The sequence below is a fragment of the Stieleria neptunia genome (assembly GCF_007754155.1).
GTDB classification, from domain to species: Bacteria; Planctomycetota; Planctomycetia; order Pirellulales; family Pirellulaceae; genus Stieleria; species Stieleria neptunia.
In genome coordinates this window covers 10,725,606-10,783,276 of the sequence record NZ_CP037423.1, presented here as the reverse complement: position 1 = coordinate 10,783,276, position 57,671 = coordinate 10,725,606, and the positions used below count along the sequence as shown (strand labels likewise).

Genomic DNA, 57,671 nt, shown 5'->3' with positions numbered 1-57,671 from the left:
CCAAAACCGGTACACGACGCCCCCGCTGGCGAGCATTCGCGTGGCATCGTTCAGGTCAACATGGAAACGGCTCCTAAGATTTACTACTGTCGCCTGATCCCCAGTCCTTCGTCCTTTTTCATCGCAGACCCCTCCTGATCCATGTCGGTTAATCAGCAAACCGTTGAAGAAACCAAGGCGCAGATTCGCGGCTTGGTGAACGAGATCGCGGCGCTCGCCAAGAGCGGCGCGACCGCCGAGGAGTTTTACCCGGAGCTTCTCAGCCGAATCATCACGGCCCTGGCCGCCGCGGGCGGTGCGATTTGGCTGCTCGACGACGACAAACAACTGAAACTGCAGTACCAGATCAACGCCGAGCCGTCGATTTTGGCGACCGACACCGATGATGCGGTGCGTCACTCGCGGCTGATCAGCCGCGCCGCCAATGCCGGCCAATCGGTTTTGGTTCCGCCCTACAGCGGCACGACCGATGGCGACGCCGAGGGAAACCCGACACGTTACTTGTTGGTGCTCGGTGCGCTCGCGCACGACGGCCACAAGGACGGGTTGATCGAAGTCTTTCAGCGACCCGACACGGCGCCGGAGACTCAGCGAGGTTACCTGCGTTTTCTCGAGCAAATGTGCTCGTTGGCGGCGGAATGGCTGCGCAGCCAAAAGCTGCAAACGCTCGGTGATCGCCAAACGCTCTGGCAACAAGCCGATGCCTTCGCGCGGGCGGCCCACGAATCGTTGGATTTGAAAGAAACAGCCTACGTGGTCGCCAACGAAGGACGCCGCTTGATCGGCTGCGACCGCGTCAGCGTGGCGATCAAAAAAGGCGGCAAGTGCAAAGTCGAATCGATCAGCGGCCAGGACACGATCGAGAATCGGTCGAACATCGTTGCCGCCCTGAACAAGCTGGCCACGCGAGTCTGTGCCGCCGGCGAGCCGCTCTATCACGACGGTGCGACCGAGGACTTGCCGCCCCAAATCGAAGAAGCGCTGGAAGATTACGTCGACCAGTCCTACGGCCGAAACATCGCGGTGCTGCCGCTGCGTGAACCGCAGCGCAAGCTCGGCGCGGAGGAAGACAGCGGTGCCGCCGGCGAAATCGATCGCGACGACGCACACCGCGGCGAAGTCATCGGCGCGTTGATCGTCGAGCAGATCGAGACCGACATTCCCGAACAGATTTTTCGGCAGCGTTGCGACTTGGTCTATGAACACGGGACGCGGGCGATCGCGAATTCCCAGTCGCACAGCAATCTATTTCTGATGCCGATTTGGCGAGCGCTGGGCCGGGCGACGTGGATCTTGCGTGCCCGAACCCTGCCCAAAACCATCGGCATCGCCGCGTTGGTCCTGGCCGTGATCCTCGGCCTGACCTTCATCAAAAAAGATTTCAATCTCTCCGCCGAAGGCAACTTGGAACCCACCGTCCGTCGCCAGGTGTTCGCGGCGATCGATGGCGAAGTCATCGACGTCTTGGTGCAACGCAACAGCAAGGTCACCAAGGGGCAAGAGTTGGTCCGGTTACGCAATCCCGAAATCGCGATTCAGTTGGAAGAACTCGAAGGCCAGCTTCGCAGCACGCTGGCGGAATTGAGGAAGGTCAAGGGCCAGCAATTCGGTCAACTCGAACCCGCCGATCGCACGGCGTTGCAAGGTCAGGAGTTCGAACTGGAAACCAAACTGACTTCGTTGCAACAGAAACTGAAACTGCAACGCGAGCGAGAATCGCAGTTGACGATCCGCGCCCCGATCGACGGTGTGGTGACCACCTGGGATGTGGAAGAAACGCTTCGTAGTCGACCGATCATGACCGGCCAAGTGCTGATGGAAGTCGCCGATTTGACGCAGCCTTACTCGCTGAAACTGGAATTGCCCGAAAAACGCGAGGGGCACCTGGACGCCTACGTGATGGAAACCAAAGAGACCGAGTCGCTCAAAGTGACCTACATTTTGGCGACCGACCCGACCATGGATTCTCTCGACGCCAGCTTGCCGATGGACAGCATTTCACCGCGGGCCGAGGCCCACGAGGAACACGGCGCGGTGATCCCGATGGAAGCGCTGCCGGATCCGGAACCCTTACGAGCGCTGAAACCCAGCCCGGGGGCTTCGGTGATCGCCAAAATCCACTGCGGTCGGGCCTCCAGCGGGTTCGTCTTTTTCCACGAAATCTGGGAATGGCTCTGCAAGTTCTTCTTCTGATCCGATCCTTCCCCATCATCTGTTCGGCTACTCAATCACAGATCATCGATTCAATGATAAAACGAAACGCATTCTTCTTCGGCACCCTTCTTGGCGGCGTGATGGCCATCGCCTTTCAAGTCGCGCCGGCATTCGCACAGTCCGCAATTGAATCCGACGCTGGCATCTTGGTGGAAGACTGCATGGTGCGGTTCATCAACAAGACCAAGGTCCCTTCGGAGACGCAGGGCAAGCTGACTCAATTGACCGTCGAAGAAGGGATGTCGATCAAAAAGGGCGATGTGATCGCGATCGTCGACGACAAGCAAGCCCGGCTGGCGCTCGAACTGAAAGAGGCCGAGGAGCTGGTCGCCAAATTGAACGCACAAAACGATGTCAATAAACGCGACGCCGTGCAAAGCGAGGTGATCGCACGCCAGGAGGCGGCGGCCTATCGCGATTTGTACGCCAAGGGTGCCGCACCCCAATTCGAAATGCTGAAAAAGCAGGCTGAAGCGGACCGTGCGATCCTACGCATCGAATTGGCCGATCTGAATGAGAACACCGCGATGGCGGAATACATTGCCAAGCAGATCGGCACCAAACTCGCCCAGTCGGATATCGAAATGCGAACCATCCGCGCCGAATTCGACGCCTATGTCGAAAACCGATTCGCCCAACTCGGTGAATGGGTCCAGCCGGGCAGCCCGATCGTGGAACTGGTGCAAATGGACTTCGTTCGCGTCGAAGGGCGTCTGGACGCGTTTCGTTACGCCGGCCAAATTCAAAAAGGTGCCGACGTCAAAGTCGAAATCACCGTCGGGGGAACGAGTTCGAATCCCGTCACCCGGACCTACGTCGGCAAGATCGACTACGTCAGCATGGAACTTGATTTGAACAACAAGCACCGCATCTGGGTCAAAGTCCCCAACGAACGCGACGGCGACGATTGGTTGATCAAGCCCGGCATGCGGGCCACGATGCAGATCGCGCCGCCCACCGCAGCCGGCGGGTTGTTTTAGGTTTTAGGTTTCAAGTTTCAAGTTTCAAGTTTCAAGTTTCAAGTTTCAAGTTTCAAGTTCTCAGAACTCCCCTTTCGGGTCCCTTGTCGAAATAGATGGCCACACTTGCCGAATCACTCGTCAGCAGTTCGTCGCGCCCGCTCACGGTGCGCAAACGTCCTGATTTGACGTCCAGTCGACATCGCTATCAGGGGACGGGCTACTGGGTCCTGAAGGAACCCGTGGGGTTGCAGTACTTTCGTTTTCACGACGAAGAGTTCTTCATCCTGAACATGCTGGACGGACACGTCAGTTTGCAGCAGATCAAGGACGGATTCGAACAGCGATTCGCCCCGCAGAAGATCACCTTTGGCGATTTGCAACAATTCATCGGCATGCTGCACCGCAGCGGGTTGGTGATCAGCAACTCGCCGGGCCAGGGCAAGGCGCTCCGCCATCGCGGGCGGAAGAAAAAGAACAAAGAGATGATGGGCAAGATGGCCAACGTCTTCGCCCTTCGGTTTCGCGGCTTCGACCCCGAACGCATCTTGAATGCGATCTTGCCGTGGTTCGGTTGGATGTTCACCGTCCCGGCGTTGCTGTTCTTCATCGGGCTGTTCGTGGCCGCGTCCTTGATGCTGGCGACGCAATACGAAACGGTCTATTCGCGGCTGCCGACGTTCCAGCAATTTTTTGCGGCCGATCGTTGGCTGATTCTGGCCGCGACGATGGCGATCGTCAAAGTGTTGCACGAATTCGGGCACGGGCTGAGCTGTAAAAAGTTCGGCGGGGAGTGTCACGAGATCGGTTTCATGCTGCTGGTCTTCACGCCCTGTCTGTACTGCAACGTTTCCGATTCATGGATGCTGCCCAACAAGTGGAAACGGGTCTGGATCGGCGCCGGCGGGATCTATGTCGAAATGATCTTGGCCTCGATGGCCGCCTTCGTGTGGTTTCTGACCGAGTCGGGGACGACGCTCAACGATCTGTGCTTGAACATGATGTTCTTGAACGTCGTCAGCACCATTTTGGTCAACGGCAACCCGCTGCTGCGGTTCGACGGGTATTACATCCTGATGGACATGCTGGAGATTCCCAACCTCCGCCAGAAAAGCACCGAAGTCCTGAAACGCTGGTTTCAAAAGACCTGTTTGGGATTGGAACTGCAAGACGACCCGTTTTTGCCGACGCGGGGGCGCGTTTATTTTGCACTCTTTACCATCGCCAGTGTGATTTATCGCTGGGTCGTGGTGTTCTCCATCTGTTGGTTCGTGATCAAGGTGCTTGAACCCTACGGATTGGAGGTGATCGGCCGGATGGTCGCGGTGATCGGTTTTTCGGGACTGGTTGCTCAGCCCGTGATTCAAACATGGAAGTTCTGTCGAACTCCTGGGAGACTTTCGAAAGTGAAACGTTTTAATGTGATGATCACACTGTCGGTCGTCTCGGTGATCATCGCCGCGGTGTGTTTCATCAAGCTTCCGCACCACGTGGATTGCGCCTTTGAGATTCGACCGACCGAAGCGGGACGGGTCTACGCGGGCAGTGTCGGGCAAATCGTCGACACCGTGTCTCCCGGTCAAACGATTCAGGCCGGCGAGACGATCGCGGTGCTGAAGAACCCGGACCTTGAAATGCGAATGAAGGACCTCGAAATCGAAGAGGCCGTCGCGAAGGTTCAACTGCAAAAACTGGCCGACCGAGTCTTCTCCGATCGATCACTCGCCGCACAACTCGAAACACAGCAAGAAATCCTGGACTCGCTCACCGAACTGAAGAAGAAAACTCAGGTCGAACTCGACAGACTGACGATCACGGCGCCGATTTCCGGCATCGTCATCCCGCCCCCGCGGCGCCCCGAACAAGACCGAAACGACGGCCAGCTTCCGTCCTGGTCGGGGTCTCCCCTGGAGCTGTGCAACCGCGGTGCGATGCTGACGTCGGACGACCTGCTTTGCGAAATCGGCAACGCCGATGACTTCGAAGCGATCTTGGCGATCGACCAAGGCGACGTCCAATTGGTTCGCGAGGGCCAGTCGGTCGACATGAAACTCGATTCGCGGCGACTGGAAACCTTTTCGGGAACGATCAGCGAAAAGTCGCGCGAACCGCTGCGGATGACGTCGACGTCGATGTCCAGCCAAACCGGTAGCGACTTGCAGACCGAGATCGATCCGGCGACCGGACAGGTCAAACCGCGGAGTGTGACCTACCAAGCGCGCGTGCCGTTGGAGATCCTCGATTCCGATCTGCCGCTGCGGCCCGGATACCGCGGCAGTGCCAAGATCCACGTCGACAAGAAATCACTCGGACAACGACTTTGGAGGGTGATCGCCAAAACCTTTAACTTTGAGTTTTGAAGCGATGATGCAATCTGTCTTGCCCGCTCGCTCCCATTTCCCTATTTACACTCTCGTTTTTCCTAGTCGACGCACTTTGCCTCTAGTTAACTCATTGCATCGACCATGAACTGAATTTCCGTCGCGGCTCGGTTTTCGTGGCCGATCACGGCCGTTAGGATGAATTCCTCGCGGTGTCGCGATCGGTGAAAACCGAACCCAAAATCGATCTTTCCCCTTTTTGAGCGATCCGTTTTCTGCTTTGGATCACGATCGCGACCCTAACCTTTGTGGAGAACTCTCTTCGATGGCTGATGAAACCAAGAAACCTGAAGCTGCAGCACCACCGGCCGAACAAGCGCAGACGCAACAACCCGTGCAAGTTCAGGTGAACGACAGCAACACGTTGGCGACCTATGCAAACTTCTGCCGCGTCACCGGATCGCCGGAAGAGCTGATCGTTGATTTCGGTCTCAACCCGCAGCCGATCGGTGTGCCGAAGGAGCCGATCGAAGTCAAGCAGCGGATCATCGTCAACTTCTTCACCGCCAAGCGTCTGCTGGCCGCGTTGCAAATGTCGATCGCCCGTCACGAAGCCGTCTTCGGCGTTCTGGAAACGGACATCAACAAGCGTGTTCGTCCCGGACTGGCGCAACAACAGAGCGCTCCGCAAGCCGCACCGGCTCCCGCAGCCGAGTAGTCGGTTTCTGGCGGATCACCGCCCAGAGCTCAAAAAATCTTCAAACCGCGTGCCGCGCGATTCTCGGCACGCGGTTTTTTTGCGCCCCATCGGTTACAACGGTCGTTTCCCGAACCGTGCCGGCCTGGTGTTTTGTCACCGCCTGATTCGAGTATCGTGGTCGCATTTCTGACGTGTCCTCTTCTTGTCCGAGCCCCGATCGATGCAATACCCGCTCAACCTCAGTTTCAAACTCTTAACCTTTGGCCAACGGATCGTCGCTTCGGACGCCGACGGCAACGTGCTGATGTTCATCAAACAAAAGATGTTCAAGCTGAAGGAAAAAGTCGAGATCTACAACGACGAAAAGCAGTCGCAGTTGATCTTTCGTATCGAAGCCGATCGGATGTTGGACTTCTCGGCCAACTACAGCTTCACCGACGCCGAAGGCAATCCCTGGGGATCGGTCCGTCGCAAGGGGATGCGATCGTTGTGGGCGGCGCACTACCAAGTGATGCAAGAAGGCCAGGTCGACATGGAGATCCGCGAAGAGAGCCCGATGAAAAAGGTGCTCGAGAGCATTCTCGGCGAGATTCCGATCCTCGGCTTGGCTGCCGTCTATCTGCTCAATCCCAGCTACATCGTCTCCCGCCCCGACGGGACGCCGTTGTTGAAGCTGACCAAAAAACCGGCGCTGTTTGAGGGCAAGTTTGTGCTCGAAAAGCTCAACGACATGCCCGAAGACGACGAGCTTCGTTCGCTGATGGCGCTGTTGATGCTGGTGCTGCTGGAGCGCCGTCGCGGTTAATCGCGGGCCCGGGGTTTGACGATCAATCGTCGACCACACCGATCAACAAGTTTCCGAACAGGGCCGCATCGTCTTTGGTGATTTGACGCGATGCGTTGCAGGTCACGACCATACGGTGTGGCTGGGGCGGCGCAGTCACGATCGCGGTGATCGTCCGCGGGGTGAAGGGGTCACCGTCGGGCGGGTACGCGACGACGTCATTGTCCCTGCTTGTCCGCCACTGTCCGTCAGGCGTTTTCCAGCGTACCGACAGCCTGGTCAATCCGCGGCCTTGCTGGACCACTTGCACCTGAATCATGTAGCGGCGATTCGGCTCGGTAGGGAACGTCGCGATGCCGCTGGCGTCCTCCGCCGCGGTGATCGTCACTTGGCCGTCGCCGAGCACCACCTCTCCGCGTGGATCCCCGTTGCGCGTTTCCCAGACCGGTTGAAGATCGAGCACGCTGGCGCCAATTTCTGCGTCGCCGGCCGCTGCCGTTGGATTTGAGTCTGGTGGAGCCGATGGTTTTGTTTGCGGCGGAACCTTTGACGCGGCTTTCTGCGTTGCGTCCACGACGACCGACTTGATCAATCGGGAAATGCCCGGGATCTGCGTCTCCCAGTGCGGATACGTGTCCTTGCCTTGCCAGAGCGACTCCTCACCGGCTTCGGGCCACCAGCGGCCCTGTTCGCCATACAGCCAGACCAATCCGTCGCCGGATGCGATCGCAGCGTTCAGGTTCCGTTTCAGCAGTGCCAGCCGATCGGACCGAGTGGGCTCGAGCGTGTATCGGCCGGCAAGATCGGGATGGATGGCATCCAGATAGACCGGGAATGCAACGCGGACTTGATTGCTGTATTTTTCTCGATTTGCGCCGGAAACCAGTTGAACGCCTCGCTGGCGGACGGCTTGGGCACAACGTTCAAATTGGCCGGCCGAAGTGAACCAATATCCGTTTTCGCAGCCATCGATCAGGGTGATCGAGGGTGGGAGCACATCCAACCAGCCGTCGACCAGTGCCGGCAACAGACCATACGCATGACCGGCCAAACACCACTGGGCATCGCTGCGACCGACCGGGGAAGGCCCGCGATGGTGGTGGTCTTCGATCAAGTAGCTGAGCAGGAAGAACGTGCAGATTTCGGCATCGGGAAACTCCGCCGCAATCGCCTTCATCATCTCGCGGCCGCGGCGGCGGGTAGCGATTTGATAGTCGGCAAAGTCGTGCTCCGTGGCAGCCGCCTGTCGTGAATACTGAAATTGTCGGTGCGGATGCGTGTAGGGTTCAAAGTCCAACAGCAGCCCGCGCAACCCTGCTTGACGGGCCAAGCGCGCGGCGATGCGATAGTGGTCGACGATCGTTTGCCAGCCGTCATTGTCGAACCAATCCACAGCCCCGGGATTGGCCTTGAGCAACAGATAGTTGTCCGGCATCGATTCTTTGGAAACGGCCGCAGCGGCTTCGATCGATCGCCGGACATCCAACTGACTCCAGTCGTCGGTCCCATGCGCGGTGGCCAATGGGTCCGGATTTCCTGAATCGGCATGCAGCGTCAACACGCAACCGGTCAGCGGCAATTCGCCAGGCATCTTGTCCAGATCGCGGGCGAACTGCGCGACGGTCGGCGCGTTCCATCCGCAAGTGATGATCCGCGGCGAGGGGGGTTGGGCACTCGAGGCGGAAACCCAGACGAGCCAGAGGACAAGGAATGTTTTTCGATGGACCATCCGTTGATTGTAATCCGTTCGTCTCGACCCGGGTTCGCGCTCGCCCTGTGACGCACAACAGGGAACGGCGTGCCGGCCGAGGACTTATTTCCTCACCGTGCTCATGCCCCCGTCGACCCCCAGCGTCTGGCCGGTGATCCACGGTCCGTCGGTCAATAAATAGTGGCTCATCGACGCGATATCGTCGATGGTTCCGGTGCGACCGAGTGGGTACCGCGCGGCCATCGCCTGCTCCTTCTCTTCGTCGCCAAAGAACTGGCTGGCCAACGGGGTGTCGACCAGCGCCGGCGCGACGCAATTGACACGGACCTTCGGTGACAGTTCGGCGGCCAGTGTTCGGGCCAATCCCTCGACGCCGGCTTTGGCGACGGCGACCGAGGCGTGGAGGGGGATTCCCATCTTGACCGCCACGGTGCTGAACAGCACGACGCTGGCCGCTTCCGCAGCCCGCAGCCCCTTCATCGCAGCCTGGATGCACTTGACCGCACCGACGACGTTCAACTCAAAATCCTCCCGAAACGCTTCCGGCGCGATGCCTCGAAACGATCTCAATCGGATCGACCCGGGACAGTAGGCCAGCCCGCGGATCACCCCGGGAAGCAGCTCGCCGGAAACCTCGTCTCGGGTCACGTCGATTGCAACATGCTTGACGTCGGGCAAGACTCCGGCGTGCTCCCAGGTCCGGCTCAGGACGGTGACCGCGCGGCCCTCTTCGACAAGCCGTTTGACGATCCCCAGCCCGATCCCGCTGCTGCCACCGACGACGACAAACTCACCTTGATTTAACTTGTTACTCAATTTTGATCCACCGCGGATGTGAGAGCTTTTGTCCGTTGCCGCAACCCCGGCGGGTAACGGGGTGAAGCATGTTTTTTAGCGGCAGGGCGCGAGCGGGCAGTCGATTTTGTGAGCCGCGACGCGTAAGCGGCCGGGCACTGCGAAGCTGCCCGAGGCCTTACGGCCAGCGGCTCACCAATGACTCAGCAGAGCCAGACGAAAACGACAGCCCGCTTGCGCCCTGCCGCGAAAACCTCGTCAATCACACGAAAGAAATGCTTCACAGGGTTACCCGACGGGGCCGGGCGATTGGGGAAGCGTAGCGGGACGGCAATGGATGTCTCGGGCCACAAAAAAACCCCGCGAGCGTGGCTCACGGGGTGTCTGGGTCTTTCTCAGCATTGATGCTGCCGTGCAACGACGGCAGCGATCGATCTACTCGCGGGGGCGAATGGCACCGGTCAGGCCGCTGTAATCAACGCGGTCGGTGTTGTGCCACAACGGCTGTCCGCGTTCCACTCGGCTACGCAGCACTTCAATCTTTTCGGCGCTTCCGGCGGGAGCGTCGGTCGGCGAGAATCGGTCGTCTTCGTGGGGCACGAAATCTTCATCGTGTCCGTAACGAAGGATCGCTTCGAAGACGTTCTTGCATCGGGACATGTCTTTCATTTGGTTCCGCTCACTCTCTTCTGTAGGGGTTCGACAGCTATGTCTGAACGACTTTGGTGCGTCGGTCCTGGCAGACGCACGTGATTCGTTAACAGTCACTTTTTGTTAACAGTAACTTTTTGCCCGCGGGCACTTTTTCGCGCAACCCGGGCTGGGACGAGGGGATTATTCACGTCGCTTGACGGGAGTCAAGAAAATTGTCGGGTGGTCCCACTCCGCCGGCCAACCGGCAGCGGAGCAGGAATGCTTCACTTTGCGGGCCCCCGCAAGTCGCCTTGATCGCCGCCGGATCGACCCGCCGGCCGGGTCCAAAACGGCGTTCACGCCCCCTTCACGCGTCAAGGGGGCAGATCTTAACATAGGCGGCCCACCGCGGTGGATCAATTCACCGGCAGATCGTCAATGGGGCAGCGTACAAAATGACACCTCTGGTGAGCGTCACCTTGCCGACTGTGGAAAATCGGTGCACAATCGCTAGGTTTTGGATCGCGCGGACGAGGAAAAAAAGTTTCAATTTTTTCTTTGTCGCGTTTTCTTCGGTTCGACTATTTCGTAGCGGTGGTGCCAGGTATGTGGGTTCAGCGAACATTGACGCTTCCGGCCAAGCCACGAGGGTTCCATCTGGTGACCTCGGAAGTCATGGACGGTGTGCCCGAGATCGCGACGGTTCAGACGGGCCTGCTGCACGTGTTCATCCAACACACCAGCGCCTCACTGACGATCAATGAGAATGCCGACCCCGATGTCCGTGTGGATTTCGAGACGGCGATGAACCACGCCGTCCCCGAATCCCTGCCCTACGTGCACACGCTCGAAGGCCGCGACGACATGCCCGCCCACGTCAAAGCGAGCATGATGGGGGCCAGCGTCCAGATCCCGGTCGGTGGCGGACGGTTGCTGTTGGGCGTCTGGCAGGGCATTTACCTTTGCGAGCATCGCAATCACGGCGGATCCCGGCGACTGGTGTTGACCCTGACGGGCGACGCTGTGAAGCATTCTTAGCGGTAGGGCGCGAGCGGGCTGTCGTTTTAGTCGGGATCTGCTGGGTCAATGGTGAGCCGCTGGCCGTAAGGCCTCGGGCAGCGTCGCAGTGCCCGGCCGCTCACGCGTCGCGGCTCACAAAAACGACAGCCCGCGAGCCCTCCGGTGTTTTGGCAAAGAGGAACAACCGGAGGGCTCGCGCCCTGCCGCTAAAACCTTGAAGAAACACAGGGGGAGAATGCTTCACAGCGTTGCCAGACGGGCCGCTGATCGGGCGGCCGGCCGATCAGGGGATCAGCTCGGTGCCGACGTGTTTGGGCACGTCGGCCTGGCTGCGGATCATCGAAGCGACCAGAGCCGTCCAGCCGGTCTGGTGGCTGGCGCCGAGCCCCTTGCCGTTGTCGGCATGAAAGTACTCGTAGAACAGAATCAAGTCGTTCCAGGCGGGGTCGTCGCGATAGCGTGATTCGTCGCCGTGGGCCGGCCGGGCTCCGTCCTCGTCGCACTCGAACAGCGAAATGCAGCGGCTTTCCAATTCCCGAGCGACTTCCATCAGCGTCATGCTCTGCCCGCTGCCGGTCGGGCATTCCACCCGAAACGACTCTCCGTAAAACGCGTGGTAGCGTTTCAGCGATTGGATGATCAGGTAGTTCATCGGGAACCAGATCGGCCCGCGCCAATTGCTGTTGCCGCCGAACATTCCGCTTTCACTCTCGCCGGGCACGTATTGGACTTCGTGATGTTGGCCGCCGAAGTCGAACACGAAGGGTTCGGCGCCGTGGGCGGCGGACATGCTGCGAATGCCATAGGGAGACAGGAACTCGGTTTCGTCCAGCATCACGCTCAGCAAGCGACGAAACCGGTCCTCGCTGGGGATCGCCAACAGGCGTCGCGTGATCTTAGTCTCCTCGGGGTCTTCGCCCTCCATGTACGTCATGTGTTGCGTCAGGTCGGGGCGGCTGTTCAAGAACCATTTCATCCGTCGCTTGAAACCGGGCAACTTGTCGATGATGTGTTCTTCCAGAATCACACCGGTTGTCAGCGGCAGCAGCCCGACCAGCGAGCGCACGCGGATCGGGATGGATTGACCATCGACGAACAGGTGGTCGTAATAAAACCCTTCGGTTTCGTCCCAAAGCCCCGAGCCGTCCATGCTGTTCATCGCCTCGGCAATCGCGATGTAGTGTTCAAAGAACTTGCTGGCCATGTCGCCGTAGGCTTCGTTTTCGTCCGCCAGTTCGATCGCCATCCGCAGCATGGTCCCGCAATAGAACGCCATCCATGCGGTCCCGTCGGCCTGTTCCAGATGACCGCGCGGCAGCGGTTTGCTGCGGTCGAACACGCCGATGTTGTCCAAACCGAGGAAGCCACCGGAAAAGATGTTCTTGCCACGCGGGTCTTTGCGATTGACCCACCAGGTGAAGTTCAACAACAGTTTTTGAAACGCACGGGCGAGGAACAGTTTGTCACGTTGGTGTGGCGGACCGCTGGCCTTGTAGACTTGCCAAACACCCCAGGCGTGGACGGGCGGATTGACATCGGCGAGATGCCATTCGTAGGCAGGGATTTGGCCGTTGGGGTGCATGTACCATTCGCGCAAGAACAAGATCATCTGATCTTTGGCGAATCCATAATCCAGGTGCGCCATCGGCACCATATGAAAGGCCAGATCCCAGGCGGCGTACCAGGGATACTCCCACTTGTCGGGCATCGAGATCACGTCGCGGTTGAACAGGTGACGCCATTCGCTGTTGCGCCCCTGCTTGCGGATCTCATTGGCCGGCGGACCGTTGGGATCACCGTCCAGCCAGGTCCGCACGACGTAATGATAGAACTGTTTCGTCCACAGCAGTCCGGCATACGCTTGGCGGATGACCGGGCGGCGGCACTCGGCAACCGAATCGGGGATGCGTGTTTCATAAAACGCGTCGGCTTCGCGCTTTCGCGACTCAAAGATCGCGTCGAAGCGTTCGCCCAACGCGGCCGACGAAAATTTCGCGATGTCGCCGCCACAGTCTTCCTTGATGATCGGCTCTTGGCGGCCGGACAATCGCATCTTGATCGTCTTGGTCACACCGGGCAGCACCAGATCCAGCCCGTAGGCGGCGCACTTGGTCCCGCGTTGATCCGGGTTGACGGTTTTGACTTCGCCCTTGACGACGTATTGGTGGAACGCGTCTTTGTAGTATTCCGATTCCGACGGCAGATCGGGGTGGCGGACGGCGTTGGTTTCGTTGTCGGTGAACAGCCACGCCCAGGTTTCCGGGGTGCCCATGCAATCGCAGGCGAACCAGAATTCGTCCAGCGATTCGTGAAAGCATTTGACCACGTCGCCGACCAACTTCATCGTCGGCCGGGTCGTGCAGCCTTCGTCGGTGCATTGCCAGGTCCACGTGTTGCGAAAGAACAACTGGGGCAACACATGCAGCACGGCGGGTTGCGGGCCGCGGTTGGTGATGTTCAGCCGGATCAGGACGTCATCGGGACCGGCCTTGGCGTATTCGACTTCGACGTCAAAGTAGCGAGATTCGTCGAACACGCCGGTATCGATCAATTCGAATTCCGGTTCGGTGCGTTCCCGGCCGCGCGACACATCGACCAATTCGTCGTACGGAAAGATCGCGTGCGGGTACTTGTACAGCGCCCGCATGTAGCTGTGCGTCGGCGTGCTATCGAGATAGTAATAACACTCCTTGACGTCTTCGCCGTGGTTGCCTTCGGGGCCCGTGACGCCGAACAGGCGTTCCTTGAGAATCGGATCGCGACCGTTCCACAGGGTGACCGAAAAGCACAATCGGCCTTCGCGGTCACAGAGCCCCAGCAACCCGTCTTCGCCCCAGCGGTAGGCCCGACTGCGGGCGTGATCGTGGGGAAAGTAGCTCCACGTCGCGTCACCGCCGTCGCTGTAATCTTCGCGAACCGTTCCCCATTGTCGCTCCGACAGGTAGGGCCCCCATCGCTGCCAATTCTGAAGGCGTTTGTCGCTTTCGTCTAAACGTCGGTCTTCGGCAGTCATGGGCAGCGGCTCCGGGCGTGTGGGCTTGGTTTGCAAACGGTGAAACGGTCGTCAACGAAGCCGACGGCGCAGTAGATCTTGTTATCGATCCCCGGCCGCAGGATCTTTCACAAGATCCACGACCCGATCATGGAACTGCGGCGATCGACTACGCCTCGTCGAGCAAGTCGACCGCGGCAAAGGCCTTGCCTTCGAGCATCGCCAGGCTGGCACCGCCGCCGGTGCTGACATGGCTGACCTGGTCGGCGAAACCCAATTGGTCGACCGCGGCGGCACTGTCACCGCCGCCGATGATGCTGATCGAATCGCTATCGGCGACCGCTTGGGCGACGGCTTTGGTCCCGGCGTCAAACGGCGGCTTTTCAAACACTCCCATCGGGCCGTTCCAGACGATCGTTTTGGCCGAGGCCAGGATTTCGGAATACTTGGCGCTGGTCGCCGGTCCGATGTCCATGCCTTCAAAACCGTCCTTGATTGCGCCCGCCGGAACGACTTCTTTGTTGCATCCCGCGGGGTCCCCGAAATCGTCACCGCAGTGGGTGTCGACCGGCAGCACCAATTTGTCGCCGCCTTTTTCGATCAGTTCTTTGGCCAGATCGACCTTGTCCTTTTCGACCAGGCTGTTTCCGACCGCTTCGCCCTTGGCCAACGAAAACGTGTAGGCCATCGCGCCGCCGATCAGCACCGAATCGCAGATTCCCAGCAAATTGTTGATCACGTTGATCTTGTCGCTGACTTTCGCACCGCCCAAGATTGCCACAAACGGTCGCTCGGGATTGGCGATCGCGTCGCTGAGGTATTGAATTTCTTTGGCGACCAGATGGCCGACGACCCGCGGCTTGCCGGCCATCGCTTCGGGCACCGCGACCATCGAGGCGTCCTTGCGGTGACAGGTTCCAAAGGCATCGTTGCAATAGGCATCGGCCATCGCGGCGAGTTTGCCGGCAAATTCGGCGTCGCCTTTCTTTTCACCCTCGTTGAAACGCAGGTTTTCCAGCACCAGCACGTCGCCGTCGGTCAGTGCGGCCGCTTTCGCCGATGCGTCGGCCCCGACGGTGTCACTGGAAAACGCGACGGTTTTGCCGAGCAGTTCGCCGAGACGTTTGGCGACCGGGGCGAGCGAAAATTTTTCGACGTCCGACGGCTCCCCCTTGGGTCGCCCCAGGTGGCTCATCAAGATCAGCTTGCCGCCACGATCGATGACGCTTTTGATGCTCGGCAAGGCCATGCGGATGCGTCGGTCATCGGTAATCGTCTGGTTCTCATCGAGCGGGACGTTGAAGTCGACTCGCATCAGCACGGTTTTGCCTGCCACGTCAACTTGGTCAATCGTTTTCTTCGCCATCGGTCGTTCGGGTGTAAGGGGGTTGGAGTTACCTGCATTGCTGGATGCGATTATCGAGATCCGGTCTGCAGTGTCGAGTCCCGGCAACTTGAAGGAATCCGGGGAAGAAATCCGGAATCCCCGGCCCGATTTCCGGGTGGGGGCCTGGGAAAATGCTTGGCCGGGAGGGCGCCGCGGTTTTCGCTCAACTCCTTCACCGACAATCGCCGAATTCTAATCCGGTGGACATGGTGGCCGATTCGGCCCCTGGCTCCGAACGCAACACGGGGATTTTGGTGGCCAAGACGACGGGACACACGATCGCGCGCCTGCGGCACGTCTCCGCTACCCCCGCCTCGCGGTCGTGCGCCCGTGCAGTGTGCGCCCGGGCAGTGCTGGTACTGCTGACGGTTTGCTGGGCGATCGGCGATGCGCCCTCTGTCGCCGAAGGTCCGGCCGGCAAATCACGCTACCGTTCGGCCACCCACGGTCGCTCGACCGCAGACGATCGCGGCGACGGGAATGATGCCGAGCGGAATTCCAACCTCTTCGGGTTGCGTTCGCTGTGGGGCGGAAACTCGGACGGCACGTCATCGCGCGGGGATGAATTGCTCGATGCGCTGCCGATGGACCGGCTGACCACGCACGCCAAGGTCAAACTGGCCGGGGTGACCGAGAAACCGACGCTCTATCGGCGTCTGCCCACCCAAGCGATTCGCTGTGACGAAGAACTGTTTCTGTTTCTGACCCGAAAACCCGAGGCGATCATCGGGATTTGGGATTTGATGGGCATCACCAACGTCCAGGCGACCCGAACGGGGCCGTACCAACTCGACGCGGTCGACGGCAGCGGCACGACCTGCCAGATCGATCTGCTCTACGGCGATCGCAATCTGCACGTCTTCATGGCCGACGGGATGTACGACGGCAAATTTGTGCAGAAACCGATTCTCGGCAAGGGCGTGTTCGTCTTCAAAAGCACCTATGCCGTCGCGGCCGACGGATCGACCACCGTCACCGGCATCCTGGATTGCTACATCAAATTCGAGAGTCTGGGGGCCGACATCATCGCCCGTTCCCTGGGCGGACTGATCGGGAAATCGGCGGACCATAATTTCGTCGAAACGGCAAAGTTCATCAGCCAAATTTCCCAGGCCTGCGAGAAAAACCCCGAGGGGATGCTGGAAATGGTCGACCGCATGCCACAGATCGACGCCCAAACCAAGGCCGAATTCGCCCGCACGATCATCAACGTCTCGCAACGATACTTGGCAAAAACGCTGCCGACGGCCAAACTCGTGCAGGACCGTGGCATCCAGGCGACACAGCGATAACGCCAACGATCGGCGGGCGACCGACCGAGGGCGATCGCCATTTCGCAGTCGACAGTCTCGCGGTGCGACATCTCCTCTCCAGAGTGGTCTCCGATGAGCAATGGCATTCTTCCCAAGTCGCTGTTTTCGTTTCTCCGCAAGCTGAAACGGAACAACAACCGCGACTGGTTCGCCGAGCACAAACAGCTGTACCAGCAGAATGTGCTGGGGCCGGCCGTCGAACTGGTCGCGCGGCTGGAAAAACCGCTCGCCCGTTGTGCCCCGATGCTGCACGTGTCGGCCAAGGCGCACAACGGATCGGTGCTGCGGATTTACCGCGACACACGGTTCGGCAAAGACAAAACACCCTACAAGACCAACGTCGGAATCTCGTTGCGGCACCAGGCGGGAAAAGACGTCCACGCCCCGGGAATTTACCTGCACCTGGAACCGGCGGAGTGTTTCATCGGGGCCGGCACCTGGCGACCCGAAAGCAGCGCCCTGGCGTCGATCCGGGCCGCCATCGACGCCGATCCGAAAGCCTGGAAACGGGCCCGCGACAACAAAGCGTTTCGGGCAGATTATGAATTTGTCGGCGAAAGTCTGAAAACCGCCCCCCGCGATTACCCCAAGGACCATCCGCTGATCGAAGACCTGCGCCGCAAGGACTTCGTCGCGATCGCGCCGCTGAGCGAGGCGGAGCTGACCGGCGATGCGATCGTGGACTTGATCATCCAGCGGGTCAAACAGGCCCGACCGCTGATGCGTTTCTTGTGTGATTCGATCGGCGTGCCGTATTGAACCGGCCGTGCTACCCTATACGCTCCTCGGAAGCGACCGCTTCCGCATCTCTACTACCTAGCCCCGTCCGTTGTATCGTGAATCCAGCTGCTGATCCCGAACCGAAGCCGATCCCGCCGGCCGATCTTGAGGTCAAAGACGCGCAATTGATTTTCAATTCCGTCTGGAAAGAATTGGAGTTCGAAAAAGGGAAATTGAACCTCCGGTTTCCCACCGAGCTGATCTTGCTGGGGGGGGCCCCGGGGGCCGGCAAAGGCACCAACACCGATTTCATTCGGCAAGTCCGCGACATCACCGCCAAACCGATCGTCGTCAGCGAGCTGCTCAATTCGCCCGAAGCCAAGGCGATCAAAGCCCAGGGCGGCATGGTCGGCGACCGTGAAGTCGTCTCGCTGGTGCTGCGAAAACTGCTCGAGCCGGAATTCCAAAACGGCGCCATCCTGGACGGATTCCCCCGCACCAAGGTCCAGGTCGAATGCCTCAAGGCGCTCTATGACCGGATGAAATCACTCCGCCGCGAGTTGATCGACAACCCGAACGTCGAACACATGAAGCCGCCGGTGTTCCACATCATGGTGCTGTTCGTCGACGAATCCGAGAGCGTCAAACGCCAGCTGTCGCGGGGACGCCAAGTCATCGCGCACAATGAAGAGGTCGCCCGCAGCGGGATCGGCGAGCTGTGGGAAGAACGGGACACGGACTTCAACGAGGCCCTGGCGCGCAACCGCTATCGCGTGTTCAAGGAAAAAACCTACGACGCGCTGGTCTCGCTGAAACAGATTTTCCACTTCCATTTCATCAACGCCCAAGCCGACCTGGTCGTTGTTCAAGAAAACATCCTCAACGAACTCGAGTACCAAAGTTCACTGGAACTCGATCCGCGAACGTTTCACGCCATCGGCGACATCCCGCTGGCCAGTGACATCGTCCAACACGCACGCCGTGATTTGGTGCGACGTCTGGACACGTACGAATACGACCACGGCGAGATTTTCCATGCGGTCGTCGAATTGATCGAAGCCAAGTTGGTCCCGATCATCCTTCGGCACGCCATTTCCGGACGCGCCACGATCAGCAGCGAAGACGAAATCTTGGACAATCCGTTGGCGCTACAGATGTTGATCGACATCTTTTCCGAACGCGGCTATCACGCGATGATCGATGTCCGCCGCCGAGCGATCCCCGAACAAGTCGACTTGCAGACCGGCACGATTACCTGCTGCCAAAAGAAGGTTTATCGAATCGCGCTGTACTTCAAAGGCAGCGAAATCCGCCGCGGCTAGCGGGGACAAGCTGGTTCGCCTGGTTTGCTGTTTACAGGCACGATCCCTCGGGACGTCGATTCGATTGCTACAGGATTTGGCAACCGATTGAGATTCTCTCCCGCTGGGAAAGACGGCGTTTGCGCAGCAAGCAAACGCCAGAGAGGGCCGGCGCTGTGAACGCGGCGAACACTGCCGGAAGAACAAGTGGCGTAAGCTTCCAGCTTGCGACCCCTGCACCGCAAGGTGCACACCTCAGCCACCCATTGCCCTTCGCTGAACAACTGCAGTCACCACTGCTTCGCTATTCCTCGACCGACTCGTACACGACGACAGCAAGCTTTTGGGCAGACAAGAGAATGTCCTCCGGCGCTGTGAGTGCACGTGTTGTTGACGTAGTGCTGCAAGCAATCAGACGCCCCGATTGATCGTGCAAGGCTGCGTGGGTAATCGCCGAAACTCCTTTGACTCGCTTGATCGGCTCGAACTCGACGGCCGATTCCCACAGATCAAACCTCACGCTTTCACCACCGACATTGGTTTCCAAGACTTCTCGTTGTCGCGTCGAAACGTACAAGTCGTATTCGGCGGCCCCCTTGATCCGCAGGTGAGTATTACGGTTTTTCTCGACGGGATCATCAACGGAAATGTCGGCCAGCAATCGCAGCTCAGCATGATCGTCTGCTGGGGCAACATTGGAGTTCGTTTGCTTCAATTGACTGATCACTTTCCCAGAACGGCCGACCAGGGACGCTGTCGCTGCCCGGTCAATCGGGTGGGTGCCGATGCGTTTGTCTGATTCATAAATGACGATTTGGAATTTAGTCGCCGTCAAGAGCTTTTCTTTGGGACCTCTGACGACCAGGCTACCGAGTTGCAGGGGCGTCTCCGACGGCTCCAAGTTGGCCCCTTGATTGCAGCATCCGACGAGCTGGCCGTCGTGATTGTAAAAAGCGCAGTAGTACTTGGCATTTAGCGTGAAATCGTTTTGGTTGGTGATATCGACCAGCGGATTGATGCACCATTCTTTGCCCACCCACGGGGCGCACGAGATCCGAACGCGGTAATTCATGCTGCCCGCTATCTCAAATTCGAGGCAGTTTTGACGATCGTGCGCAGATGGGTTGAACGTCCCATCGGCACGGATCATTCGAATTGATTTGTCGGCCGACTCCAGCGAAACAATCGCGACGTCACCAAACGGCCCACTGTCGGCTTCCGATTCCAATGCGGTGGATGCCGGACCTGACGCCGGCGTCTTAGAAACACTCCGCGAATCGGTTTTGCCACAGCCGATCAACGAGCCAGCAACGACGAGCAACAATGGAATGAACGGGTTGAGTTTTGATTTCATGTGAATCCAACGGAGAAAGAGGGGCGCTTGCTAGCGCAAACACGAATGAGCGAAAACCCGAAGTTGCTGTCCGTGCGATGGGCAAGAAACAACAGTGGCGTAAGCTTCCAGCTTGCGACCCCTGCACCGCAAGGTGCACACGTCCGCACCTACTGTCCTTCGTCAGACAGCGACAGGTTTGCCTCAGGCAGATTTTACCGGCTGTATCGCCTGTCCGATCATGCTTGCCGCAACGATTGTCACGCCTGGCGACCGCTTTCCCTGCACTCTCTTGCATCGACTCGGCAAGACGCGTGAAGTGATCGAGGCGAAAACGTCGATTTTCATGACGTGTCTCCCTCGGTCATCACGGTCCACACGCGTCGCCCATGTTCCAGTCACGCCCCTGCATTGCCAACTATCGCGGCATCACCGGGCAACCGAAGCGCGGCGTGCAGTCGGTGGGGAAATCGACTCAAGACTGGATCCAGCGGGTTCGTGCCCGCGGCCGGCAACTCGAATCGCTCGACGATCAATCGTTTCGAGCCTCCGCCGCACGATGTCGCGACCGGATTCGTGTCCGCGATGATGCTGTCGTCCTGGACAACACGATCGAATCGTTTGCCTTGACCGGCGAGGCGCTGCGGCGGACCACCGGCATGTCGTACTACGACGTCCAGCTGTGCGGCGGTTTTGTGCTGGCCGCCGGAACCATCGCCGAGATTCAAACCGGTGAAGGCAAAACGATCACGACGGCGCTGCCCACGGTGCTGCATGCCTGGTCCGGGCGCGGCGTGCACGTCGCGACCACCAATGACTACCTGTCCAGCCGCGACCACGACGAACTCAAACCGGTCTATGACATGCTCGGGTTCAGCGTCGGACTGCTGCAGCCCCAAGGCCCCGTCGAAGAGAAGATCGAAGCCTATGCCTGTGACATCACCTATGGCCCGGGCTATGAATTCGGGTTTGATTTTCTGAAGGACCAACTCGCGATCCGTTCTCGCCACCAAACGCGACTCGGCGAGCGATTCCTCCGCTCGCTGCAAGGGATCGACAGCCATGAAGCGACGCCCGCCCAACGTGGCCATGCGTTTGCGATCATCGATGAAGCCGACAGCGTGTTGATCGATGAAGCCACCACACCGCTGATCTTGGCCGGCGGAAAAAGCAGTGCCGCGACGTCGCCGGCCCTGTATCAATTTGCCCGCCGCATCTCGCTGGATTTGAGCGAAGACGACGACTACATCATCGATCCGATCAAACGCACGATTCGGTTAACCCCCGATGGCTGGAAACGGATCCATCAAAGGTTTGATTCACGGCCGCCGGGTCAACTCGCCCGCCCCTGGAGCCAATTGATCGAAAACGCCTTGCGGGCCGAGCGGATCCTGCAATGCGACGTCGATTACGTTGTGCAAGAAGGCCAGGTCATGATCGTCGACCCGAACACGGGCCGCATCCACGACGAACGAAAATGGAGCAGCGGGTTGCACCAGGCGGTCGAGGCCAAAGAACAAGTCGAGATGACCGATGAAAATGAAACACACGCCCGCATCACCCGGCAGCGTTACATCGGGTTCTACGACGGTGTCGCGGGACTGACCGGAACCGCATCGGACAGCGAATCGGAACTGCGGGAATTCTATCGATTGCCGGTCGTGCGGATCGAAACCAACAAGCCCTGCGTCCGCCAACACCTTCCGCTGCGCTGCTTTGATTCGTGCCGGAACAAATTCGACGCGATCGCCGATGACGCGGCCGGGCGCAGTCGCCGCGGCCAGCCGGTCTTGATCGGGACCGGGACGATCCAAGAAAGCAAACTGCTCAGTCGGCGATTAAGCGAACAGGGAATTTCACACGTCGTTTTGAACGGCCTGCAAGATGACGAGGAGGCGTCGATCGTCCGCCGGGCCGGCGTCTCGGGAGCCGTCACCGTCGCCACGAACATGGCCGGACGCGGCACCGACATCAAACCCGACGCCGGGGCCCTGGCCGCCGGAGGGCTGCACGTTGCGGCCGCGTCGATGCACGCCTGCCAGCGCGTCGATCGTCAACTCGCCGGCCGCGCCGCCCGCCAAGGCGACCCGGGAAGCTGCCAGTTCTATGCCGCTGCCGATGATGAACTGATTCAATCGCGCGGTCCGGATTTGGCCGCGGAGATGATCGCCTCGGCCGGCCCGACCGGTGAATGCCGCAAAGATTTTTCCGTCGCGCTGCGACGAATTCAACGACAGGCCGAGGCCGACGCGCTCGTGCAGCGGCAACGCATGGTCGCCCACGACGACTGGATGGAGTCGGTGCAATCGTCACTGGCCAGACGTGCCTAAGGCAACGGGCCAAGAACGATTGGGAGAGGCTTTCAGGCATCGTCGATGCCGAAATGACAGGCTGGAAGCCTATCCCACCAAAGCTCCAACACGGCTCAAACCACGGAGGGCACGCCGAACGTCACCATGAACACCACTGCCCCACATCTCTTCAGCGGCCTGCTGGTCGTTTGTTGTTGCGCATACCCGTGCCTCGGTTTGAGTCTCGGTCACGCCGCGCCGCCGCAACGCGAAACGCTGGCGGAACGCGACATGCCGCCGCAACGCCTCGACACCTTCAGCGGGTTCACCGAACCGTTTCGCGAAATCAAACTGTGCCTTGCCGAAAGCGGCTCGATCGACACGGTCTTGATCCATCGCGGAATGAAGGTCGATGCGGGGCAGTTGCTGTTGACGCTCGACAGCGACGTGCTGCAGGCCAACCGAAACGTCGCCGCCGCCAAAGCCGAGTCCAGATCGCGAGTCGATGCGCTGATCATCGAATGGGACTTGAAGAAACAACGTTATGAAAAACTTCAACAACTGCTCAGCGACGGTGCGGGCAGTGTCGAAGAGGTTCGCCGCGCGAAAGCTGATGCGTCGGTTGCCATGTTGCAGGTCGACGCGGCGCGGGAAGAGATGCGTCTGAGAAAACTGGAATTGCGCGAAATCGAAGCCCGCATCGAGCAACGACGACTCTACAGCCCGATCTCCGGCGTGATCACCGAGGTGACGAAGCAGCCGGGAGAGTACGTCTCGCCGCAGGAATCACATGTCGCCACCGTGGTTCAATTGGATCGGCTGCGTGTCACCCTGTTTGTGCCCACGTCGGTTGCCGGTTCGCTGGATTCAAAGACGGAGGTCGACCTGTGGTTGCCGGAAACCGAGCAACGCTGCATCGGCCGCGTCGACTATGTCGGTATCGTGACCGAAGCAGACAGCGGACGTGTGCGTGTCGACCTGCTGATCGACAACCCGAATCGTCACTATCGAAGTGGTGTGCGTTGTCAATTGCCGTTCGTCGGCAAGAAGATTCGCCCGACAACGCTGACGGCCGCGCCAAAGGACTAGCACCGCGATGAACCAGTTTCGAAGCGACGCGGCACAGACGCCGCTGGCGATCGGCCGGACCATTCGACCCCGCCACGACGATCGCGCCAACGACCCACAACCGCTGCATTTGATCGCGGACCTGCATGCGCGACTGATGGCGTTGCTGTCGCGCGGCCGGAACCTTCACCAGACCATCGCCGATGTCTTGAAACTGCATGCGGAGCGTCCCGCGGTACGGGGCACGCTGCTGGTGCGTCGCACGCAAGACGGCGATCTTTCGGTCGGCTCGCACACGCTGGACGCGGCGAAACACGACGTCAATAAACTCCAGGCGTGGTTGTTGCCCAAGGCCGCCGAATCGCTGACCAAGGGAAAACCGGTGATCGCTTCCAGCGTGGAAGACGGGCTGGAATGCATCGCGTTGGCCACGCGGTCGCTTGATTTTTCCGCCGTCGTGACCGTCGTCGATTGGCCTATCGGCAATGCACAGCGGGCGATCGAGTTGAGTGTCGCCCAGACGGTGCTGAGCTTCCTGGAGTACGCGGCACAGCGACAGCAACTTGAGGAATCGAGCAGCCAAACACGGATGGCCGCGGCGACGCTGGAACTGGTTCAGCGAATTCAAGACGCGACAACGCTTGATCAGGCATGCCTGGTCACCACGGCGCAATTGCAAAAACACCTGGCATGTGACCAGGTGTTCGTCGGCTTGGTCGGGCGGCGAACGTGGCGGGAAACGGGAAAGACGTGCCGCGTCAGGGCGGCATCCAAGTTGCCGACGATCGACCCCTATTCTGAAATCACGCTCAACATGAAAGCGGTGTTGGATGAAGCGATGGGACGCGGAACGATCGGTTCCTGGCCGCCCCTGCCCGGAACCCGGACGCATCAATTGTTGGCCCACAAACAGTTTGCTGGTCGCGATTCGTTGGTGATCACCGTTCCCTTGAAAAATCGCGAAGGCCAGATCATCGGTGCGCTGGGGGCCACCGGACGACGTGAACTGGCGACCGTGCCGGAATTCAAACGTTTTCTGTCGGTCATCGAACAACCGGTGGGAGAAGCGTTGAACGTTGTTGCGCGACATCAAGGCAATGCGGCAAGCCGGCTGGTTCGCGGTGCGTTTGCGAAACAACATCGCATCAAACAGATCGTTGCGTTTGTCGTCACCCTTGCCGCCGGCACCGTGCTTGCCTGTCCGTGGCCCTATACCATTCGATGCCAAAGCGTGACCGAACCGGTGGAACGCCGATTCTGCGTCGCGCCGCATGACGGATTGCTGGAAACCACCTCGGCCGAACCGGGAGACGTGGTGCGGGCGGGCCAGTGTCTCGCCGACTTGGACGGCAGCGAGATCTTGTGGGAACTGGCCGGCGTGACGGCGGAACACTTGCGGGCCGAAGCGAAACGAGACGCACACCAAGCCCGCTACGAAACACCACAAGCGGTGATGGCCGACTTGCAAGCCCGCGCCTTGGCGAACAAAAAAGAACTGTTGCGGTTTCGGGAATCCAATCTTCAAATCCGCAGCCCGATCGACGGCATCGTCCTGTCGGGCAGTTTGGACCGGCGCGAAAACTATCCGGTGACCAAGGGGCAAGTGCTGTATGAAGTCGCACCGCTGGAAAGACTGCGTGTCGAAGTGGCAGTCCCCGCGGAAGAGATCACGCACGTCGATGTCGGTGACCGCGTGACGTTGTTTTTGGAAGGCATGGGAAGCGATTGCGAGGAAGGGACCATCGACAAGATCCGCCCCCGCGCCGAAGTGCGAGATCAACGCAACGTCTTCGTCGCCGAAGTGATCCTGGACAATCCCGACCAAACCCTGCGTCCCGGCATGCAGGGGACCGCAAGGGTCCGCACCGATTCAAAACGCATCGCATGGATTTTATTTCATCACGCCGCGGAGAACGCCAGAGCAGCTTGGTTTTTCTGATGCCCGTCATCTCCGTTGGCTTTCAAGGTGTTAGCGGAACGACGCGAGCGGGCTGTCGATTGAGTCGGGATCTGCTGAGTCAATGGTGAGCCGCTGGCCGTCAGGCCTCGGGCAGCGTCGCAGTGCCCGGCCGCTTACGCGGCGCGCGGCTCACAAAAACGACAGCCCACGAGCCGTCCGGTCGCGCTTCAAAAATACAGTGAAAGACCGGAGGGCTCGCGCCCTACCGCTAACAAATGCTTCACAGCGTAGCCCAAACATGTCACTCGAATCCGCACCTGCACCCGCCCCACACTTGACCGTCGACATCCTTGGGCTCTGTCCCTCGGTGCGCGATGAGGTGTGTGTCTCGGTCCAGGTTTATGGTGGGCGGACGTGTTATGTGATCGAAGACAGGTTGCGTAGCAAGTTTTATCGACTGGGGCTTGCCGAATACACCTTCGTTTCGTTGCTGGACGGCCAAACGACGATCGCCGAAGCGATGGGCCGGACGGCCGAGGTCTGTGGCAGCGAGGGTCTGGAGGAACGCGAAATCGCCACGCTTTGCAAATGGCTGCTGGAATGTTCCCTCATCACGACCGAGCAGTCGAGTTCGGAGAGTCGGCTGGAGGAAGGCCGCGCCAAACAGCGGGCACGGAAGGTACTGGGCAATGCCAATCCGATGCTCCAGAAGATTCCGCTGTGCAATCCGATGCCGGTTTTGCGTCACCTGGATCCGTTGGCAACAACCGTGTTCGGCGTCTTCGGGTTTGCCATCTGGATTCTCGCCGTCGGTTTCGCCACGTTTGCACTGTGGGGATCGTGGGACGAGTTCTCCGCCGCGGGGATCCACGTCCTGGCGCGCGAGAACTGGTTGGTTCTGCTGGCGACCTGGTTGGGGTTGAAGCTCGTTCATGAGGCCGGTCACGCGTTGGCCTGTCGTCGCTACGGTGGTCACGTCCGCGAGTCGGGGATCGTGCTGATTCTTTTTGCACCGATGCCCTACGTCGATGTCACCGACGCCTGGAAGATCGACGGCAAGTGGCAGCGGGTGATGATTTCGGCAGCCGGAATGTACGCCGAAATCTTTTGTGCGGCGATCGCGGCGCTGGTGTGGACGTCCAGCTTCGATCCGTTTGTGCGTCAGCACGCGATGAATGTGATCGTGACCGCGACGGTGATGACGCTGTTGGTCAACGCGAACCCGCTGATGCGTTTCGATGGGTATTACATGTTGATCGACGCTTTGGAACTGCCCAACTTGGCGACGCATGGACGGCAATGGCTGGCCGCTGCAACGCGTCGTCATTTCATGGGGATGGACGTCCGCAATCCCGACCGGGCCGAAGGCAGTCCGGCGGTCGTGGCCACCTATGCCATCGCATCGCTGGTGTGGCGGTGGATCGTCTGTGTTTCGCTGGTCCTCTCAGCCGCAGTGTTGATGCACGGGGCGGGAACGGCGATCGCGATCATCGCAATCGGCTTGTGGGTGGGGCTGCCCTGTTGCCGTTGGATCCGCATGCTGATGGAGAACCGCTTGGTGCGTTATCGCCGCATGGCTTGCATCACCGCCGTTGCCGCCGGAACGCTCTGGATGTGCTGGTCGGTGGTCCCGTGGTACTCGCGAGGAACCGTGCCGTTGGTCGTCGATTACCACCATCCACACGAAGTGCGAATCGGCGCGGACGGATTCTTGGACCGGTTGACGGTTTCGGTCGGGGACGTTGTCTCGCGCGGACAGATCCTGGCTCGGCTGAGCAATCGCGAACTGGAACTGGAATACCAGGACTTGTTGTTGGACCTGGAAACATCTGAGGCGCGCTATCGCGGCTTTGTCACTGACGAATCGATCGCCGCGGCCGCCGTGGAACAGCAGGTGCAAGCGTCGCTGCGAAGCCGATTGACAGAACTGGAACGTCAGCTCGGTGGATTGGTCGTCTGCTCGCCGGCGGACGGAGTGATCGCACGGTGTGACGTGGAATCGCGTGAGGGGGCGTTCATCCATCGGGGCGAACGTTTGTTTTTGATCGGATCCCCTGGAAGCGAAAAAATGATCGGGCTGGTCGATCAAGCCGATGTCGATGCGTTTCGGCGCGGCCAAGGGCAACGTGTCGACGTCCGCTTGTGGGGCATGGGAGAGCGGCCGATCGCCGGGCGCATCGATCGCGTGTTGCCGCGGGCGGAAGTGTCGCTGCCGCACGCCGCCCTGGGGGCGGATGCCGGTGGCCCGTTGCCGGTTCGGCTGAACCCGCAAGCGACGAACGATTCCGATGCGATGCAGTTGATCGCACCCAGATTTCCGGTGCTGATCGATCTGGTCGGCGGCGAAATCGACCACGTGATGCCCGGACAGACCGGCTACGCGCGGCTGGTTTATCGTGACGGCACCTTGGGACGGGCCGTCCGGGATTCGCTGGCCGACTGGATTGAAGACAAACGGGCGATGTTGACAATGCATCGTTAGCGTATAACAGGGCAACTCGTAAACTCCGCCCCCTTCGACTCGGTTTACTATCCATGACCTTGACGACCGCTCCATTGACCGCGTCATTCACCGCGCTGGCCGGTGTGCAACAGGACCATTCGACCGCGCTGGGGAACATGGTTTCGACCTGGACCGCGGCGGGACTTTATTCCTTGCGTTGGCAAGAACGCACGGTCTCCGGTGACGACCCAGGCGGCGGTGATCACCCCGTCTCCGCTGACCCGCGTGCCGATCAGTTGGATCAGCGGTTGCGCGAGTACTTTGCGACCGGCCACGCGGATTTCGATTCCATCGCGTTGGACACACAGGGCTGGACGCCGTTTACTAACCAGGTTTATCGGTGTTGTCGCGCGATCGCAGCGGGGACGACGGTCACCTACCAGGAACTGGCGCGGCGGGCGGGCAACAAGGCGGCCAGCCGCGCGGTCGGGGCGGCGATGGCACGCAACCGCGTCTTGCTTGTCATTCCCTGCCACCGTGTGGTCAGCGCCGGGGGGGGCTTGCGAGGGTTCAGCGCTCCGGGCGGGCTGCAGACCAAACAGTTTCTCTTGGATTTGGAATCAGAATGAGCGAAACGCGGTTCGCGTTCGGCGAAAACTGGGCCTCTTTTTTGAACCATCTGGACGAAGCTCGCATCGACCAGGCCTGTCGCTCGTTGACCGAATTGCTGTGTCTCGATGACGCCGCCGAACGCCCGCTGCACGGTCAACGCTTTCTGGATCTCGGCAGCGGCAGCGGACTGTTTTCATTGGCCGCCTATCGATTGGGTGCCGACGTGGTGTCGGTCGACTTTGATCATCACAGTGTCGCCTGCACCGAACGGCTTCGGCAGCGTGAATCGGCCGACCCGACCCAGTGGGAAATCCTTCAGGGCTCCGCATTGGACGAATCGTTGATGGAGTCGTTGGGGCAGTTCGATGTCGTCTACAGCTGGGGTGTCCTGCATCACACCGGGCAAATGGATCGAGCGATCGAGTTGGCGGCGGCGCGTGTGGCGACCGGCGGACGATTTGCGATCGCGATTTATAACGACCAGGGCGGCGGCAGCCGGCGTTGGCTGGCGATCAAGACGATGTACCATCGCTTGCCCAAAGCGGCGCGCCCCGTTTGGGTCGCGCTGGTCGCGTCGTGGTACGAATTCAAATTCGCCCTGGCCCGGCTGGCCGGCGGGCGCAACCCGCTGCCCTTTGCCGACTGGCGGAAAAAGCGAACCGATCGCGGCATGTCGCCATGGCACGATTGGGTCGACTGGATCGGCGGGCTGCCGTTCGAAGTCGCCAAGCCCGAAGCCATCATCGTGCCGTTGGTCGCCGAGCAGTTCCAGCTGATCAACCTGACCACCGTCGGCAACGGCTGGGGCTGCAACGAATTCCTCTTCAAAAAAGTGGCGTAAGCTTCCAGCTTGCGATCAGCCTGGAATTCGCAAGCTGGAAGCTTACGCCACGGAACGCAAGCTGGAAGCTTACGCCACTTGGTTGCTTAGGCCACTTGGTTGACCGCTTCGGTCAGTTCTTCGATGAACCGGTCGCGGTCGACCGGCGAGACGAGGTAGAACCGCGAGGCGGTGCTGATTTTGACCCGCCGCACCGACAGCGCCGGCCCGCTCACCCAGCTGCCGCTCGGCTCGATCGCCTTGACCTGATGCAGCGGCACGCGTTGGAACAGGATCCCGCAGCGGATCGACAGCGTGTCCGGCAAGATGGTGTACCGGCAGGGGACGGTGAACAGGCCCGTGACCAGCAGGGTTCCGGCTCCGGCCAGCAGACAATACAGGGCGTCTTGCTGTCTGCCCTGTTGCAACAGCACTCCGGTCGAGCCGACACAAATCAGCGGCCCCAGCATCAGCAGGACCGCGATCCACCAATCCACGGCGGAGGCATAGACGGATTTGCGTGGCATCTTCGTGGCGTGGCTGGGTGCCGCGTCATCGGTCATACAGCTGGCTCGTTCGGGTCGATGGGGTCATCGGCTGCTTCATTCAAGGCTTCTTCCTCCTCCTTCATCAACTGGACCGCCTCTGCCATTGCGGCGGCAAAGTCGACGATTTCGTCGCGCTGCGCCCGGGTCACGCTGAGGTGTCGAAAGATATCGGTTTCGTTCTTTTTTAGCTGACCTTCATCCACCGTCAATGTGATGCCGATCGCGGACAAATAATCACTCTCGTCGCAGGTCGGACAATCGGCCAGTCTCAGTTCGACATACGCGACATCGGAATCCGATGCGATTTGTAGCTTCTTCAGTGCGTCGAAGTTCCCGTTGCGGATCTGCATCCAGGCCGGGTCGGTGGTGGAAACCGGCAGCACGGCCAGCTCTTCGGTCTCGTCGTTCCATCGGTGACAGTGTTCGCAGAAGGGTCGGTTGCCGTAGGCGGCCATCCCGGAGACGAATGCGGTGCCGAAGATCAGGGCGGCTTCCAGCACCCAGATCGCCACCGCGCCCCAACCGGACAGCGCGGCGCCGGCACCCATCGCCCAGATGCCGTCGGTGAAGATGCCTTTCATCCAGCCTATGATCACACCGGGGTCAAAGCCTTGGATCAATAACGGAACGAAGTCACCGCCGAGTTCGCCGGGGCCGATCACCAACGCGGGGTGGACCGCCCACGAACTGTAATAACCGATCGCCGTGAATCCGATCACCGTCAGGAACGCCATCATCCGGCTGCGATACTTCAATTTGTAGCACAGCGTGCCGGCGACCACACCGAATCCGCCGCCGACGAAAAAGGTGACCAGGCCACGGAGCTTGATGAACGGCAAATAGACGACGGCCGCCGAGTAGATCGCGCCAAACAGAATCCCCAACGGAATCAGCACCGCGGCCGCGACGACCAGACTGACCGGCGAGACTTTGCCGCTATGCCGATACAGCGTCGGAGCGGACGCGATCGTCGAACCAGGGGGGTCGGAAAACGTCTCGCTCATCTCATCCGCCTTCGTATTGAATTTGTGAGGGTGCGGCGGAAAAGGGGTCAGGTACCAAAAATGCGAAGCACCCTTTGGGCCATTTGATTTTTGGTACCTGACCCCTTTTCCGCTTGGAGAATCTGTCGTGCCTAGTTTATCAAGAAAGTTTAACGATCGTTGGACCCTCTTGAACATCGGCCGATCAGGACGTCTCGGTCAACGACGAACCACGAATCTCTTTGAGTCGTCGGATTGCGATCGGCGGCAGGGCGAGACTGACGAGGGTCGCGACCGACAACGACAGCACGAAACTGATCCAGCGGTAATGCAGGGACTGTTCGACGTCCGCTGCCATCGCGGCGGCGTGGACGTACAACCATTGTGGCAGCACCGCGACCGCGGCCGCCGTCACGTAGGGTGCGAATCGGGCGCCGGCGGCGCCCATCGAATAACTGATCACGGTGGTCGGGATCGGGGCCAAGCGAACGAGTAGATGGATGCCGAAGCCGGCATCGTGGGCCAATTGCCCTGCCGCGCGTGGCCAACTGATCGGCGGTTCGCTCGACGCGTCCGGAGCGTCCTGCTGCGGACCGAGGTGCGATGGATTTGAATAAAAATAACCGCCCGCTCCGATCCAGTACTTTCCGATCGTGTAGTTTAGGGCTGCCGCGACGACGGCCGTCACCAACATGATCGGACATCCGTCTTGCGTGCCGAATAGCGCCCCCGCAGCCAGCGACACCATGGTCTTTGGCATCATCATGGTCATCGATAGCGTTCCGGTGACGATGAACAAAAGTGGCGCCCAATGCCCCGTCGATTCCAGCCAGAGAGAGAGGTCGTCGAAACGATACCCGGATAAAACGAGCAACAGTCCGAACGCAACCAACCCCAGGGGTAGAGATACCCTTCTCAATAGCGACGGAGCGGGTGGAAAACGAATCATCGAGAGGACCGTGTCTGTCATTGCAGCATCGACGAACCTGGGAACCGATCCCGCCTGTCTTCCCGCCGGATAGCCACTGATCCATCAAACAAGCCGCCCGCTCCAGCGCGCATCATAGCAAAATGACAGAGTTCGCGAAAACGTCCGCATCGGCATCGGAACCGAATCTTCATCCTCGCGGGCAAGAAATCGACTGCGATTCCGCCCCGTCGGACGCCTTGCAGCCCGCGTCGCGGTGGTCGGCGGCCAACCTGTTTCGCAACCCCTTCGGCGAATTGACGCGCCGCGAACGCGCCGAACTGGCCGTGGTTCCGGTCGCCGAGATTGTCGCCGCGATCGGTGAATCGCCCCCCGGCAAACCAGCCGCTGGCAATCAAACCCCCAGTGAACCAGCCGGCAGTGAACCAGTCGCCGGCGACGTCCCGATCACGTTTCGCCCCTGGTCCGCCTACCAGATGATCGGCGAGTGTGGCCGCGGCAAGACCACACGCATGCTGGCGATCGGCAAGGCGTTTCCCTCGGCCAGCTACGTCTACTTGCCCGAAGACCAGCCTTGCCCGACGATTCCCGCCGGCGAACCGTTACTGATCGATGAAGCACAACGTCTTACCTGGCGGGTCCGCCGCAAGGTGTTCGCCAGCGGCACGACACTTGTCCTGGCCACACACAAAGACTTGTCACCCGCCCTGCGACGCGCCGGCTACACGGTGACGACGGAGAAGATCGGACTGTCGCTGTCGGTCGGAAAACTCACCGAAATCCTCAACCGGCGAATCGCGGCGTCGCGTCGCGATCCCCGGCAACCCGTTCCACGCATCAACGACGAAGACGCCGAAACACTGATTCGGCGATTCGGGACCGATGTGCGGAGCATCGAAAGTTATCTCTACGACATCGTGCAGTCTCAAGTGAATCATCATGGCGAAATGCGATTTATCGATTGAACTCGACCACCCCGAACGGATTTATGTCGGCGGCGACAAGATCACTGGCACGCTGCATGTCTTGGCCGACGCCGATGTGAAGTGCAAAGGGTTGGAGGTGACCTCGGGCTGGCGAACCCACGGACGCGGCAACATCGCGCGGGGCACCGCCGAAACCCTGACGCTGTTTGTCGGTGAATGGACCGCCGGCCAACGCGAGGCGTATCGATTCGAGTTGGAGGTCGCCGATTGGCCGCCCAGTTATCACGGCAACTACATCAACGTCGATCACTATGTCGATGCACGGGCCAAAATCCCCTGGGCGTTCGATCCGAAAGCATCCAAGGAATTCGTGATGCGCCCGGTCAGCGGGCCCGACCCCGGCGACGCGCAGGTGGCGACGGCGGTCGGCGGATGCATCGGATATGGATTGGTCGCCCTGGTGCTGGGGCTGATGGTCGTCGCGTTCGGCTTTTTAATCGTCACCTTTGTCGTCAATCCGTTTGCGGGGCTGATCGCCGGAGGCATTGTGATTCCACTGGTCGGCTTCTTCGCAGCCAAGAAGTTGTTGCCGAAGTGGCTGCTGGGCAACGTCCATGCTGAGTTGCTGACGCCACAGGTGGCGCCCGGCGACCGCATTCGCGCCCGACTCGCCTTCCAGCCCAAACGTCGTTTTACGATCAATTCGATCAGCGCCCAGTTGACCGGAACCGAAGTCTGCGTCAGTGGCAGCGGCAGCAATCGCACGACCCACCGAAACACTTTCTTCACCGATCGACACGAATTGGAGGGCCAGTCGACGCTGCAGGCCGGCGACCGCAAGGAGTTCAACCTTGATTTCCCGATCCCCGGTGATGTGCCCTATTCGTTTGATCTGGCTGACAACGACTTGAACTGGACGATCGAATTGCGTGTCGATATTCCCCGCTGGCCGGACTGGACGCAATCGCTGAAATTGTTGGTCGGCCCCGCCGGCGATCCAATTGAGCAGCCCCAACCGGCCCCGTCGCATGCGGCGCTCGACCCGGTGGCTGGCCCGGCCGGTGCTGTCGGCGCGGCCGCTGCGGGGGCCGGCGCCGCAGCGCCACCGCAGGATGAGATCACCTTTGTCGAAACCGCCTCGCATCTTTGGGAAGCGCGTTACGATGCCGAGCAGGTCGATCTGTTGGTCGAAGCGGTGACCGGGATGACGTTCGAAATCGACACCTTCATCGAGCGGCGCTTGCTCTACAGCGGCGAAGAGGACCCGCACGTCTATGACGACGGCTATGCCGTTTGGGCCCGCCACAGCGATCCTCCGCTGCCGCTGGTACTGTACATCCCCCACGAATTGGCGGACGAATTCGAACAGGCCGGTCGCGATCTGTGGCGCTGTCGCGGCACGATCGTCGGCTGGGACCACCAGCACCGGCGGCTGCAAATCAAGGTTTTGGTCCGCTAGGAAAGCAAGCCGGCACGGAATAAACTCCGGGCACCGGAATAGGCCGCCAGCCGCGCCAACGCTGCCGTCAGCCTATCGTGCCCCCCAACCATCCGTCTCGCAAGCCTTCGACATGTCGTCCCCCCGAGTCCTCGTGTTACGTGCCCCGGGCACCAATTGCGACGAAGAAACTGCGTATGCCTTCCAGCGTGCCGGCGCGACCACCGAGCGGGTTCACGTCAACCGGCTGATCGAAAACCCGGCACTGAAGGACCGTTATCAAATCCTCTGTCTGCCCGGCGGTTTCAGCTACGGTGACGACATCGCCGCCGGCCGAATCTTGGCGACGCGAATGCGAAATCACCTCGCCGAACTGGTGGACACGTTCGTCCACGGCAACGGTGACCGGCTGGTGCTGGGGATCTGCAACGGGATGCAAGTGCTGATGCGGTTGGGCGTGCTGACCGAAAACGTCGAAGCCGCCGGCGGTCACGAACCGGCCACCCTGGCCTGGAACAACCATGGACGGTTCGAAGATCGCTGGGTGGACCTGGCCACCGACGGGTCCAAGTGCGTGTTCCTACGCGATCTCCAACACATGTACTTGCCGATGGCGCACGCCGAAGGCAAATTCGTCGCCCGAGACCAGGCCGTGCTGGGCGAGCTGCGCGGCGCCGGACGACTGTGTCTGCGTTATGCCCGTGATGCCGAGGGCTCGGTCGAGGACACCCCGCTGGAATTTCCCGCCAATCCGAACGGCGCCGATGCCAACGTCGCGGGCGTCTGCGATGCGACCGGCCGCGTGTTCGGCTTGATGCCGCACCCCGAGCGGCATATCGACCCGACCCAGCACCCCTACTGGACGCGTCGCAACGAACAACCGGCCGCCGGCGACGGCTTGGCGATGTTCCAAAACGCCGTCAGCTGGTTCGCTTAAGGGCAAAACGTGGGATAGGCTTCCAGCCTGTCATCGTCCAGGCCTGACAGGCTGGAAGCCTATCCCACCCCACTAATCCCCGAAGTGCACCGCACAGGAATCGTTCTCACAGGCCCCTCGGCCTGACTTCTTGCCCGCCAGCTTGTAACGACGCTTGGCAACTTGGTTGTACATCCAACGCCACAGGCTCGCCGACCCGGGCAGGTGCAGAACCGGCGCGGCCAACCACAACAACGGCAGGCGACGGCTGAGGTAGCGCACCGCGTCCCCACCCCCATGCCGGCGGCCCTGGGAATCGACGATGTACATTTGCGCCATCAACTGATCGTGCGTCAGGTCCGGATAACGCTCCGCGACCCGCGGATCGTGCAGCGACAGGAAAGACAAACGGCCGCCGCAGCAGTCCAACCGCCGCAGGTTTTTGACCTGAGAAATGCAAAAATTGCAGTCCCCGTCATAGATCACCACATCGGCATCAGGCAGCTCCGCCGGGTCGGGTAAACCGTTTTCGGCCCCGGTGGAGAGCGATTGGGTGGCTGTGTCGGCCATGAAATTGCCAAAAAGGGGAAAGTTGGGGGGGAATCACGCTGCCATGAAGCTGCCCACGGTTCCTATACTTGATTCTAGGCCGCAACACACCCAGGGCTACCGCCATGAACCGAATTGAATCTCAAGTTCGCAACGCACGACGTCGCCTGATCCTAGGCAATTTCGGGCGTTCCCTCTGTCTCGCCCTCTTTGTCGCGCTAATTGTCGCCACGATCGCCTGTGCGGTCCCGGGCATCCGCGCACTCGATGTGGACGTGGAAACCTGGAATTCGGCTTGGATCATCGGCTCCATCGTGGTCGCCGTCGCCGGAGCGCTGGTGTACGCCCTGGCCACCGCACCGAGCCGCGATCGCGTCGCGCTGGAGGTCGACAGACGCTTCGGATTGAGCGAACGGCTCAGCAGTTCGCTCTCAATGTCCGCCGCGGACCGCGAGTCGGAGTTCGGATTGGCTGTGATCAGTGACGCCGATCGCCGCGCGGACAAAATCAAGATCGCCGAAAAATTCGGCTACCAACCGAGTCGGCTCGGATGGCTGCCCCTGGCCATCACCCCCATCCTGGTCCTGGTGTTGATCCTGGTCGATCCCGCCGCACCGGTGGACCCCAATGGCACCAACGAGATCGATCCGGCCGTGGCCGCCCAAGTCAAACGGGCGTCGCTGCAACTGAAAAAACGAATCGCACAGCAAAAACGCAACGCCGAAGCCAAGGGGCTCAAGGATGCCCAAGACCTGTTCGAAAAACTCGAGAAAGACCTCAACCAGATCACCGAAAAGAAGAACATCGATCGAAAAGAAGCGATGATCGCGCTCAACGATCTGAAGAAACAACTCGAAGAACGCCGCGAGCAACTCGGGTCGGGCGACCAGATGCGCAAGGCGATGGCGCAAATGAACTCGCTGCAAGCCGGCCCGGCCAACGAAGCCGCCAAGTCGATCGCCAAGGGTGACTTCGGAAAGGCCGAACAAGTGATGCGCAAGCTGGCCCAAAAGATGAAAGACGGCACGCTCAGCGACAAGGAAAAAGAACAGCTGCAAAAGCAAGTCCAGCAGCTCAAGGACCAGCTCGAAAAAACGATCGCCGAGCAAAAACGCAAACAGGACGAACTCAAGGAAAAGATCGAACAAGCCAAACGCGAAGGCCGTTCCGAAGACGCCGCCAAAATGCAGCAGCAGCTCAACGAGATGCAGCAACAATCCAAACAGCAATCGCAACAAATGCAGCAGATGGCCGACAAGCTCGGTCAAGCGGCCCAGGCGATGCAGAACGGCGACTCCAAACAAGCCGCCAACGCCCTCGATGCGATGGCCGACCAACTCGGCGACATGCAGCAGGAGATGAGCGAGCTGAAAGACCTGGAAGACGCGATGAACGATCTGTCGCAATCGAAAGAACAGATGCGCTGCAAGTCCTGCGGCGGCGGCGGTTGCCAACAATGCCAAGGCATGGGGATGGGCATGGGCGAAGGCGACAAACCCGGTGACGGCCTCGGCGAAGGCGCCGGACAAGGGGATCGCCCGGAAGAGGAAGGTGACACCAATACCTACGAGACCCAAGTCCGCGGCCAAGTCAAAAAAGGCAAGGCCGTGATCTCCGGTTTCGCCGACGGACCGAACCGCAAGGGCATCAGCCGCGAAGACGTCAAACGTGCGATCGAAAGCTCGTTCAGTGAAGAAAGCGATCCGCTGGAGAACCAGCAATTGCCCCGCACCGAACGCGAGCACGCGATGGATTACTTCAACAAGCTGCGCGCCGGAGAATAGTGATCTAAGCACCCTGCTTGCCGATCAGCAGTGGGGGAAGCATCCTGCTTGCCAATCCGGGATCTCGCAAGCTGGAAGCTTACGCCACGGATCGCAAGCTGGAAGCTTACGCCACGGGTCGCAAGCTGGTAGCTTACGCCACGGATCGCAAGCTGGAAGCTTACGCCACGGTTCGCAAGCTGGAAGCTTACGCCACGGGTCGCAAGCTGGTAGCTTACGCCACATGGACTGGCCCACTCCTCGATCCGCGTATGTTCATGTGCCGTTCTGTCGGCACCGATGTGGCTACTGCAACTTCAGCGTCGTCGCCGATCGCGACGATTTGATGCAACGCTACCTCGTGGCGATCGATCATGAACTGGAACTGATCGCCCGACGACTGCAGCGTCTCCCGATCATCGACACGTTGTTCGTCGGCGGCGGGACACCGACGCATCTGCCGAACGAGTTGCTCGAGACATTTCTCCAGTCGCTTCGTCGCCGCTTCGAATTCGCCGAGGGATTTGAGTGGACGATGGAAGCGAATCCGGAGGACATCAGCGACGAAAAGCTTTCGATGATGTCCGGTTTTGGCGTCAATCGCTTAAGCCTGGGGGTTCAATCCTTCAACGATCGCAAGCTGGCGGTGCTGGAACGCAGTCACTCGGGGCAGTCGGCCGAGGCGATTGTACAGCAGGCCGCCCAAACGATTCCGAACGTCTCCATCGATCTGATCTTTGCCGCGCCCGGTGAAACCCTCTCCAGCTGGGCGCGCGACCTTCGCACCGCCGCGGCCCTTCCGATCACACATGTCTCGACGTACTCGTTGACGTACGAGAAAGGCACCTCGTTCTGGACCCGCCAGCGGCGCGGTGATTTGTCCGCCGTGGACGAGTCGGTTGAGATCACGATGTATGACCTGGGCCGCCGCGTCTTGGCCGAAGCGGGGTTGGCGCACTACGAAATCTCCAACTTTGCGAAACCCGGCTTTCGTTGCCGACACAACCTCGCGTACTGGCGAGGCGACGGCTGGTTCGCCGCCGGCCCCGGTGCCGCCGCCTTCATCGACGGTGTGCGGGCCACCAACCACCGCAGCACCACAACCTACTTGAAGCGGATCGAATCTGGCGACAGCGCGATCGCGGAATCCGAAACGATCTCCGCGATCGAGGCCGCGCGTGAAGGCGCCGCATTCGGCGTTCGCATGATCGACGGGGTCGACCTTTCGGAGCTGGAAACACGCACCGGCATCGCGATCGAAACCCTCTGCGCACCGCAACTGGACGAACTTCAATCACAAGGTTTGATTGATCGATCCGGCCGGCACATCAAATTGACCCCGCGAGGCATCCACTTCGCCGACACCGTCGCATCCGAACTGCTAGGCTAAAGTGGCGTAAGCTTCCAGCTTGCGTTTCACGAGTGAAACGAGACGGCAAGCTGGAAGCTTACGCCTCTTTTAATCATCGCCACCAAATTGCAACGTTGCCGAAAACAAATGATTCATCGACGTGAACTATTGATCGTGCCCGTCTTGGCATTCGTGATGGCACACGCGGCAACGGCAGACGAAAACATCACGTTGCAAGACGCAGTGAACCGCTTCGCCCAGGCGCGAGGCGAGGTCACGTCCTACGACGTGTCGATCTCTGCTCAGGTGGACGACGCCGCGGAACCCGTGCGTCTATCCAATGGCGAGACCTATGTTCCGACGCAACGCCTGGTCTCGTTCACGCTGGACATCGTTTCCGATCTCAACAGCGGGCGGATACTCGTTGCGCGTTTGTATCGAATGGAAGACATCGCAACCGGAAAGCGAGAGAACGAAAACTGGCAGGTCTGGATGACCGACGCCCGTGGAGCGGACGCCGACGGCTATGGGGCTGGTCGGCTGTTGTCGGGTGGGACCCGAGGTTCGAAACCGGAGTTTTTTGATCCGCTCGCGCTCGGCCTCGGGTTAGAGGGTGAGTACGGGAGAGGTACGCCGCTGGCGGAGATTGCGAAGAACTTTTCTCACTGGCCTTCATGGAAGCCCAAGCCGTTAGGAAATGGCGTCTTGGCTTTCGGAAGCATCAATCATCTTTACTTGGCGTTTGACACGCAGAAGGACTGGTCGCCCGTCGAGCTCCATTCCAAACAAGGAAACTCGACGCCCTTCGAGATCAAGCTGGATCTCTCCGAGATTGATGGCCATTGGCTACCGGCAAAGGCAAGTGTCGTCACCGGAGACCAGCGACAACAACTGACTTTCAATTGGAACAGCCTGAATCGTCCCGTCGGCCATCGATTTTCGCTGGACGACATCGCGAACCGATACCAAATCAAGGCACCCCGCCGGCCGTAATCAGGGATCAAATCAGATTGGCACGGGCATACGTGTTGGTGTGCAAGCCCAGCTTAGGACGGCCGGCTTTTCGAGTACGACGACCTAGAAAGGACGTCGTACCACGCTCGGCTTTTTGAGTACGACGGCCCTTCCGGGCCGTCGTCCTTCGGACTCTGTCCGCCGACGACCTAGAAAGGACGTCGTACCACGCTCGGTTTTTCGAGTACGACGGCCCTTCCGGGCCGTCGTCCGTTGGACTCCGTCCGACGACGACGTAGAAAGGACGTCGTACCACGCTCGGCTTTTTGAGTACGACGGCCCTTCCGGGCCGTCGTCCGTCGGACTCTGTCCGACGACGACCTAGAAAGGACGTCGTACCACGCTCGGTTTTTCGAGTACAACGGCCCTTCCGGGCCGTCGTCCGTTGGACTCCGTCCGACGACCTAGAAAGAACGTCGTACCACGCTCGGCTGACCCCATCACACTCAATCCACCAAATCAGAAAGGGTCAGCATCACTCTTTGTCTTAAAATTGGTGGTCGTGTTCGACCGTGCCGTCGGGGCTGTGATCGTGGGTGTGGCCGGGCAGGTTTTCGATGCCGATGGCGACGACGACCCCCAACAGCAACGCGATCGTCAACTTGACGCGGTCATGGTCGTGAAAGGCCACTTCGGGTAACAGATCCGCCAGCGCGATGCAGATGAAAAAACCGGCCGAGATCGCCAGGCCCCAGCCCAGGATCCCGGTGCCCTCGAGAATCGTCGTCGCCCCCAAGTACATCAAAAATGCGCCCAGCGGGCAGGCCAGCGAAAACAGCATGCTGACCAGTCGCTGCGCGGCTGACGACCAACCCTGCTTGCTCATCACCGAGGTGATCGCGAAAGAATCGAGCGGGATGTGCAGCGCGATCACCAAGAACGTCCCGATGCCCGCCAGCCCCATCCAAGAACCGTGGGACGCATCAGCGATCACGCTACTGGCCAAGGCGACGCCGTCGATCAGCGTGTGCAGTGCCAGGCCGAAGAAGACACCGGCCCAGCCGAACCGTTTCGGTTTGGCCGCGTGGTCGTGTGAGTGGCCGTGATCGTGGTGGCCGTCACAGTGATGCTCATGCCCCGCCGTCTCGCCATCGTTGCCATTGTCCGTGCCGTTGCCGGGATTTGATTCGCGGGTGCCGTGATCATGCGTGTGAAACAGGCGGATCAGCAGGAACATCGAGATCAGTCCGAGCAGCGCCCCCATCCCGGTCATCGACGACGATCCCAGGATTTCGCCGGCATGTGGTAGCAAATGGAGCATCGCGATGCCGAGCATCAGCCCGCCGACGGCGCTCATCAAGAGTTGCGTCCGGAGGTGAGTCATGCGGATCAAATCAGACAGCCGCCCACCGGTGTTGGAGGCGACAAAGATGAACACGCAATAGACGAACAGGAGTGAAACGGGTGACATGGCTGGAAACAGAGAGAACGGGTCCGACCCACGCAATGTTACGTCAACGGGCCCGTTTCGCCTATGGGGAATGCCCATTCCGATGCAACGGGATTGCAACTGCGTGCGATGCAGGTGGGGCGGCGTGCTTTTGGCACCGTGGCTCGGCCGAACCACGGAATCAGGTACAATCGGAGCGAATGGGGCTCGAGAAATGTCGACCGATGCGCTGATTTTGGGAACGGAGATGGCAAGGTGAAGGAACGATTGGCAGGCTATTGGAAATCGTTCTCGTTTGTCGGGTTGATCGTCGCGACGGTATTTTTTGCTGCTTCGGTCACGCCGTCACTGCTGCCCAGGAACTACCTGGTCCAAGGGTTGTTGTCTGGATTTTCGCTGGCGATCGGCTACGGCGTCGGCGTCGGACTGCTGCTGATCTATCGTTTTTTTGAACTGCGTGAGCCCACCGGACGGACGCAGCAGATCGTCAAACGCGTGATCGTGGCGGTGGTCACGATCGTGAGCGTGACCTTCGTCTGGCGCATGGCGTCTTGGCAAAACTCGATTCGTGAACTGATGGGGATGCCGCGGCTGGAAACGGCCTATCCGTACCGCGTGGCACTGATCGCGGTCTTGTTTGGCGCGATCCTGGTCGCCGGAGGACGATTGTTTTTGCGATGCAGCCATTATATTTCTGGCAAATTGCAGCGTTTGATGCCACGGCGGGTCGCCCACGCGATCGGTTTTTCGACGGCCGTCTTTCTGGTTTTGTTTTTGACCAACGACGTCATTGCGCGGAGTCTCTTGCGTTCGGCGGATGACTTTTTTCTCAACCTGGACCAACTGGTCGATGACGACACCGGCAAACCGACCGACCCGATGTTGACCGGCAGCGAATCATCACCGGTGACATGGGAATCGATCGGTCGCCAGGGAAAACTTTTTCTGACCGATGGTCCGACGCAAGCAGCGATCGCGGCCTTCACCCAGCGTGACGCGATGCGGCCGATCCGGGCCTACGTCGGGATGCGTTCGCGTCCGACGGCACACGAGCGTGCGGAGCTGGCGCTACGGGAACTCAAGCGGGTCGGCGGTTTCGAGCGATCGGTTCTGATTGTCGCGACGCCCACCGGCACCGGTTGGTTGGATCCCTCCGCTGTCGACACGCTCGAGTATTTGCACGGCGGCGACTCGGCCATCGTCAGCACGCAATACTCCTATCTGCCCAGCTGGATCACCATCCTTGTCGATCCGCAGCGTTCGATCGAATCCGCCGAGGCGCTGTTTGAGGTGATCTACGCGTATTGGAAAACGCTTCCCAAGGACACGCGTCCAAAACTCTACTTGCACGGGCTCAGTCTTGGTTCGCTGGGATCGGAGGTGTCGGCAGACCTGTTCACCATTTTCGAAGACCCGATCGATGGCGCCACCTGGAGCGGACCACCGTTTCCGAGTCAAAACTGGAAGCTGATCGTCCAGAACCGAAACGAAGGGACGCCGGCTTGGCTTCCCGAGTTTCGAGACAGCCGGATCTTGCGATTCACGGGGCAGCGAGATGCGCTCAACACCGCTGCGGCGTGGGGCCCGATGCGTTGCGTTTATGTGCAATACGCCAGTGATCCGATGGTTTGGTTTTCACCCGACTTGGCTTGGAATCGCCCCGACTGGCTCGGCGATCAGCGCGGCCCGGACGTGTCGCCGCATCTGCGTTGGTATCCGCTGATCACCTTCTTGCAGGTCGCCTTTGACCTGCCGGTCGCGACCGCGGTGCCGTTAGGCTACGGGCACAACTACTCTCCGTCCAGCTACATCGACGCCTGGGTCGCCGTGACTCAACCGCCGGACTGGACGGAGGATCAAACGGACGCATTGAAGGCGATGTTCGAATCCCGCGAGACCCCCAAGCCCTAGTGCCAGTGCGTCGTCAACATTAAGTTTTCGGCTTGCATGGATCGAGCGGAAAAGGCGACCGCTTTCCGCAAGTACGATGGCCCTTCCGGGCCGTCGTCCTTCGGACTCCGTCCGACGACCTAGAAAGGACGTCGTACCACGCTCGGCTTTTCAAGTACGACGGCCCTTGCGGGCTGTCGTCCGTTGGACTCGGAACGCCGATTGTATTACTGACACACTTCTCGTTCTACCGCGGCCGTGGTTTCACGCCAGCGGCGTGCCACATCAAAGCTTGGGGTCGCGTTAGCGCACCCCAAGTTCCGGCCACCATTAGGCCGCCAACCCCAGCGGGGTTGAACAATACGTTTTGCCGGGTTCGCGCAGTTTGCCCCTCGGATCGCAACGCGTCGTTTGTTGAACCCCGCTGGGGTTCCAGTTCCGATTTCGACACAACCCGGGGTGCGCTCCGCGACCCCGGGCTGTGTTGTGGCACCGCTCTGCGGTGTGGCATTTCGCTAGAAACGCAAACGCTCAGTAATACAATTGATGTCCCCCGTCCGACGACCTAGAAAGGACGTCGTACCACGCTCTGCTGACCGCATCACACTCCATCGACGAGATCGCTCGTCTTCGTCGCGTTTCGCGTCTTTGCTAGACTGGACGGTCCCATTGTACCTAGCCCCATTGACGGCAGGCGTCGCGCAACTGGGCGACGTCGGCGAATCGATCTTCGGCTTTTTTTGCCAAACACTTTTCCAGCAACTTTGGCAGGGCGAAATCAATTTGGGCCAATGGTGTGAGATCGGGTGTCCGAAAGAGGTGGTCGGCGACCAACTGCGAGACCTGGAATGCTTGAAAGGGAGCATCGCCCGTCAGGCACTCCATCAACACGCATCCGATCGCATAGATGTCACTGCGGCCGTCCAGGGAATCGCCCCGGATCTGTTCGGGTGACATGTACGCGGGCGTGCCCCCGACGACGGCTGCATGGTCGCCCTCGGTTTCCGCCCGGGTGACGACGAGCCCAAAGTCCAGCAACTTGACGACATCGGGGAATCCCCCGACTTCGGCCAGAAAAATATTGGCCGGTTTGATATCTCGATGCACCAACCCCTTGTGATGCGCCTCCTCCAATCCGTTGCACAGCTGAATCACGATGTCCAATGACGATTTGAGATCAAGCGTTTGGTGCCGTTTCAGTCTCTGCTGCAGCGTCACCCCCTTTAGGTATTCCATGACACAGAAAAAGTCATTGGATTCGGTGATGCCGTAATCGTAGATCTGAACCGTGTTCCAGTGAGACAACGTGGCGGTCGCCTGGACCTCTTTTTCGAATTGATTGATCGCGTCGGGGCTGCCCGCCGCTTCGCCGCGGATCAGCTTGATCGCAGCGGGTCGCTTGAGCATCTGGTGTTTGCCGAGATAGACGACGCCCATTGCGCCGTGACCGATTTCTTCGATCAACTGGTATTGCCCGTAGAACTTTGCCGATTCCGCTTCGCGACGAACGCGATGCACGATTCCCGAACCGACCGTTGCGGTAAAGGCCATGGCCAGAATCAGGGTCGGATTCAGGAAGTTCATCCACTGGACGTCTGGCGGATACGTGTAGACGATTTGATGCATCACGGAGATCGCCGTGGGCAGTAGCGCAATCAGGCCGGTCACGACCGCCGTCCGCCGCCAATTGGATGGAATAAACATGCCGTAAACGGCGATGTAGATCGAAGCGGCGGTGAAGGCGATCGCGCGAAACTCTTCGATCTGAATCGCGTTGCCCTGGGTCAGCATGTCCGTCGATTCGAACCATTGGATCAAAGCCAATTCGACCAGCGGCGTCGCGATGATCACCAGCTCAAGCCCGCGCAACATTCGTCGCGAACAATCGAACCGCGTTTTCAAGTACCAGCAGCAGACGCCAAGGGAACAGAGCGTGATGCCGCGGACGCCCAGCCGCACCCAATGCAATTCCCCCAGTGCGGCGGCCATGACCGTGACGAATACCAGCATGCCGCTGAGGACATAGGTTGCGGCGATCAAGCGATTGCGGAGCAGCTGATTGGTGGACTGGGCGAATCGTTCGGACAGGGCCGACGATCGTTCGGCGTCCACCCGACCGATGACCTGCGGAGACTTTTTAATCGGCTCGTCCGCCGGCTCGGGCGAAGAAAGAACGCGCCCGCCTGCGACTGGGCCGCCCGCGACCTGGACGGTGTCGTCAAGGTTTCGTGGCCTCCGCTCCAACGAGGTTGCGGTGTCTGGCAACAGGGTTTCGTCGCCGTGGTATTTCAACAGCGAGAGTGCCTCGTCGCGGACTCGTTCGGACCGGCAGTGCTGTCGCACGAAGTCTTCTCGCTCTGCGTTGGGCAACTGAACGGCTTTCAGAAACACCTGCTGCGCGTCTTCAAATTCGTCCGGACTCATGCGTCGTTGGCCTCCGAAAGTTCGCGGCGCAACCACGCCCTCAGGAAGGTCCAGTCGGCTTCGACGGTTCGCTTGGAGACGCCCAAGGTTTCGGCGACCTGGGCGACGGACAGTCCGCCAAAGAAACGCAATTCGACAATTTCAGCCTGTCGCGGATGCAATGACGCCAACTTGACAATCGCATCGTCGACGGCCAACACATCTTCGTCGTTGCGATGGGTGACACACAGATCATCCTCAAGTTCGATTCGCTGCCTGCCGCCGCCACGCTTTTCACGCTTCTTTCCGCGTGCGTGGTCCACCAGGATCCGCCGCATCATCCGTGCGCTGATGGCGTAGAAGTGCGTCGTCGCTTTCCAGTCGACGCGATTCTGGTCCACCATCCGCAGGTAGACCTCGTTGACCAATGCCGTCGGCTGCAGGGTGTGCGTCGGAGACTCGTGCCGCAGCAATTCTGCCGCCAGGGCGCGCAGTTTTTCGTAGACCTGTTGGATCAGTTGATCGGCAGCCGGGCGGTTGCCGGAACTCGCCTGGTTGACCAGATCGCTGGTCGAAATGGATTCCAAGATGCTATCCCCGGATTGCAAAAAAACGCGATTTCTTCTGCGGATGGTGGTCGGTGGCGCCGCGTCAGTCCTGGCGGAAAAACTCAGTGGATCGTGCCCTGACGCCTGGCTCTCAGTTTAGACGATGATTTTCAGAATGACGCACCCCAACTCCGGCAATCATCTTGCGGACCAGATTCTGGTGCGGCGGATGCTCAAGGGTGACGACCAGGCGTTCGGCGAGTTCGTCAGTCTTTATCAGGATCGACTCTTCACAAGCATGCTGGCCCACACGGGAAGCCGGCACGATGCCGAGGAAATTGTCCAGGAGGCGTTTGTCAAGGCATTCCAACATTTGCCGCGTTTCCGACACCAGAGCCAGCTCTACACGTGGGTCTACCGAATCGCCAGGAATACGAGCGTCAACCGTGCCCGCAGCGGCCGCGACGAGGTCAGCCTGGATGCCAACGGGGGCGAGTCAAACCTATCGGCTCCGGAATCGTCGCAGCCGCACGTCTCGATGGAGCGGCTGGAGCGGGTCACCATGATGCGACGGGCGCTCGAAGCGATCGAAACGCGACACCGAAAGATCTTGCTGCTCCGCGAATTCGAAGAGCGTTCTTACCAGGAAATCGCGGAAATCATGCAGATACCGTTGGGGACCGTTCGGAGTCGGCTCTCCAGGGCCCGGAGCCGCCTGCGCGAAGAGCTCAGCAGTCGCCCAGGTCAATTTGTCCCTTACTTCGGTTCGCTCGACAAATTACCTTAAGATCAAGCGGAAACTGCCTGGAGAGGCTTCCGCCCTGTCGATGCGATTCACTTTTGGAGAAGACCTGTCATGCTTTGTGTCCCTCGTCTGATCGCGCTGGCCCTCATCTGTAGTGGATTCGCCGCCACCCTACACGCCCGAACCTGGACCGACAAAACGGGTGCCTACACTCTCGATGCGGAGCTGTTCGCGTTCAACCAGGAACACGTCGTTGTCCAGCGAAACGACGGAGAGATGGGCATGTTCCCGATCGACGTCCTGTCCGATGCCGACAAAGCATACCTGCAAAGCGAAGAAGCGGCGCGGCTCTCCGGGGCAAACCTGGACAAGGAACAGGCGTGGACCATGAAAGACGGTTATCGGCTTGTCGGTCGAATCGTCGACTATGCCAAAATGAAGGTCACCGTGCAGCGGCGCCGCGCCAAATCATGGATCAACGATCGGCAGTACAAGTCACTGCCGCCGGTCTACCAGGTGATCATACGAAAGAGCTTGGAGCACCTGGAAGGGATCGAAGACGTCGACGACCGGAAGTTCGATGCGTGGCTCCTCAAGCAAAAAGGGCAGCCACGCGTCTTTGACATCGAGGGCGTCGTGATCGAACTCAAGGATGGAAACGAATACACCGTGCCCTTCTTCTTGTTCAGCAACGAGAGCTTGAAGATTTTGAAAACCGGTTGGGACGAATGGCTCGCGGCACACGGTGATGCCGGACAAGATGATTACGAAGCCAAGAATGATGAGTCGTTTCGTTTGCAATCGATGGCGGCCGCGATGCAACACCAGCGGGCGATCAATCGCGAGATCGCGGTCGCGAACCTGGCGATGAATTCCGTGACGGCCGGGCTGACCAGTTTCTGGGAAGTCACGCTGTATCCCAATCAGGGCAACATGGCGTCACCCGGCTGGGTCGTCGTGCCCGGACGCAACAGTCAACAAGCCAAGTTCAACGCGCTCCGGCAGTACCCCGGATTCACCGTCGGACCGATTCGAAAAGTCAGCCGCTAGCGGGCATGCACTTCGGCGTACTTGTTCCCGGGCTCTGCCCGGGGACATGCTGTCTTGGAGGCTCCTGCCTCCTGGCTGGAAACGACGTGTGGCAGAGCCACGTGGGCATTGCGTTCCAAGGCGGAGCCTGGGAACGAGGGACGTGGAGATGACAGGCTCGAAGCCTTTCCCGCCGGTTTACAAACCACTTTGAAAACCGCTCGGTTTTCGGTCGCCCTTGCGTTCGGCGATCCGGCGGTACAGTCCGGTCTTGCCCGTGGTGATCGCGACGCCGACACACAGACACACCAACCCCGAAGCGATCGGCCAATTGAGGCGTCGCAGTTTTCCGGATCGGTGGCCTTGGTAACTGAACGTCGCGCAGAACAAGACCGCTTGCAAGGCCGCGACGGCGAGCCAGCCGCGGCGACGAATCAGGACGCCGTAGGCGAACGAGACGACCGCGATCCCGGCGCCCGCAAACAAGATCAGATCCTGCGGATCTTGCAGGGATCGGAACACGATCATCATCGCCGCAAACGACATCACGCCGGCGGCCAGATAACGCAGGAACACGGCGAGCTGAGTCTTGAAGACTGCCCCGATGATCAGCATGGCCAGGGTCGCAAACGCGGTCGCCGCGATCAGCCCGTCGTTCTGGCGACCGTACGCATCGCCGGCCATCGCGATCGTCGTCGCCGCAACGCCGGCCAAGGCTGCCCATAGCCAATCGGCGCTCGCCATCCGCAACGTCATCACCAACAGGATCACGCAGGCGGCGGCCGGAAACATCCACGACGCCAATCCGACACTCTGACCGATTTCCGGCAGCGGTGCGGCCAGTCCCATCACCAGCAACGTCGTCGGCATTGCGAAGACGGCGTAGCGCAGGCCGCGCATCGTCATCCACGCGTAAACCAAAAAAATGACGCCCAGCGAGACGGTCAGCGAGGACCCGAATAGGTAAGCCAGATCGCTTTGAATCGGCAACCATGTCGAACCGTTTCGCGTCGAAGCGCAAAGCAACAGCCCCGATGTGCCGACGATTGCCAGGCCTTGCAAGGCTTGGTTGCGCAGGCCCAATCCGGCTTCGGCGATCAGCACGATGACCGCGGCCAGAATCGGCAACAGCAAGAACGGTTCAAATTTTCCGGCGACTCCGTAGAATCCGAACGACATCCAGATCGCGTGGGATCGGATACCGGCCAAGACGATCAAGACCACAAAGGCGGACAGCGGATAAAGCGGCCAGGTCCACGGCGTTCCGTTGTCACGCACCGAGTCTCGGCCGCGGCGGATGGCGGGAATCAGCAACAAGACGCTCGCCCCGATGGCGACCGAAAACAGCACCGATCCCCAATTGGCGAGCGGGTCGTTGCGCGTCGCGACGGCGCGGCCGAGCAGCAGCGGGAACCCGATCAGCACGGCGTAGTGCGCGTAGAGTGCGGCGCGATACCAAACGCTCAATCGAATCCTGCACAGCCACAGGATGCCTTCAGTCACGATCAAGATCAACGCGGCGGCCGCGCCGGCGAAGACACTCGCCGTGGATTGGTCGCCGATGCAAAGCTCGTCAAAGCCGGTTGTGACGGCAACCAGGCTGATCACCACCACCAAAAAGATCGACCGGGCGTCATCCCAAACCTTGGCGATCCGCACCACCCCGACGCAAACCACGGCCATCAAAAGTGTGTAGGCGGCGATGCCTCCGGCCATCGAGATCGATTTGTCGATCAGGCTGCCGCCGGAGATGGCGAGACTTTGGCAGCCGTAGATGACCAGCAAGCAACTGATCAGGTAGAACGGATTCTGGTTGTACAAAAACCGGGCAAAGGAGGTTTGCCGCGGCGGAGCGGCATCGACAGGGGACGCAAGATCCGACGCGGCTACAGAATCCTGTTCACCATCCATCACACCGACCCCCTGCTTCAAGAGAAGCCCCGCGCCGATGGATCAACGGAACAGGGAAACAGATCAGTCTGGTCCGCCCGAAAGACAAGCGAGCCAACAGTCAACGTGAAGGAGTCCTACGACGTCACCGCCAAGACGGTTCACAACGGGGCCGATGTTTTTTATCAGCGGGATCCACAACGACCACGATTCTACGTATCACGCAGCACGATTCCGCAGATGCACTCGCCCTGCGGCTGATTAAAGAACTAATACGCGCCGAATATCGGTACAATGGTTTCCTGCCGGCAAAGTTTCGAAGCGGATGGGGATTCGGAATCGAATACTTCGTTTCCTTTCCGTGAACGATTGAGGGACGCTCACATCGTTTTGGGGTATCGACGGTTGCCAATTTGAAATCTGCCAGGGCGACTGGCATGAGGACAGTTAGATCGCAAGGCCGTCGGGTACATCAACAATGGTCGATTCTATCGCCACCACGGAAACACGCGACGGGCGTCAAGCCCGTGACGCGGCATCAGTGGCAAGCCGTTTGTCGTTCGACGCCTGGGTTCCGTTGCTGGCCGCCGCCGCAACCAGCATGGTCGTGCTGGTTTGTGTGTGGGTTCTGAACAAGAACTCCAGGGGGCGGTACGTCCAGGAAATTCAGGCGCGCACCGTCCGGGATTTGGCGACCGTGCGTGGGGAAGCGGAAAAGGCGATCAACAAACGCGTCTATTTGACATCGGGGCTAAAGGCGCATGTTTCCGTGCATCCAGAGATGACGTCCCAGGAATTTGCGGATATCTCTGCCTTGCTGATGCAGGAAGCGGAGGGGATCCGCAGTGTCACGTCGATCAAGAATGATGTGATCAACGACGTGTATCCTCTGGAAGGGAATGAGGACGCCGTGGGATTCGAGTTGCTCGAAGATCCGAAGCAACGTGCGGCGGCGATACATGCCAAAGAAACCGGAAAGCCTTGGTTGTATGGGCCCGTCGAATTGATTCAGGGCGGTTATGCGTTTGTCTATCGGGCGCCCGTTAACGAGACGGTGCCAGGTCAGTCACCCGGTGGCGGTGACTACTGGGGAATGGTCTCGATTCTGATTGACAAGCAAGTGTTATTTGACGAGATTTCGGCGAGTGTCCCCGATGATTTGTCGATCGCGATCCGAGGTCGCAACGATCAGGGAGGGCCGGGGGAGATCATTCACGGGAATGAATCCCTGCTCAACGCCAAGCCGATCGTCTCCGAGATTGCGCTTCCGACGGGAAGTTGGAAACTCTACGGAGTTCCGAGTGACGGTTGGCCGACGGCCTCTCCCGACGCCGCGCAGTTGCGCGTCTTGGGAGTGCTCTTGGCGCTGTTGGCGGGCAGCCTGGTGTACTTGGTGGTGCGATCCAACCAGCGTTATCGCGAGTACGCGAACCAATTGGAATTTGCCCATGCGACGGCGCAACGCAGTGCCCAGGAGGCAACGCTGGCCAAGCTTGCCGCCGAAGAGGCGAATCGCGCCAAAAGTCAGTTTTTGGCCAACATGAGCCATGAGATACGAACACCGCTGAGTGCCGTGATCGGAATCACGGAACTGTTGCTCGATACCTCGCTCGAGCAAGAACAACGCAATTATCTGGGGCTGGTTCGTGAGTCGGGTGAGTCATTGCTGTCCGTCATCAACGACATCCTGGATTTTTCCAAGATCGAAGCCGGCAAACTCGATTTGGTCCCCACGCCGTTTGAGATTCGCGAAAGTTTGGGCGACATGATGAAGCCGATGGGGTTGCGCGCCGGTGCCAAGCAGGTGGAACTGACCTTGCACGTCGCTCCCGATGTTCCACCTGTGATGGAAGGCGACGCGCATCGGTTGCGACAGATCTTGGTGAATCTTGTCGGCAACGCACTGAAGTTCACCGAACAGGGGGAAATCGCGGTCGGCGTTTCGGTGGATTCGGCGACCGCCGACGAGTGCGAGATTCACTTTCAGGTGCGTGACACCGGCATCGGAATCGCCGCGGATAAGTTGTCGCATATCTTTGAGGCCTTTGAGCAGGCCGAGGGTGGCACGGCGCGCCGCTTCGGCGGCACCGGATTGGGCTTGGCCATCTGTTCTCGATTGGTCGAAATGATGGGAGGCCGGATTTGGGTGGAAAGCGAACTGGGGGTCGGCAGCACCTTTCATTTCACCGGCGTGTTTGGCATCGAAACGGACGCGGACGTCGTCGACCAACATGACACCCAGGCCCTGCAAGACGCTCGGGTTTTGATCGTCGATGATCTTGCCACCAGTCTGATGATTTTGGAGGAAATGGTCCGTGGTTGGGGGATGCGTCCGACCTCGGTATCGAGCGCCGATCAGGCCATCGAGGCCTTGCGCGATGCCCAGATCCGAAACGCTGCGTTTCAGCTGCTGCTGACGGACGTCCACATGCCCAATCGCAGTGGATTTGACCTGGTCAGCGAGATTCGAAGCGATCCCACGTTGAAGGATTTGCCGGTGATCGCGTGCACGGCCTACGATCAGCCCGGCGATCATCAACGCTGGAACGAACTCGAGATTTATCGTTATCTAATGAAACCGGTCAAGCAAACGGAATTGTTCGACGCGGTCCTGGGTGTGCTGGGAGTATCGGCGATCGCAAAACCCGACGAATCGCCCACGGCGGATGCCCAGTGCGACATTCGCCCGCTGAACATCCTGCTGGCAGAGGACAATCAGGTCAATCAAACGTTGGCGATTGCCCTGCTGAAGAAGTGGGGACACACCGTCACCCTGGCCAGCGACGGCAAGGAAGCCCTGGAGCAGTATCTGTCCGGATCGTACGAACTCGTGTTGATGGACGTGCAGATGCCGGAGATGGATGGCATGGAAGCGACGCGCAGGATCCGCGAGGCCGAACGAGAACAAGGCGGTCACGTGCCGATCATCGCATTGACCGCCCATGCTTTAGCCGGCGACCAAGAAAAGTGCCTGGCGGCCGGCATGGATGGCTACGTCTCCAAACCGCTTCGAATCAACGAATTGCGTGACGCAATTTCATCGTTTTTTGTTGACGATTCACCGGCTGATCCGTCCGGTGATTCATCCCCGGAGTTCGATCGTGCCGAGGTCGAGTCGTCCGCCGCCACGGATCCGACGGATTGGTCGAAGGCGTTGGAGTTGTGTGCCGGAGATCAGAATCTGTTGATCGACATCTTGGCCGCATTCTTGGAGGAGACGCCGCGATTGATGAGCGAATTGGAACAGGCGTTGGCGGACGAAGACTGTCAAGCGGCGAGGCGCTCGGCCCACACGCTGAAAGGCGCGTTGCAGGCACTCGGTCTGGCTTCCATGGCTGATCTTGCGTTTCAGGTCGAACAGCAGGCGACGAGCGATTCGCTTGCTGAATCCGATCCCACCGTGGCTCAACTTCGTCAGCAACTCGATGCCGCGGTCGCTGACGCGCGTCGGGTCGTCAACGGCGAACGCATCGCCCAGTGAGACGAGCCGCAGTGAGACGCAGATTCAGCAACCGTTGGTGTTAGCCTGTAGGCGTCCAGCTGAGGAACGATGCGAAACGCGAGGAATCCTAATGATCTCGTCGATGGAGTGTGATGCGCTCAGCGGACCGCTGTACGACGTTCTTTCTCGGTCGTCGCCCAGAGCCCCACGGACGACGGCCCGGAAGGGCCATCGTACTCAAAAAGCGGAGCGTGGTACGACGTCCTTTCTAGGTCGTCGGACAGAGTCCGAAGGACGACGGCCCGGAAGGGCCATCGTACTCTAAAAGCGGAGCGTTGTACGACGTCCTTTCTAGGTCGTCGGACAGAGTCCGAAGGACGACGGCCCGGAAGGGCCATCGTATTCTAAAAGCGGAGCGTGGTACGACGTCCTTTCTAGGTCGTCGCGCAGAGCCCCACGGGCGACGGCCCGGAAGGGCCATCGTACATCCGAAAAGCGATCGCCTTAAGCTGGACGATCCCTAAAGCCTGCACACCAACACGCTTGACAGCCCACTAACGCCACTCCATTGCGGTGTAATCGCGAACTGTCGGGCCGTTGTAGATCTGACGCGGGCGGTAGATGCGGCTGTTACTGTCGCGGACCTCTTTCCAGTGCGCGATCCAACCCGGCATCCGGCCGATGGCAAACATCACGGTGTACATGTTCACCGGGATGCCGATCGCTCGCAACAAGATCCCTGAATAGAAGTCGACGTTCGGATACAAATTGCGGCTGACAAAATAGTCGTCACTCAAGGCGATCTCTTCGAGTTCTTTGGCGATCTCCAACAGTGGATCGTTGCGCCCCAGTTTGCCCAGTACCTTGGGCACGTGACGGCGAAGGATTTCGGCGCGCGGATCATAACTCCGATAGACGCCGTGGCCGAACCCGTACAGCTTTTCCTTCTTTTGTTTGACACGCTCGATCAACTCTTTCACGCTCATGCCCGAACTCTTGATCCGTTGCAGCTGGTCCATCACGGCGACATTGGCACCCCCGTGCAGCGGTCCCCACAGGGCGCAAACGCCGGCGGAACACGACGCAAACAAATTGGCCCCGGATGATCCGACCATCCGAACGGTTGAGGTCGAACAGTTCTGCTCGTGGTCGGCATGCAAGATCAGAAACAGTGTCAACGCGCGAACGACATCGGGATCCGGTTCGAACGTTCGGTTGGGCGTGGAAAACATCAGGTGCAGAAAGTTGCGGCAATAGCTCAGTTCCGGATGCGGATAGACGAGCGGCTGACCGATCGAGGTTCGGTACGCATAGGCCGCGACGGTACGAATCTTGGAAATCAACCTGGCGGCGGCATTTTCGAACGAGGCCGCGTCTTCCATCTCCATCACGTCGGCGTTGTAGCACGACAAGGTGTTGATCATCGACGACAAGATGGCCATCGGATGACCATGGGTGGGGTAACCCAAAAACGAGTTCCGCATCCCCTCATGGATCATCTCGTGCTCGGTCAGCAGCCGCCGAAAATGCGACAAGTGTTCCGCCGAGGGGAGTTCGCCATAGATCAGCAGCAGCGCGGTTTCAATAAAGTTGGAAGATTCAGCCAGTTGCTCGATCGGGATCCCACGGTAGCGAAGCACACCTTCTTCCCCGTTGATGAAGGTGATCCCGGAACGCACCGAACCGGTATTGCGGTAGCCCTCGTCCAGCGTGATGAAGCCGGTTTGGCTGCGGAGATTCGAGATGTCGACGGCACATTCATCCTCCGTCCCGACGACGATCGGCAATTCGACGCGTTTGTCGCCAAGATTCAGTTCGGTGGTCTCGTTCACTTCGGTGGTTTCGGTGGCCATGGGAAGGTTTTGGGAGGCAAGAGGATCGATGAGCGGCTCAATCTCGTGCCAAGAAGCATCTAACGTGCCGTTACGCCATCGAATGTGGGATTCGACGACGCGTGCAAACCCGCACATGCAGCAAGTTCAAGAAAAGGCGGCAAACTGCAGGCCTTTGGCCGGCCAATCGGCGAAAATGGCGCGCTTCGCCCTGATCGAATTCTTATCGTGACCCTGTCGTTCGCTTACAAAACATGCAACCGATGCTGAGATGTCATGCAACGCCACTTACGTGGCACTGAGGGAACTAGCGGTATTGGGCGCGAGCCCTGCCGCGAACAAGCATCACTCCGTTTGGTTTCAAAGGAGAGCGGCCACGAACCAAGTATCCCGGAGGGATGCCAGCGAGTAGCCGGAGGTCAGCGCAGCACCACCTCCGGGAAACACGTCCCACAATCCCCTCGACCCCGGGCGGGGTCGCAGCGAATCCATCCGCCGGCGGTGCGGCAGTCTGCGTTCGCAAAGGAGTTGATGGGTGAGCTTGAGCGTGCGGGCTGGCCGGGTCCGAGGGCGCCGACGTCTTTTGCTTCGACACCCTTCGGGGTCGCGTTTGACGGGGGACCGGATTTCCGGAGGTGGCGCTTCGCTCACCTCCGGCTATTGGCTTTGACCCCGTCGGGGTCATGCCGCGCACTTTGGCGTCGAAGGTAGTAGCGGAACAGCGCGCGCCCAATACCGCTAAGTCGAGAAGGTGTTGACCAACGCAGGGGCCCGTAGGCTCGCGCCAAACGGCTGATCATCAATTGACATTAGCCGGTTCCCGCCAGCGTCCGGACGCCCCTCAATGTCGATTGAGCGGCACCCTAAGTTTAAAAGTTGACGGACCACTAACTCCCCGCGGCGAGGATCAACAGGAACACCAGGGCGACGGCGGCGACCAGCAGGGCGACGGCGATCATCTTGATCAATGATTTGGGCGACGTGCCGACCATCCGCCGAATGTCTTGGCCGCAGATCACCACGCGGTACAAGCGGTCTTTGTAGCGATAGGCCAGGACGTAGGCCGGCATCGACAATCGCCGCGTGATGAGCCGGCGCAGCACGATCGCGACCTTGACGTTGCGAAAACGAGTGCCGGGGATGAAGTGTTGTTGCGCCCGCTCGGAGGCCATGCGGTGGATCGCCGCGGAAACCTCTTGCCGTGCCTGAGAACGCTGGACGTCAAACTGTTCCAGTGTCGCATCGCGATCGGCCCCTTCGGGCGTCTCCCGCTTGGTCGCCAGATTCATGCCCGGACTGATCGCGGCCGCTTCACTGACGCTTAATCCGCGCGACGCGGAAACGAGGATGTCATCAAACTGGATGTTGTTCTGGCCCGAATGCGGCGCCCAGTCCGATCGACCGGAGCCTTCGTTGGAATCCGCCGCCCAACTGACAAACGCCTCGGCGTCGAACACCCAGGCGACCCACCACAGCGGTTTCAGTTGGGTCAATTGAGCCGACGCGGACAGGTCCGAGGGGCGGAACCAGCCCCGCGAATCCAGCCAGCCTCGCAGCGCCGCGCGGGCTTCGTCGGCCGTGACGGTGAACGGCAAGTAGTGCTCGGTTTGTTCCATCGGGTCATCGATCGATTCGACTTTGACCACGTCGCCACAAAACGAACACGAGGGGGCTTGGTGTTTCGGGTCGTAGGCGATCGCCGCGCCACAACCGGTGCAGCGCAGGATCTGCACCGCCAGTTTCTTCCGCTCGGTTGCCTCTGCATTCAAGGCCGCTTGGCCACAGATCGCACAGCGCAGATCGCCGGATTCCAGCGGCGATTCGCAACGGCTGCAATTGATTTCAGCGATTTGGGTTTCATTCATCGTTTCGCTCATCCTTGCGCCGCCATGAACAACAGGACGAGGATTCCGATCAACAACAGCACGCCGACGACCGCGAAGGTGACTTTGGCGGCCGAGACGGGGACCTTGCCCGCGACACGGCCGGTTTGGCCGTTGACCAAAATCTGCACCGGCGGTCGGTCTTCCGCGTAACGCACCGCATAGGTCCAAATCGGCAGCAACACCAAATCAATCACTTCGTGCGATAGATCGGTCTGGTACTGCAGGTTGCTGTGGGAGTCTCCGGGCATAAAGTTTTTCAGCATCGCCCCGACTTTGGCAACCGTTTCGTCGTGTGCCATTTGGAAACAATCGTCCTGGGTGCGAGAGGGTTCCTCGGCAAGCCATCCGGAGATGAAGGAATCGGCGTAACGCCGCAACGCACGCAGGTCAAACGGCTCGACGGCCTCCAGGGCCGCGTTGGTGACACCCTTGGACGCGCTGACGATCACGTCGACGACGTAACAGCAGTGGTTTCCGGCCAGGGGACGCCACTCGGTTTTTGTCACCGTCCGCGTTCGTGTGACCCGTTTGCCTTTCGAATCGGTGGTCGTGTAGGTTTCGGTCTCGGTGTAATTCTCGCCGATGCTTGCCGAGTACCGTGTGTTGGCCACCGCGCCATACAAGTAGGCGGGCAGATAGACGCCTCGGGTCAGTTCCGGCACGGCGGCCTTGAAATCCGATCGCGCAAACATGTGGCTGCCGGCGACCCAATTTTTGACCGCCTTGGTCGCGTGCTCGTGATCGACGACAAACCCGACCAGAAACGTCGGCGAGGGCCGATTGGCCGACGGCGGGCGGCTGACGATCGATGGCGAAGCACAATAGGGGCAAAGTGTCGAGCGCAGATGCGATTCCAGCACAAGCTTCGCGCCGCACGATTGGC

General features: G+C 59.8%; 43 protein-coding genes (1 of these 43 only partly in view). 26 read left to right on the top strand and 17 right to left on the bottom strand.

Annotation, left to right across the window (positions count from 1 at the left end):
- Positions 1-141 precede the first annotated feature (141 nt).
- The 5 genes from Enr13x_RS36890 to Enr13x_RS36870 all read left to right on the top strand — a co-directional run bounded on the left by Enr13x_RS36890 (position 142) and on the right by Enr13x_RS36870 (position 6,999).
- Positions 142-2,193 (top strand): efflux RND transporter periplasmic adaptor subunit, encoded by a 2,052-nt coding sequence (locus Enr13x_RS36890; RefSeq protein WP_145391907.1) that lies wholly within the window; start codon positions 142-144, stop codon positions 2,191-2,193.
- Positions 2,194-2,246: 53 nt separating this feature from the next.
- Entirely contained in the window at positions 2,247-3,194 is a 948-nt protein-coding gene (locus tag Enr13x_RS36885) for an efflux RND transporter periplasmic adaptor subunit (protein WP_197455650.1), read from the top strand.
- Positions 3,195-3,289: 95 nt separating this feature from the next.
- Positions 3,290-5,533: an HlyD family efflux transporter periplasmic adaptor subunit gene (locus Enr13x_RS36880; RefSeq protein ID WP_231744008.1), complete on the top strand. Its 2,244-nt coding sequence runs from the start codon at positions 3,290-3,292 to the stop codon at positions 5,531-5,533.
- Positions 5,534-5,819: 286 nt separating this feature from the next.
- Positions 5,820-6,212: a DUF3467 domain-containing protein gene (locus Enr13x_RS36875; RefSeq protein ID WP_145391905.1), complete on the top strand. Its 393-nt coding sequence runs from the start codon at positions 5,820-5,822 to the stop codon at positions 6,210-6,212.
- 202 nt (positions 6,213-6,414) lie between these two features.
- Complete coding sequence (locus Enr13x_RS36870) at positions 6,415-6,999, top strand: LURP-one-related/scramblase family protein (RefSeq protein ID WP_145391904.1); 585 nt, start codon at positions 6,415-6,417, stop codon at positions 6,997-6,999.
- 22 nt (positions 7,000-7,021) lie between these two features.
- Here Enr13x_RS36870 and Enr13x_RS36865 read toward each other — a convergent pair whose 3' ends face one another.
- From Enr13x_RS36865 to Enr13x_RS36855, 3 genes are all read right to left on the bottom strand, one after another.
- Positions 7,022-8,707, bottom strand: a complete 1,686-nt coding sequence (locus Enr13x_RS36865) for a hypothetical protein (RefSeq protein ID WP_145391903.1) — start codon at positions 8,705-8,707, stop codon at positions 7,022-7,024.
- Between the two features lie 84 nt (positions 8,708-8,791).
- On the bottom strand, positions 8,792-9,505 hold the full coding sequence (locus Enr13x_RS36860) for an SDR family NAD(P)-dependent oxidoreductase (protein ID WP_145391902.1): 714 nt from the start codon (positions 9,503-9,505) through the stop codon (positions 8,792-8,794).
- Positions 9,506-9,919: 414 nt separating this feature from the next.
- Positions 9,920-10,153, bottom strand: a complete 234-nt coding sequence (locus Enr13x_RS36855) for a hypothetical protein (RefSeq protein WP_231744007.1) — start codon at positions 10,151-10,153, stop codon at positions 9,920-9,922.
- Between the two features lie 570 nt (positions 10,154-10,723).
- Between Enr13x_RS36855 and Enr13x_RS36850 the strand changes: the two genes are divergently transcribed.
- The gene (locus Enr13x_RS36850) at positions 10,724-11,155 is read left to right on the top strand and encodes a secondary thiamine-phosphate synthase enzyme YjbQ (protein WP_145392891.1); all 432 of its coding nucleotides are present in this window, start codon (positions 10,724-10,726) and stop codon (positions 11,153-11,155) included.
- A 265-nt stretch (positions 11,156-11,420) separates the two neighbouring features.
- Here the strand turns inward: Enr13x_RS36850 and Enr13x_RS36845 are convergent, their stop codons facing one another.
- Positions 11,421-14,150 (bottom strand): MGH1-like glycoside hydrolase domain-containing protein, encoded by a 2,730-nt coding sequence (locus Enr13x_RS36845; protein ID WP_145391901.1) that lies wholly within the window; start codon positions 14,148-14,150, stop codon positions 11,421-11,423.
- 148 nt (positions 14,151-14,298) lie between these two features.
- A complete protein-coding gene (locus tag Enr13x_RS36840) occupies positions 14,299-15,495 on the bottom strand; it encodes a phosphoglycerate kinase (protein WP_145391900.1) in 1,197 nt (398 codons plus the stop codon).
- Positions 15,496-15,770: 275 nt separating this feature from the next.
- Here Enr13x_RS36840 and Enr13x_RS36835 point away from each other — a divergent pair, with 275 nt between their 5' ends.
- From Enr13x_RS36835 to Enr13x_RS36825, 3 genes are all read left to right on the top strand, one after another.
- Positions 15,771-16,808, top strand: a complete 1,038-nt coding sequence (locus Enr13x_RS36835; RefSeq protein ID WP_145391899.1) for a hypothetical protein — start codon at positions 15,771-15,773, stop codon at positions 16,806-16,808.
- A 93-nt stretch (positions 16,809-16,901) separates the two neighbouring features.
- A complete protein-coding gene (locus Enr13x_RS36830) occupies positions 16,902-17,588 on the top strand; it encodes a DUF2461 domain-containing protein (RefSeq protein WP_145391898.1) in 687 nt (228 codons plus the stop codon).
- A 77-nt stretch (positions 17,589-17,665) separates the two neighbouring features.
- On the top strand, positions 17,666-18,871 hold the full coding sequence (locus Enr13x_RS36825) for a nucleoside monophosphate kinase (RefSeq protein WP_197455649.1): 1,206 nt from the start codon (positions 17,666-17,668) through the stop codon (positions 18,869-18,871).
- A gap of 283 nt (positions 18,872-19,154) precedes the next feature.
- Here Enr13x_RS36825 and Enr13x_RS36820 read toward each other — a convergent pair whose 3' ends face one another.
- Complete coding sequence (locus tag Enr13x_RS36820; RefSeq protein ID WP_145391897.1) at positions 19,155-20,204, bottom strand: hypothetical protein; 1,050 nt, start codon at positions 20,202-20,204, stop codon at positions 19,155-19,157.
- Between the two features lie 368 nt (positions 20,205-20,572).
- Between Enr13x_RS36820 and Enr13x_RS36815 the strand changes: the two genes are divergently transcribed.
- From Enr13x_RS36815 to Enr13x_RS36790, 6 genes are all read left to right on the top strand, one after another.
- A complete protein-coding gene (locus tag Enr13x_RS36815) occupies positions 20,573-22,513 on the top strand; it encodes a preprotein translocase subunit SecA (RefSeq protein WP_145391896.1) in 1,941 nt (646 codons plus the stop codon).
- A 126-nt stretch (positions 22,514-22,639) separates the two neighbouring features.
- Positions 22,640-23,563 carry an efflux RND transporter periplasmic adaptor subunit gene (locus tag Enr13x_RS36810; RefSeq protein ID WP_145391895.1) on the top strand — a complete coding sequence of 308 codons (924 nt, stop codon included), beginning with the start codon at positions 22,640-22,642 and terminating at the stop codon, positions 23,561-23,563.
- 7 nt (positions 23,564-23,570) lie between these two features.
- Positions 23,571-25,481, top strand: coding sequence for an efflux RND transporter periplasmic adaptor subunit (locus tag Enr13x_RS36805; protein WP_145391894.1), 1,911 nt, complete (start codon positions 23,571-23,573; stop codon positions 25,479-25,481).
- Positions 25,482-25,740: 259 nt separating this feature from the next.
- Positions 25,741-27,924, top strand: coding sequence for an HlyD family efflux transporter periplasmic adaptor subunit (locus Enr13x_RS36800; RefSeq protein ID WP_197455648.1), 2,184 nt, complete (start codon positions 25,741-25,743; stop codon positions 27,922-27,924).
- 53 nt (positions 27,925-27,977) lie between these two features.
- Positions 27,978-28,514: a methylated-DNA--[protein]-cysteine S-methyltransferase gene (locus tag Enr13x_RS36795; protein WP_197455647.1), complete on the top strand. Its 537-nt coding sequence runs from the start codon at positions 27,978-27,980 to the stop codon at positions 28,512-28,514.
- Entirely contained in the window at positions 28,511-29,338 is an 828-nt protein-coding gene (locus tag Enr13x_RS36790) for a class I SAM-dependent methyltransferase (protein ID WP_145391892.1), read from the top strand. Before Enr13x_RS36795 ends, Enr13x_RS36790 begins: the two co-directional genes overlap by 4 nt.
- A gap of 86 nt (positions 29,339-29,424) precedes the next feature.
- Here the strand turns inward: Enr13x_RS36790 and Enr13x_RS36785 are convergent, their stop codons facing one another.
- The 3 genes from Enr13x_RS36785 to Enr13x_RS36775 form a co-directional block, all read right to left on the bottom strand.
- Entirely contained in the window at positions 29,425-29,844 is a 420-nt protein-coding gene (locus Enr13x_RS36785; protein ID WP_231744006.1) for a PH domain-containing protein, read from the bottom strand.
- Between the two features lie 32 nt (positions 29,845-29,876).
- Positions 29,877-30,869 (bottom strand): hypothetical protein, encoded by a 993-nt coding sequence (locus Enr13x_RS36780; RefSeq protein ID WP_145391890.1) that lies wholly within the window; start codon positions 30,867-30,869, stop codon positions 29,877-29,879.
- Between the two features lie 184 nt (positions 30,870-31,053).
- Complete coding sequence (locus Enr13x_RS36775) at positions 31,054-31,818, bottom strand: TVP38/TMEM64 family protein (RefSeq protein WP_145391889.1); 765 nt, start codon at positions 31,816-31,818, stop codon at positions 31,054-31,056.
- 101 nt (positions 31,819-31,919) lie between these two features.
- Between Enr13x_RS36775 and Enr13x_RS36770 the strand changes: the two genes are divergently transcribed.
- The 3 genes from Enr13x_RS36770 (at position 31,920) to Enr13x_RS36760 (ending at position 35,077) form a co-directional block, all read left to right on the top strand.
- Entirely contained in the window at positions 31,920-32,741 is an 822-nt protein-coding gene (locus tag Enr13x_RS36770) for a hypothetical protein (protein ID WP_145391888.1), read from the top strand.
- The gene (locus Enr13x_RS36765) at positions 32,716-34,161 is read left to right on the top strand and encodes a sporulation protein (protein ID WP_145391887.1); all 1,446 of its coding nucleotides are present in this window, start codon (positions 32,716-32,718) and stop codon (positions 34,159-34,161) included. Before Enr13x_RS36770 ends, Enr13x_RS36765 begins: the two co-directional genes overlap by 26 nt.
- Positions 34,162-34,273: 112 nt before the next feature.
- Positions 34,274-35,077 (top strand): phosphoribosylformylglycinamidine synthase subunit PurQ, encoded by an 804-nt coding sequence (locus tag Enr13x_RS36760; protein WP_145391886.1) that lies wholly within the window; start codon positions 34,274-34,276, stop codon positions 35,075-35,077.
- A gap of 72 nt (positions 35,078-35,149) precedes the next feature.
- Here Enr13x_RS36760 and Enr13x_RS36755 read toward each other — a convergent pair whose 3' ends face one another.
- Positions 35,150-35,626 carry a thiol-disulfide oxidoreductase DCC family protein gene (locus tag Enr13x_RS36755; protein ID WP_145391885.1) on the bottom strand — a complete coding sequence of 159 codons (477 nt, stop codon included), beginning with the start codon at positions 35,624-35,626 and terminating at the stop codon, positions 35,150-35,152.
- Positions 35,627-35,730: 104 nt separating this feature from the next.
- On the opposite strand from Enr13x_RS36755, the gene Enr13x_RS36750 reads away from it, so the two are divergent.
- The 4 genes from Enr13x_RS36750 to Enr13x_RS36740 all read left to right on the top strand — a co-directional run bounded on the left by Enr13x_RS36750 (position 35,731) and on the right by Enr13x_RS36740 (position 39,712).
- A complete protein-coding gene (locus Enr13x_RS36750; RefSeq protein WP_145391884.1) occupies positions 35,731-37,389 on the top strand; it encodes a hypothetical protein in 1,659 nt (552 codons plus the stop codon).
- Between the two features lie 17 nt (positions 37,390-37,406).
- A complete protein-coding gene (locus Enr13x_RS38710) occupies positions 37,407-37,715 on the top strand; it encodes a hypothetical protein (RefSeq protein ID WP_197456231.1) in 309 nt (102 codons plus the stop codon).
- Positions 37,613-38,758 (top strand): radical SAM family heme chaperone HemW, encoded by a 1,146-nt coding sequence (hemW, locus tag Enr13x_RS36745; protein WP_145391883.1) that lies wholly within the window; start codon positions 37,613-37,615, stop codon positions 38,756-38,758. The genes Enr13x_RS38710 and hemW overlap by 103 nt, the downstream gene beginning before the upstream one ends.
- Before the next feature lie 108 nt (positions 38,759-38,866).
- Positions 38,867-39,712 carry a hypothetical protein gene (locus tag Enr13x_RS36740; protein ID WP_145391882.1) on the top strand — a complete coding sequence of 282 codons (846 nt, stop codon included), beginning with the start codon at positions 38,867-38,869 and terminating at the stop codon, positions 39,710-39,712.
- Between the two features lie 508 nt (positions 39,713-40,220).
- Here the strand turns inward: Enr13x_RS36740 and Enr13x_RS36735 are convergent.
- Positions 40,221-41,144: a ZIP family metal transporter gene (locus tag Enr13x_RS36735; protein ID WP_145391881.1), complete on the bottom strand. Its 924-nt coding sequence runs from the start codon at positions 41,142-41,144 to the stop codon at positions 40,221-40,223.
- A gap of 234 nt (positions 41,145-41,378) precedes the next feature.
- On the opposite strand from Enr13x_RS36735, the gene Enr13x_RS36730 reads away from it, so the two are divergent.
- Entirely contained in the window at positions 41,379-43,034 is a 1,656-nt protein-coding gene (locus Enr13x_RS36730; RefSeq protein ID WP_231744005.1) for an alpha/beta hydrolase, read from the top strand.
- Between the two features lie 654 nt (positions 43,035-43,688).
- Here Enr13x_RS36730 and Enr13x_RS36725 read toward each other — a convergent pair.
- Together Enr13x_RS36725 and Enr13x_RS36720 are read right to left on the bottom strand one after the other, a co-directional pair.
- Positions 43,689-45,437, bottom strand: a complete 1,749-nt coding sequence (locus Enr13x_RS36725; RefSeq protein WP_145391880.1) for a serine/threonine-protein kinase — start codon at positions 45,435-45,437, stop codon at positions 43,689-43,691.
- On the bottom strand, positions 45,434-46,003 hold the full coding sequence (locus Enr13x_RS36720) for a sigma-70 family RNA polymerase sigma factor (protein WP_197455646.1): 570 nt from the start codon (positions 46,001-46,003) through the stop codon (positions 45,434-45,436). The genes Enr13x_RS36725 and Enr13x_RS36720 overlap by 4 nt, the downstream gene beginning before the upstream one ends.
- A 136-nt stretch (positions 46,004-46,139) precedes the next feature.
- Between Enr13x_RS36720 and Enr13x_RS36715 the strand changes: the two genes are divergently transcribed.
- Both Enr13x_RS36715 and Enr13x_RS36710 read left to right on the top strand, forming a co-directional pair.
- On the top strand, positions 46,140-46,751 hold the full coding sequence (locus tag Enr13x_RS36715; protein ID WP_145391878.1) for an RNA polymerase sigma factor: 612 nt from the start codon (positions 46,140-46,142) through the stop codon (positions 46,749-46,751).
- 69 nt (positions 46,752-46,820) lie between these two features.
- Entirely contained in the window at positions 46,821-47,759 is a 939-nt protein-coding gene (locus Enr13x_RS36710; RefSeq protein WP_145391877.1) for an SHD1 domain-containing protein, read from the top strand.
- A 177-nt stretch (positions 47,760-47,936) separates the two neighbouring features.
- Here Enr13x_RS36710 and Enr13x_RS36705 read toward each other — a convergent pair whose 3' ends face one another.
- Positions 47,937-49,649: a hypothetical protein gene (locus tag Enr13x_RS36705; RefSeq protein WP_145391876.1), complete on the bottom strand. Its 1,713-nt coding sequence runs from the start codon at positions 49,647-49,649 to the stop codon at positions 47,937-47,939.
- 457 nt (positions 49,650-50,106) lie between these two features.
- On the opposite strand from Enr13x_RS36705, the gene Enr13x_RS36700 reads away from it, so the two are divergent.
- Positions 50,107-53,109: a response regulator gene (locus tag Enr13x_RS36700; protein ID WP_145391875.1), complete on the top strand. Its 3,003-nt coding sequence runs from the start codon at positions 50,107-50,109 to the stop codon at positions 53,107-53,109.
- Positions 53,110-53,624: 515 nt separating this feature from the next.
- Here the strand turns inward: Enr13x_RS36700 and Enr13x_RS36695 are convergent.
- The 3 genes from Enr13x_RS36695 to Enr13x_RS36685 all read right to left on the bottom strand — a co-directional run.
- Positions 53,625-54,923 carry a citrate synthase gene (locus tag Enr13x_RS36695; RefSeq protein ID WP_145391874.1) on the bottom strand — a complete coding sequence of 433 codons (1,299 nt, stop codon included), beginning with the start codon at positions 54,921-54,923 and terminating at the stop codon, positions 53,625-53,627.
- A gap of 866 nt (positions 54,924-55,789) precedes the next feature.
- Positions 55,790-56,767, bottom strand: coding sequence for a hypothetical protein (locus tag Enr13x_RS36690; RefSeq protein WP_145391873.1), 978 nt, complete (start codon positions 56,765-56,767; stop codon positions 55,790-55,792).
- An 8-nt stretch (positions 56,768-56,775) separates the two neighbouring features.
- Positions 56,776-57,671: the 3' portion of a hypothetical protein gene (locus Enr13x_RS36685; RefSeq protein ID WP_145391872.1), read on the bottom strand. It continues 49 nt past the right edge of the window; only the last 896 of its 945 coding nucleotides appear in the window; the start codon falls outside the window, past its right edge; its stop codon occupies positions 56,776-56,778.

Coding starts and splice junctions, on each gene's coding strand:
- Enr13x_RS36765 (WP_145391887.1), top strand. CDS start 32,716: ATGGCGAAATGCGATTTATCGATTGAACTCGACCACCCCGAACGGATT.
- Enr13x_RS36735 (WP_145391881.1), bottom strand. CDS start 41,144: ATGTCACCCGTTTCACTCCTGTTCGTCTATTGCGTGTTCATCTTTGTC.
- Enr13x_RS36785 (WP_231744006.1), bottom strand. CDS start 29,844: ATGCCACGCAAATCCGTCTATGCCTCCGCCGTGGATTGGTGGATCGCG.
- Enr13x_RS36820 (WP_145391897.1), bottom strand. CDS start 20,204: ATGAAATCAAAACTCAACCCGTTCATTCCATTGTTGCTCGTCGTTGCT.
- Enr13x_RS36870 (WP_145391904.1), top strand. CDS start 6,415: ATGCAATACCCGCTCAACCTCAGTTTCAAACTCTTAACCTTTGGCCAA.
- Enr13x_RS36795 (WP_197455647.1), top strand. CDS start 27,978: ATGACCTTGACGACCGCTCCATTGACCGCGTCATTCACCGCGCTGGCC.
- Enr13x_RS36740 (WP_145391882.1), top strand. CDS start 38,867: ATGATTCATCGACGTGAACTATTGATCGTGCCCGTCTTGGCATTCGTG.
- Enr13x_RS36800 (WP_197455648.1), top strand. CDS start 25,741: ATGTCACTCGAATCCGCACCTGCACCCGCCCCACACTTGACCGTCGAC.
- Enr13x_RS36710 (WP_145391877.1), top strand. CDS start 46,821: ATGCTTTGTGTCCCTCGTCTGATCGCGCTGGCCCTCATCTGTAGTGGA.
- Enr13x_RS36805 (WP_145391894.1), top strand. CDS start 23,571: ATGAACCAGTTTCGAAGCGACGCGGCACAGACGCCGCTGGCGATCGGC.
- Enr13x_RS36715 (WP_145391878.1), top strand. CDS start 46,140: ATGACGCACCCCAACTCCGGCAATCATCTTGCGGACCAGATTCTGGTG.
- Enr13x_RS36780 (WP_145391890.1), bottom strand. CDS start 30,869: ATGAGCGAGACGTTTTCCGACCCCCCTGGTTCGACGATCGCGTCCGCT.
- Enr13x_RS36790 (WP_145391892.1), top strand. CDS start 28,511: ATGAGCGAAACGCGGTTCGCGTTCGGCGAAAACTGGGCCTCTTTTTTG.
- Enr13x_RS36850 (WP_145392891.1), top strand. CDS start 10,724: ATGTGGGTTCAGCGAACATTGACGCTTCCGGCCAAGCCACGAGGGTTC.
- Enr13x_RS36760 (WP_145391886.1), top strand. CDS start 34,274: ATGTCGTCCCCCCGAGTCCTCGTGTTACGTGCCCCGGGCACCAATTGC.
- Enr13x_RS36695 (WP_145391874.1), bottom strand. CDS start 54,923: ATGGCCACCGAAACCACCGAAGTGAACGAGACCACCGAACTGAATCTT.
- Enr13x_RS36810 (WP_145391895.1), top strand. CDS start 22,640: ATGAACACCACTGCCCCACATCTCTTCAGCGGCCTGCTGGTCGTTTGT.
- Enr13x_RS36690 (WP_145391873.1), bottom strand. CDS start 56,767: ATGAATGAAACCCAAATCGCTGAAATCAATTGCAGCCGTTGCGAATCG.
- Enr13x_RS36725 (WP_145391880.1), bottom strand. CDS start 45,437: ATGAGTCCGGACGAATTTGAAGACGCGCAGCAGGTGTTTCTGAAAGCC.
- Enr13x_RS36890 (WP_145391907.1), top strand. CDS start 142: ATGTCGGTTAATCAGCAAACCGTTGAAGAAACCAAGGCGCAGATTCGC.
- Enr13x_RS36830 (WP_145391898.1), top strand. CDS start 16,902: ATGAGCAATGGCATTCTTCCCAAGTCGCTGTTTTCGTTTCTCCGCAAG.
- Enr13x_RS36865 (WP_145391903.1), bottom strand. CDS start 8,707: ATGGTCCATCGAAAAACATTCCTTGTCCTCTGGCTCGTCTGGGTTTCC.
- Enr13x_RS36750 (WP_145391884.1), top strand. CDS start 35,731: ATGAACCGAATTGAATCTCAAGTTCGCAACGCACGACGTCGCCTGATC.
- Enr13x_RS36840 (WP_145391900.1), bottom strand. CDS start 15,495: ATGGCGAAGAAAACGATTGACCAAGTTGACGTGGCAGGCAAAACCGTG.
- Enr13x_RS36815 (WP_145391896.1), top strand. CDS start 20,573: ATGTTCCAGTCACGCCCCTGCATTGCCAACTATCGCGGCATCACCGGG.
- Enr13x_RS36775 (WP_145391889.1), bottom strand. CDS start 31,818: ATGACAGACACGGTCCTCTCGATGATTCGTTTTCCACCCGCTCCGTCG.
- hemW (WP_145391883.1), top strand. CDS start 37,613: ATGGACTGGCCCACTCCTCGATCCGCGTATGTTCATGTGCCGTTCTGT.
- Enr13x_RS36700 (WP_145391875.1), top strand. CDS start 50,107: ATGGTCGATTCTATCGCCACCACGGAAACACGCGACGGGCGTCAAGCC.
- Enr13x_RS36845 (WP_145391901.1), bottom strand. CDS start 14,150: ATGACTGCCGAAGACCGACGTTTAGACGAAAGCGACAAACGCCTTCAG.
- Enr13x_RS36855 (WP_231744007.1), bottom strand. CDS start 10,153: ATGAAAGACATGTCCCGATGCAAGAACGTCTTCGAAGCGATCCTTCGT.
- Enr13x_RS36885 (WP_197455650.1), top strand. CDS start 2,247: ATGATAAAACGAAACGCATTCTTCTTCGGCACCCTTCTTGGCGGCGTG.
- Enr13x_RS36705 (WP_145391876.1), bottom strand. CDS start 49,649: ATGGATGGTGAACAGGATTCTGTAGCCGCGTCGGATCTTGCGTCCCCT.
- Enr13x_RS36875 (WP_145391905.1), top strand. CDS start 5,820: ATGGCTGATGAAACCAAGAAACCTGAAGCTGCAGCACCACCGGCCGAA.
- Enr13x_RS36880 (WP_231744008.1), top strand. CDS start 3,290: ATGGCCACACTTGCCGAATCACTCGTCAGCAGTTCGTCGCGCCCGCTC.
- Enr13x_RS36770 (WP_145391888.1), top strand. CDS start 31,920: ATGACAGAGTTCGCGAAAACGTCCGCATCGGCATCGGAACCGAATCTT.
- Enr13x_RS36755 (WP_145391885.1), bottom strand. CDS start 35,626: ATGGCCGACACAGCCACCCAATCGCTCTCCACCGGGGCCGAAAACGGT.